The sequence below is a fragment of the Polyangium sp. 6x1 genome, from assembly GCF_029946515.1.
Taxonomy (GTDB): Bacteria; Myxococcota_A; Polyangia; order Polyangiales; family Polyangiaceae; genus Polyangium.
On sequence record NZ_JARZHH010000040.1, the window covers coordinates 57,672 to 104,210 of the forward strand.

General features: G+C 70.4%; 29 protein-coding genes (1 of these 29 cut by a window edge). 10 read left to right on the forward strand and 19 right to left on the reverse strand.

The genetic code is table 11. The features are described 5' to 3' along the window. The 3 genes from QHF85_RS31105 to QHF85_RS31115 form a co-directional block, all read right to left on the reverse strand. Positions 1-807, reverse strand: the 5' portion of a protein-coding gene (locus QHF85_RS31105) for a hypothetical protein (RefSeq protein WP_281330999.1). The gene continues 192 nt to the left of window position 1, outside the view; only the first 807 of its 999 coding nucleotides appear in the window; the start codon lies at positions 805-807; the stop codon falls past the left edge of the window. Positions 808-843: 36 nt separating this feature from the next. Beyond that, a complete protein-coding gene (locus tag QHF85_RS31110) occupies positions 844-3,621 on the reverse strand; it encodes a hypothetical protein (protein ID WP_281331000.1) in 2,778 nt (925 codons plus the stop codon). 74 nt (positions 3,622-3,695) lie between these two features. Beyond that, positions 3,696-5,546, reverse strand: a complete 1,851-nt coding sequence (locus QHF85_RS31115) for a DNA mismatch repair protein (protein ID WP_281331001.1) — start codon at positions 5,544-5,546, stop codon at positions 3,696-3,698. 319 nt (positions 5,547-5,865) lie between these two features. Between QHF85_RS31115 and QHF85_RS31120 the strand changes: the two genes are divergently transcribed. Then, on the forward strand, positions 5,866-6,339 hold the full coding sequence (locus QHF85_RS31120; RefSeq protein WP_281331002.1) for a hypothetical protein: 474 nt from the start codon (positions 5,866-5,868) through the stop codon (positions 6,337-6,339). A gap of 4 nt (positions 6,340-6,343) precedes the next feature. Here QHF85_RS31120 and QHF85_RS31125 read toward each other — a convergent pair whose 3' ends face one another. From QHF85_RS31125 to QHF85_RS31145, 5 genes are all read right to left on the reverse strand, one after another. Then, positions 6,344-6,937 carry a hypothetical protein gene (locus QHF85_RS31125; protein ID WP_281331003.1) on the reverse strand — a complete coding sequence of 198 codons (594 nt, stop codon included), beginning with the start codon at positions 6,935-6,937 and terminating at the stop codon, positions 6,344-6,346. 10 nt (positions 6,938-6,947) lie between these two features. Further along, positions 6,948-8,045 carry a DSD1 family PLP-dependent enzyme gene (locus QHF85_RS31130; RefSeq protein WP_281331004.1) on the reverse strand — a complete coding sequence of 366 codons (1,098 nt, stop codon included), beginning with the start codon at positions 8,043-8,045 and terminating at the stop codon, positions 6,948-6,950. A 40-nt stretch (positions 8,046-8,085) separates the two neighbouring features. Beyond that, entirely contained in the window at positions 8,086-11,919 is a 3,834-nt protein-coding gene (locus QHF85_RS31135) for a serine/threonine-protein kinase (protein WP_281331005.1), read from the reverse strand. A gap of 162 nt (positions 11,920-12,081) precedes the next feature. Then, positions 12,082-13,593, reverse strand: a complete 1,512-nt coding sequence (locus tag QHF85_RS31140) for a hypothetical protein (protein WP_281331006.1) — start codon at positions 13,591-13,593, stop codon at positions 12,082-12,084. A gap of 175 nt (positions 13,594-13,768) precedes the next feature. Then, on the reverse strand, positions 13,769-14,656 hold the full coding sequence (locus QHF85_RS31145) for a methyltransferase (RefSeq protein WP_281331007.1): 888 nt from the start codon (positions 14,654-14,656) through the stop codon (positions 13,769-13,771). An 8-nt stretch (positions 14,657-14,664) separates the two neighbouring features. Between QHF85_RS31145 and QHF85_RS31150 the strand changes: the two genes are divergently transcribed. From QHF85_RS31150 to QHF85_RS31160, 3 genes are read left to right on the forward strand one after another with little or no spacing between them, the layout of a single operon-like run. After that, a complete protein-coding gene (locus QHF85_RS31150) occupies positions 14,665-14,796 on the forward strand; it encodes a hypothetical protein (RefSeq protein WP_281331008.1) in 132 nt (43 codons plus the stop codon). Further along, on the forward strand, positions 14,793-15,584 hold the full coding sequence (locus QHF85_RS31155; protein ID WP_281331009.1) for a DUF4336 domain-containing protein: 792 nt from the start codon (positions 14,793-14,795) through the stop codon (positions 15,582-15,584). Before QHF85_RS31150 ends, QHF85_RS31155 begins: the two co-directional genes overlap by 4 nt. Before the next feature lie 56 nt (positions 15,585-15,640). Then, positions 15,641-16,651 (forward strand): hypothetical protein, encoded by a 1,011-nt coding sequence (locus QHF85_RS31160; RefSeq protein WP_281331010.1) that lies wholly within the window; start codon positions 15,641-15,643, stop codon positions 16,649-16,651. Between the two features lie 101 nt (positions 16,652-16,752). Here the strand turns inward: QHF85_RS31160 and QHF85_RS31165 are convergent, their stop codons facing one another. The 3 genes from QHF85_RS31165 to QHF85_RS31175 all read right to left on the reverse strand — a co-directional run bounded on the left by QHF85_RS31165 (position 16,753) and on the right by QHF85_RS31175 (position 20,721). Beyond that, entirely contained in the window at positions 16,753-17,346 is a 594-nt protein-coding gene (locus tag QHF85_RS31165) for a hypothetical protein (RefSeq protein WP_281331011.1), read from the reverse strand. Between the two features lie 154 nt (positions 17,347-17,500). Continuing rightward, entirely contained in the window at positions 17,501-19,909 is a 2,409-nt protein-coding gene (locus QHF85_RS31170; protein WP_281331012.1) for an exo-beta-N-acetylmuramidase NamZ domain-containing protein, read from the reverse strand. Between the two features lie 8 nt (positions 19,910-19,917). Continuing rightward, positions 19,918-20,721 carry a Uma2 family endonuclease gene (locus tag QHF85_RS31175; RefSeq protein ID WP_281331013.1) on the reverse strand — a complete coding sequence of 268 codons (804 nt, stop codon included), beginning with the start codon at positions 20,719-20,721 and terminating at the stop codon, positions 19,918-19,920. 147 nt (positions 20,722-20,868) lie between these two features. Here QHF85_RS31175 and QHF85_RS31180 point away from each other — a divergent pair, with 147 nt between their 5' ends. Next, entirely contained in the window at positions 20,869-22,407 is a 1,539-nt protein-coding gene (locus QHF85_RS31180; RefSeq protein ID WP_281331014.1) for an alkaline phosphatase D family protein, read from the forward strand. Here the strand turns inward: QHF85_RS31180 and QHF85_RS31185 are convergent, their stop codons facing one another. Next, entirely contained in the window at positions 22,408-23,400 is a 993-nt protein-coding gene (locus tag QHF85_RS31185; protein ID WP_281331015.1) for an OmpA family protein, read from the reverse strand. A 65-nt stretch (positions 23,401-23,465) separates the two neighbouring features. Further along, a complete protein-coding gene (locus tag QHF85_RS31190; RefSeq protein WP_281331016.1) occupies positions 23,466-24,317 on the reverse strand; it encodes a hypothetical protein in 852 nt (283 codons plus the stop codon). A gap of 227 nt (positions 24,318-24,544) precedes the next feature. Between QHF85_RS31190 and QHF85_RS31195 the strand changes: the two genes are divergently transcribed. From QHF85_RS31195 to QHF85_RS31205, 3 genes are all read left to right on the forward strand, one after another. Then, positions 24,545-24,967, forward strand: a complete 423-nt coding sequence (locus tag QHF85_RS31195) for a hypothetical protein (protein WP_281331017.1) — start codon at positions 24,545-24,547, stop codon at positions 24,965-24,967. Between the two features lie 74 nt (positions 24,968-25,041). Further along, a complete protein-coding gene (locus tag QHF85_RS31200) occupies positions 25,042-25,839 on the forward strand; it encodes a DnaJ C-terminal domain-containing protein (RefSeq protein ID WP_281331018.1) in 798 nt (265 codons plus the stop codon). Positions 25,840-26,052: 213 nt separating this feature from the next. Further along, complete coding sequence (locus tag QHF85_RS31205; protein WP_281331019.1) at positions 26,053-30,510, forward strand: M36 family metallopeptidase; 4,458 nt, start codon at positions 26,053-26,055, stop codon at positions 30,508-30,510. Between the two features lie 112 nt (positions 30,511-30,622). On the opposite strand, the gene QHF85_RS31210 is transcribed toward QHF85_RS31205, so the two are convergent. Further along, positions 30,623-32,272: a hypothetical protein gene (locus QHF85_RS31210; RefSeq protein ID WP_281331020.1), complete on the reverse strand. Its 1,650-nt coding sequence runs from the start codon at positions 32,270-32,272 to the stop codon at positions 30,623-30,625. Positions 32,273-32,438: 166 nt separating this feature from the next. Between QHF85_RS31210 and QHF85_RS31215 the strand changes: the two genes are divergently transcribed. Then, positions 32,439-33,911: an HAD family hydrolase gene (locus QHF85_RS31215; RefSeq protein ID WP_281331021.1), complete on the forward strand. Its 1,473-nt coding sequence runs from the start codon at positions 32,439-32,441 to the stop codon at positions 33,909-33,911. Between the two features lie 49 nt (positions 33,912-33,960). On the opposite strand, the gene QHF85_RS31220 is transcribed toward QHF85_RS31215, so the two are convergent. The 5 genes from QHF85_RS31220 to QHF85_RS31240 all read right to left on the reverse strand — a co-directional run bounded on the left by QHF85_RS31220 (position 33,961) and on the right by QHF85_RS31240 (position 46,046). Beyond that, complete coding sequence (locus QHF85_RS31220) at positions 33,961-35,010, reverse strand: formylglycine-generating enzyme family protein (RefSeq protein WP_281331022.1); 1,050 nt, start codon at positions 35,008-35,010, stop codon at positions 33,961-33,963. Then, a complete protein-coding gene (locus tag QHF85_RS31225) occupies positions 34,976-39,973 on the reverse strand; it encodes a hypothetical protein (RefSeq protein WP_281331023.1) in 4,998 nt (1,665 codons plus the stop codon). The genes QHF85_RS31220 and QHF85_RS31225 overlap by 35 nt, the downstream gene beginning before the upstream one ends. Positions 39,974-40,005: 32 nt before the next feature. Then, positions 40,006-44,748 (reverse strand): hypothetical protein, encoded by a 4,743-nt coding sequence (locus QHF85_RS31230; RefSeq protein ID WP_281331024.1) that lies wholly within the window; start codon positions 44,746-44,748, stop codon positions 40,006-40,008. Between the two features lie 379 nt (positions 44,749-45,127). Further along, a complete protein-coding gene (locus tag QHF85_RS31235) occupies positions 45,128-45,424 on the reverse strand; it encodes a polyhydroxyalkanoic acid system family protein (RefSeq protein ID WP_281331025.1) in 297 nt (98 codons plus the stop codon). A gap of 28 nt (positions 45,425-45,452) precedes the next feature. After that, on the reverse strand, positions 45,453-46,046 hold the full coding sequence (locus QHF85_RS31240) for a peptidylprolyl isomerase (RefSeq protein ID WP_281331026.1): 594 nt from the start codon (positions 46,044-46,046) through the stop codon (positions 45,453-45,455). Positions 46,047-46,231: 185 nt separating this feature from the next. Between QHF85_RS31240 and QHF85_RS31245 the strand changes: the two genes are divergently transcribed. Next, on the forward strand, positions 46,232-46,539 hold a 308-nt coding region (locus QHF85_RS31245; RefSeq protein ID WP_281331027.1), incomplete at its 3' end, for a zinc-ribbon domain-containing protein.

Here is a 46,539-nt window from a genome sequence, read left to right on the forward strand (position 1 = left end):
GATCGCCTCGGCCCGCGCCTCGTCCCCGACGATGAGCTCGGTCGGGAAAAACGTGTGATACACGCCGTGCCGCGCCCCTGCCATCAAGCCGAACGAGGTCACGAAGAGCAGGTCCGTCTCGTTCGAGACCATCCAGCCGTCGTCCTTGGCGAGCATGCCGAGCGGCAGATCGAAATAAAATCGGTCGCCGGGCGTGATCGTGAAATCGGTGTGGATGAACTGCGTGTCCGACACGAGCAGGATCGGCCCGGCCTTGGCCTGCAAGATCACGTCGGCCGTGAAAATGCCCCCGGTCGTCGGATAGGCGAGCCCTTGCTTGCCGCGCTCGACCTGCCGCACGTCGCCGAAATCCTCGGAGACGCGCTTGAACGATTGCAGCGTGTCGTACGTCCCGAAGAGGGCCATTCCCTCGTAGGCGAACAGGAACTGCAGAAAGGCGAGCGGCTGCACGTCGAAGCGCAGCCCTCCGCGGACGTACGCCGGCGTGATCGTCGTGACCGCGTGGATGCCGATGTACGTGCGCTGGAGGAGGATGTTCTCCTGCGGGCCGAGCAGCGGGCGCTGGTAGCCGATGCGGAAGAACGTCGAGAGCCCGAGTGGATTGTAACGAACCGCGGTCGTGCTCCGGTAGACGAACCCTTTGTGCACGTACGGTTGTTCGTCCTTGGGAGCACCCTCGCTCGGCGCCGGATCGTTCGGCGCCGGATCTTTCGGCGGATCACCTGCAAAGGCGGGGGGCGCGAAGAGGAGCGCCCCCGAGAGGATCCACGCCCGCGCCGAGCTGCGCGGGCCGGTCTTCGGCAACATGAGGGCCGACGTTACACGAAAGGCGCGCGCCAGGCACTATGCGCGCGGGGCATCGCCCGCTTCGAGCTCGCCTTTCGTGGGGCTCTCGCTGGCGGAGAGGATCGAGCGGAGCGTGGGCATCACCTTCGTCCCGCCGAGCACCTCGGAGAGGATCGTCCCGACGTCCTTGCCCTTGAAAAGGCTCACGAGGTTCATGTTCCCCGCGACCTCGGTGAGGAGCAGCTTGTCGCCGAGCGCGACCATGGCCTCGACGAGTTGCTTCTGCACGGCCTGGCGCTCGGCCACGGTCGCGGTCGATTGCACCTCGATGAGCTTGATTTCGAGCTCGCGCAGCCGCGCCATGTGGTCGAGCTCGACCTCGTGGCTCTTCCGCTGCGCCTCGGCGCGTGCCTCCGCTTCCTTGCGGAATCCGTCGAGCATCGCGGCCTTCTCGTCGTTCTCCCGCGAGAGCCGGGCTTTTTGCGCCTCGGCCTCGCGCGCGTCCGCGAGCGATTGCCGCTCTTTGCTCACGGCCTCGTCCTCGCGCGCCTTCGCGAGCGCCGCCTCGTGCGCGAGCTTGCGCGTGAGCTCCTCGAGCTTCGCCGCGCGCACCCGCGCCTCGGCCTGGAGCTCCTGCGTTTGCCTTTCGACCTCGGCGCGGAGCTTCGCCGACGCGAGGGCCTCCTGCGCTTTTCGATCGCCGATCGCGAGCGTCACGCTCTCGGTTTGCACCTTCTGCATGAGCGCGGCGACCTCGCGGTCCTCGATCTCCGCGCCGAGCACCTCGACCTCGGCGAGGAGCGTGCCATTCTCCGTGAAGAGCCGCCCGGGCCGCGCGCCGTCCTTGCGCTCGCCGAGCAGCGTATCGCGAAACGCCGCCGGCAGCTCGGGCCAGAGCGTGGAGAGCGACATCGTGCGGCACTTGCCGCGCACGATCGAGCGGAGGCGATCGACGATGAACTGGATGTAGTTCTCGTGGTTGAACCACCTGTCCTTGTGGTCCGGCAGGAACTCGACCGAATACGAGACGCGCACCGAAATCTTCACGAAATCGGCCGTCTCGACGGTGATCTTGTCGGAGATGCGGTTGCCGACGGTGCGCAGGAAACACGTGCGCAGCGGCTCCTCGTCGCTCTTCGGCGTGCCCGTCGAGAGCGAGAGCGAGGTGAGCGACTCCTCGTAACCGAGCAGCGTCACGCACGGCCCCTCCACGACGCGGCGCGAATTCGCGCTCGTCACGAGCACGGCCGTGTTGTTCGGCACCAGGATCGACAGCGCCCACGGCGTGGTGATCGCCCGCTGTGTCTCCTTGTGCGGCTCGTTCGAGGCGATCCACAAGTTCCAATCGTCCGCCGGCACCGTGCGCGTGACCTGCACCTCCTTGCGCGGATCGACGAGGTACGATTGTTTGCCGCGCACGAGGCGCACCTCGCCGGTCGCGAGGTCCCGCACGTAAATGCCGCTCTTCTGATCGATGCCGATCGCCTCGATGAAGACGCGGCTATGGTCGTTGCCCACGACGGCCTGGCCGGTCTCGGGCGAGAGGCACTCGATTTCGTTGAACGGGACGAAGAACGTCGAGACGCCCGTGAGCAGGAGCTCGTCACCGGGGAAATACTCGTCCTTCGCGAGCTCGAAGCCCCGGGGTACTTTCGCCGCGAGGTCCGCCCGCTTGATCGGCGCGATGACGCGGAGCCAGAGCGCGCGCTGCGGCAAGAGCTCGTACGCGTCGTAGACGCGATTGCGCGAGCCGAGCGTCATGAACGTATCGTACGGGCCGGGGAAGACACGCGCGGGGCCGACCTTGATCTCGCGTTTGCCGTCGGCGTCGACGATCACGCAATACTCTTTTTCGCCGAGCACGACCGCGCGGCGAATGAGCCGCGCCTGCCGCGCCTCGGCTTCGAGCGCGCGACGGACCGCGGAAGAGGCGAGCAGATCCTGCACCTCCGCGGCGCCGATCTTGGGCTCGGGCGCGATCGCCGCGGGCGCGGGCGCGACGGGCGCGGCGGCCTTGCGTCCTCGGCCGCGCGCCGATTGATCGATGTACTGATTCGGCACCTTGCTGCGCGCCTGGCCTCGCAGCGCGGGCGCCTCGTCGTCGGCCGCAAATTCCTCCATCGCGGCCGTCTCCTCGCCGCTCTGCGCGAGGACCTGCCGCGCAATCGCCGCGCTGATCGCCGCGCCGCTGTCGTCGATCGACGTATCCGGCACGATGTCGACGCCCGTCGGCGGGATGTAAAACTGCGTATCGAGCCCGCGAATCACGATGAGCTGCCCGCGCTTCAGCGGCACGGGCGTGAGCGAATCGACCGTGGTCGTCGGCTGCTCGTCGAGGTTCTCCGCCGTGGCCCGCGTGATCGCCGCCGAGCGCGCCGTCACCTCGTAGTAAGGCGCGTTCTTGTCGACCTCGCCGTAAACCTTGACGACGAGGTACTGATTCGAGGCGAGCTCGTGCGCGTCGCGCACGTCGGCGCGCTGGCCGGGGCGCAGGTAGAAGCTGCACGGGCCCGGGATCATCGAGCGCGTGCCATTGCGGAGCGGGCGCGACTCGTTGCGGCCATTCTTGAACCGGCCGTTCGGGCCGCTGTCGCTCTCGAGGAGCGGGTTGAAGAGGACCGCGTACTGGTTGTCCCCGAGCTCCACCATGCTCTGGGGCTTGCCCGTGGTGTCCTCGCGGAAGCCGCCCATTCCGTCGTCGATGACGACCCGATCGGCCGCGGTCGGCGAGACCATCGTGGGGCCGACGTGCAAGGTGACCTCGCCCTTGTCGTCGTCCTGGACCCACAAGAATTGCCGCTCGGTGACCGGTATCTTTCGGCTCGTCCGTTCCATGTCCCCTCGTCCTCCCAAGGCTCAAGCCCGCGCCTCAGGGGAACACGGATCGTGCCAGCCGAAAAGGCCCGCGATTATCGACGCGTCACGCGGAGCCTGCGCCGTTCCGGAGCGAAGGCGCTCTTTTCTGGAGCGAGCGGGCGGGCGACGCGACGGGTCGAAGGCAGAGGCTTCTCCCCCAGGCTCTCGGCGCGCTTTTTCTTGGCGATGAGCTCCGCGAGCTCGCCACGCGTGACGCCGAGCCGCGCGGCGGTCTTGTGCGCGAGCGAAGTCTTCGCGACCCCCGACCGGAAGCCATACGTGGGGCGCTCATTTTCGTCGAGATCGACTTGCAAAAATTCGAGATGCGGGACGGGCGGCTCCTCTTCGAGGTGCGTGGCCAGCGTGAGGAGGTGCGTGGTCAAGAAGACCGGCGATTTCAGCTCCGGCAGGAGCGAGATCACGAGCCGCGCGATCTCTTCGCCCTCGGAAGGGTTCGTCCCGGAACAGAGCTCGTCGAGCAGCACGAGCGAGCCGAACCCGAGCTCCTCGAAGAGGCGGCGGATCCGCAAGAGCTCCATGCCGAGCTGCCCCTCGGGCTGATCGCTGCGCGCCTCCTCGATGAGCGAGACGAACATGCCGGCGAGCTGCGGCAAGACCGCGCGCTCGGCCGTGACGAAGAGCCCCGCCTGGCCGAGGAGCTGCGCGAGCCCGATCGACTGGAGCAGCCGCGTCTTTCCGCCCGAGTTCGGCCCCGTGACGATGACGACGGCGTCTCCGTGCGTGGTCGTGAGGTTCGACGGGACGGGCTTTCCTTTGCCGGCGAGCAGCAGCGGGTTGTAGAGGCGATCGATCGCGAGCCCGGCCTCGCCCGGGGGCACGAGTTCGGCGAGACAAACGGGCAAACCCTTGTCCCGCGCGAGGTCGGCGAGCCCGAGGCCGGCGAGGTAAAACTCCATGTCGCCGAGGAGCTGGATGAAGAGCGCGATGGGGCGCTCCATGCCGCTGAAGACGTCGTCGAGCAGGCGCTCGGTGACCTCGCCCGACGTGACCCGATACCCGCGCAAGAAGAGGCGGAGCCGCGAGAAGAAGCGGGCGATCGCGGAGGTGTGGAGGGGGTTGTCCTGGTTCTCGCGGATGCGGACGATCTGGAAGGTGCGCAAGGTGCCGTCGATGCCGACGCGGACGCGAAGGTCGACGGTGCCGAGGTGGCGCTCGTGATCGAGGAGCGCTTCGAGCCGCTGGTACGCCTCGCTCTCCTTCACGGCGAGCCCGAACGCACGGATCCGCGCGACGCCGGAGGTGGCGCCGGCGAAGGCGCCCGCGAGGTCGTCGACGACCTCTTGCACGGACCGAAGGATTTCGAGGCGTCGATGGGTATCGCCGCCGCGCCGCGACCCGCCCTCGGCGCAGAACGCCGCCCGGAGCGCGACGAGGCGCTGGTAGACGCGCTCGAAATCGCGGCGCAGCTCGGGCCCGGAGGCGAGCTCGGCGAGGATGCGCTGGCGGTAGGCGACGACGCGGAGGTCGCTCGGCGGCTCGGAGATGGCGCGGAGCAGGTACGGCAAGCAAGGCGCGACGGTCCGCCCGCCGATGCGGATGCGCAGGGCGCGGGTGACGAGGTCTTCGAGGAAGATGTCCCGTTCGAAGTCCTTGCGATCCCACGTCGAGGACGGGAGCGCGGCGGCCGCGAGGACGCGCTCGAAGGCGTCGAGGGAGGTGCCGAGCGCGAAGGCGAAGGCGAGGGTCTGGTGCAGGTCGTCGAGATCGACGCGGACTTCCGCCTCCTCACAAAGGAGGTCGGGGATAGGGGTGTCCGCAGCAAGAGGGGCCTTCGAGGTCATCACCAGGGAGACGGATGGTACCTCGGAGACGTGGTCGCGATCGACGTTGTCACGAAACGCATCCGTCGCCCGATGATCCACCCGAAGCGCCATGACCGACATGAAGACCTCCTCCGCTTGGCTGCTTGGAACCTTCGCGCTCGTTTTGTTCCCGGCTTGTGTGGGATCGGGTGGGGGAGGGTCCGGAGGAGGGCCGGATCGGAGCGAGAGGGAGTTCTCTGCAGTTGGTCCCGGTGGGGGGCTCCGGTCGGCCCGACCTGAAAGCGATGGTCGCTTCGCGAACATCGCCGGGCTTTCTTCGGCACCCCCCACCCCCCGCGCGCTCGCCTCCACGGGGGACGTCGTCTCCGAAACTTTTTTGGGTCCCGTTCCCGATGAACCGGCGGCGCCTCTTTGGCCGGTGGTGGGTCGGTCGAGCCAGTTGCCGAGTGGGCTGTTCAACCCGATGCCGGAGGGGGTGATCGCCGGATACCGGGCCGATACCGGGCTCGATGTGATGGGGATCAAGAAGCCGGTGTACGCGCTTGCCTCGGGATACGTCGATTACGCCGAGGCGGGGCACACGCTCTGGACGGGGCCGCGCGATACACCTTATTGCGTGCGCATCGAGCTCGATACGCCGATTTCGTACGGGAACCGCAAGATCACGCACATCTATTACGCGCACCTCTCCGAGCTCGCGCACGTGCAGCCCGAGGGCAAGAAGCCGCGGACGCGGATCGAGGGGGGCGACCGGATCGGGACGTCCGGCGTGGCGAACGGGAGCTGGCACCTGCACCTCGGCTTCCTGCTCGACGGCGAGGTGGAGCAATATTGGGGAACGTTTCTCTTCGAAGACGAGATCCGGAAGGTGATGGGCGATTATCGAAAAGGAGCGCGGCTGCCGAAGGAATGAAGGGTCAGTAGTAGAACGCGACGATCCCTTCGCCCTTTGCGGACGCCTCCTTGACCCACCTGCGCGCGGACAAGATGGCGTCGCGCACGTAGTCCGTCTCCGCGCGGATCTCGGTCTCCGCGAAAAGCTTGTTTCCCGCCACCACCTGCTCCGGGCTCCAGTAGCCGTGGTTCGGGAAATCGTCGGGGGGCGGGAACTTGCAGAGGGCCTTGCTGCAATAAAGATCGCTGAAAGGCAAGACCTCGTCGAGGCCCGAGCTCTTCCAGGCCGTCTCGACCTCCTCCATGAACGCCCACCGGATCGACGAAAAAGCATTGCTGTCGAGGTACCGGCCGAAGTGCTCGACGATCCGCTCGTACCCATACGCATACATGAACCCGTGTCCCTTCTCGGGGACCGTGCCCATGATCAATGCTTTCACCGCGTCGAACGGCGTCGGCGCACCGCCCGCGATCTCGGTCTTGAACCAGTCCGCCTGTCCGGCGAGACGCTCCTTGAACCGGCCGCAGATCTGCCGCCGTAGCTTGTCGTCGCCGCTGCCGAAGACGGGCTTCAGTTTATCGAACTTGACCGCATAGATCGTCAACCCGTAGCTCATTGCTGTTCTCCTACCGGATGCGGCCGCGCGCCGCGATGGGCCAGACCTCGACGAGTCGGTCGTCCTCGACCACGTGGAAATGGTCGTGCAGGTTGATCGTCGTGTCGCAGTGGCTCGGCACCAGCAGGACCTTGTCGCCGACCCGCAAATCGCTTCCCTCGCCGTCGAATTCGATGCGGCCATGCTCGTCCCCCGCGAATGCATACCGCGCGCCCTCGATGCCCCGCACCCGCGGCGGGCCGCTGTCACTCGAGAGCGCCTTCATCCCCGCGTCCACGATCACGTCCGTCGTCCGCGTCCGGCTCACGACCGTGCTCAGGACGAACAGCGCCTGCTCGAATCCCACGCCCTGCACCCTGCCGTAATGGTCGTCCATCACCACGTACGAGCCCGGCTGGATCTCCGTGATGCCCGGGACTTCGAGCGCGAACGTCGAGGTGCCCGTGCCGCCCGTCGAGACGATGTCGATCGGCAGGCCCGCGCCGCGGAGGAGGTCCGCCGTGTCCGTGAGCTTCTTCATCGAGGCGCGCCATTGCAGTTCGCGCTCGTCGCGGCCCTCGACGTGCTGCAAATGCCCCTCGTACCCCTGGAGCCCGACGAGCACGAGGCCCGGCATCGTCGCCACCTGCCGCCCGAGCGCGAGCGCAGGCTCCCCCGGCAAAACCCCCGTGCGTCGCTGCCCCACGTCCACGTCGACGAGCACCGGGATCTTCTGCCCGACCCGCGCCGCCGCGTCGGAGATCGCCCGCGCCGCGCACGCGTCGTCCACGACCGTGAGGACCACGCCGTGCCGCGAGAGCGCGAGCAGCCGCTCGATCTTCAAGCGCCCGACGATCGGCGTCGACACGAGCACCTCGGGGATCCCCGCGCGGATCATCACCTCGGCCTCGCCGAGCTTCGCCGCCGTCACGCCGATCGCGCCCGCCGCCATCTGCTTGTGCGCGAGCAGCGGGCACTTGTGGGTCTTCACGTGGGGGCGAAGGCGCACCGTGCCAGGGATGAGCCGATCGGCCATCGCGCGGATGTTCCGCTCGGCCGCCGCGATGTCCAGGATGAGCGCAGGCGTGTCGATGTCGCCGATGGCCTCGCCCCTCGTCCACTCGAGCATGCTTGGTTCGTTCTCCTTCGTGCCGCGTTTCGATCGCGAGCTACGCCCCCATGTGCGCGGCGAGATCGAGGGTCCGCCGATGCTCGGGGACGAGCTCGACGAAGCTGCGTCGATGCGCGGGCCGCGTGAGCGAAGTCGCGCGCTCCTCGATGCGCCGCTTCGCGATGGAGAGCGCACGCCGCGCACCCTCCGTGTCCCCCGTCGCCGCGAGCGCCTCGGCGAACGCGAGCCGCACGAGGCCCTCGCCCTCCTCGGCCGCGCCGCCGCGCGCCGCGAGCGCGCTGATCGCCTTCTCCGCCATGTGCAGGGCTTCCCGCGCGCGCCCGCGCAAGAGCTCGACCATCGCGAGCACGCCGACCGCATACGCGTGGAGGGGCATGCCCGCGAGCGCGTCGGCGGCCGCGCGCGCCTCGGCGTCCGCGATGTCGAGCTTGCGCGCGTAGAGCGCGGCGATCGCGAGGTAGATCCGCGCGCCGGCCTCGAGCCTGCGGTTGCGCTGGAGGATGGCCTCGCGGATGCTGCGGGAAAGGAGCGTCTGGGCCTCGTCGATGCGGCCCGTGTGCGCCAGGGAAAACCCGAGGTTTTGCTGGGCCGCGCTCACGATCTGCGAGAGCCCCTGCGCCTCGCTCGCTTCGAGCGCGGCCCGCGAGGCGAACTCGGCCTCGACGTACGCGCCGATCGCGTTCAGCAGCGCGGCCTGGTTGCTCCGGTGGAGCGCGACGCTGCGCAGGTCGCCGATCTCCGTGAAGGCCTGGATGACCTGCTCCACCGCGGCGACCGCGCCGGCTGCGTCCCCCATCGTGTGCGCCCGCAGCGTGTCGGCCTCGTGGAGGCGCGCGCGCGTCGACGGCTCCCGCCGCGCTTCCTCGTGCCCCGCCGCGAGCTCGTGTAGCGACTCGGCGAGCTCGTGCCGGCCGAGCACATAAAGCGCCGCGGCGACGCGCGCACACGCGGCGAGCTGCGTCGGACGCGGCGTGGTCCGCGGCGCCGAGACGACCTCGGAGAGCGCCGCCGCCACGGGCTCGAGCGTGCCTGGATCGCCGAGCCTCGTCGCGCACGAGGTGACCTCGCTCGCGGCCGCGCACCAGGCGTCGGTGCCGCGCGAAAGGACGGTGAGCGCGCGCTCGGCCTTGCGCATGGCCTCGACGTTCTCGCCGCGCCACCGATGCGCCTCGGCCTGGATCACGAGCAGGCGGCCGAGATCGTCGCCGAGCGCGCCGCAGTTGATCCCGCGCTCGGCGCACGAGAGGGCCTTGCCGAGATCCCCGCCGAGGAGCGCTTGCTCGGCTGCGCGGGAAAAATGCGTGGTCGCCTTGTCGAGCTGGCCCGCGCGGAAGAGGTGCTCGGCGAGGCGCGTCGGATCGGGCTCTCCGGCCGCCGTGAGGCGACGCGCCGCGAGCTTGTGCCCGAGCACGCGGTCCTCGTCGGTGAGCATCGCGTACGCCGCCTCGCGCACGTAGGCGTGCCGGAACGAGTACATCTCCACGACGTTCTCGTGCCGCGTCAGGCTCACCTCGCGCAGCTCGAGCAGCTCGCGCGCGCAGAGCTCGCCGAGCAGCGCTGCCACGTCGCGCGTCTCCTCGCCGAGCAGCGCCGCCACGTCGCCTTCCGTGAACACGTCGCCGTAGACGCTCGCCGCGCGGAGCGCCCGCCGCGCGCGCGGATCGAGCTCTTCGAGCGTGCCTTGCACCATGGCGATCACGCTCTCCGGCAGCGCCTGATCCCGACCGCGCGCCGCCGCGCGCACGAGCTCTTCCAGGAAAAACGCGTTGCCGCCCGCGCGCTCCACGATCTGCGTGATCACCGTGCTCTTCGCCCGCGGCCCGAGCGCCGCGCGCGCGAGCCTCTGGCCGTCGCCGTCTGCGAGCGGCGCGAGCGAGATCGTGAGCGGCGCGCGCGCGGTCCAGAGGTCCGGGAACGTCCGCGCGAGCTCGGTCCTGCCGAGCGCGAGCACCACGAGCGGCAAGCGCTGCGCGAGCGCCGCGTCGACGAGGTTCAGGCTCGGAAGATCGCCGAAATGAAGGTCTTCGAGCACGAGCAAGAGCGCGCCGGCGCGTCCCTCGGCGACCACGAGCTCCTCGAACGATCGACGGATCCGGTCGCCCATCAACGTCGCGTTGCGCCGCGCGGCGACGAGCCCCGGGCGGCCCTCGTCCTCGAAGGGCAAACCCGCGGCTTCCCCGAGAAACTCCGCCACGGACGCGGCGCGGATCGGATCGAGGTGCCGGCCGACGCGCGCTCGCAGCTTGCGCCGCGCGACCTCCAGAGGCTCGCCCGCCGTCACGTTCGCCGCGCGCCGCAAGGCCCGCGCGAGCAGGCCGAAGGACGATCCCGCCGCCATCGGATCGCCCTGGCCGATCCAGATCTCCACCGGCCGACCTCGCTCGGCGAGCCAGCGCAAGAGCTCGTGCCGCAGGCGTGATTTGCCGATCCCGGCCTCGCCCGTGACGATCACCGCCTGGGGCGTCCGCTCGCGCTCGGCCTCCTCGAAGATGCGCTGGATCGCGCCGAGCTCGACGTCACGACCGACGCACGGCGTGGGCCTGCCGAGCAGCGTCCGCGCGGGCTCGCCGACGTCGCGCTCGCCGAGCAGGAAGAGGCCTTGCTCGTCGCCGCTCACGTCGAAGCGCGCGCCGAGCAGGCCCGCGGTCACGTCGTCGACCGCGATCGCGTCGCGCGGCGCGCGCGAGAGCATCGGCAGGAAACACTCGATCGTCGAAGCCGCCGGCGCCTCGCCTGCGCTCTCGGCCGCGACGATCGCGGACCGCTCGCCGTCGACCCGCTCGGCGAACGCGAGCGCGCACTTCGCGGCCCGCGAGGCATCGTCCGTCGCCGTCCCCGAGCCGTGGAACGTCACGAGCTGGTGTCCGTCGAGCAGCTCGTCGACCGTCCCGCCAAACCCCGCGGCCACCTCCGCGAGCGAGGTTTTTCCTTCGGAACCCGCGCCCGGCCCTTCCGGGAGCCGCACGATGAGCACGCAGCGCACGCGCCGCTCGTGCGCCCCGAGCGCGCCTCCTGGCAACGAGACGGCCTCGACCGTGGTCTCGTCGAGGTCCGCTTCGAGCCCCCGCTCGATCTCCAGCGCGAGCGCGCCTGCGTTCGCCGGCCGCTCGCCCGGCGCGCGCGCGAGCATCCGCGCGAGCAGCGCTTCGAGCCACGGCGGCGCGTCGGGCCGCAGCGTGCGCAGCCGCGGCGCGTCCTCGACGACCACGCGCACGAGGTACGCGAGCGAGTCGCCACCCTCGAAGAGCCGTTTGCCCGTGAGCGCGTGCAGCATCAGGCAGCCGAGGGCGAACACGTCCGCGCGCGCGTCGAGGTTCTGCGCGCCGCGCGCCTGCTCCGGCGCCATGTACCCCATCGACCCGAGCAAGACGCCCTTTTGCGTCAGCTCCTTCGTGGCACCGCCGAGGCGCGCGATGCCGAAATCGATGAGCTTCGGCCGCTCCAGATCTCCGTCGAGCAGGATCACGTTCCCGGGCTTCAGGTCCCGGTGCACGATCCCTCGCTCGTGCGCGATCGCGAGCGCCTCCGCGAGGTGACGGAGCAGCCGCACGGCGCCGTCGATCGGCAAGGTTTGTCGCTGGATGCGCCGGTCGAGGCTCTGGCCCGAGGCCCACTCCATGGCGATGTAGGGGAAGCTTCCGTCGCGACCGTGCGCCACATACCGCACGATGCCTGGATGCACGAGCGCGGCCATGATCTCCGCCTCGCGCTCGAATCGCTCGACGTTCGCCGCTTCGTCTTCGAGCAGGACCTTGATCGCGACGACCTCGCCCGTCGTGCGGTCCATCGCGCGGAACACGCGTGCCATGCCGCCTTGGCCGACGACTCCTTCGACGACGAAACGTCCGTCGACCACCTGGCCCGGAAGCATGGGGCGCCAAGTATCCGCGCAAAGTTCGGCGCGGTCCATCCCCATAAAAGGGGCGGTTCTCGTGATGCGCGTCGAATTTTTGCTGTGTTCGGGGCGGACGCCCCCCGGCGCGCGCGTCACGCGGGCCGGAGGGCGGGGCGGGGGGAGGTGCGTCCTGTAAAACTACGGGTTGGCCGGCGGCGCGACGTGCACGCCGCAACGATAGAACGTGCTCGCGACGTCGGCGTCCTGCGACGCCGCCTCGACCTTGATCTTCAGGCTGGTGACGCCGGACGGGACGTTCGCGTCCTGGATGAAGAGGTCCTTCGCCTCGGTCTCCGTGGACGTGCCGCCGGTGATCGGCATGTTGTTCGCGCCGAGCACCGAGACCTTGAGGCCCCGCAGGCCCGAGCCGGAGCGCTGACCGCCGCAGGCGACGCTGATCGTGGCCGAGCCGGCGGGCACGTCGACCGAGTAGTAATCGACGTCCGTCGGGGCCGCGTCGAGGTCACCGTCGACGAAGTAGCTCGTCGTCGTGCCGTTCGCGTTGGGCTTCAGGGCCTCGGGCATGTCGACGGCGTCGTTCGGGCCCGCCTCGAGCGGGTTCGAGCCCGTGCCGCCGTGGTTCACGAAGTAGAAATCGTTCTCCCCGGCCGTGGAGCCGGCCTTGCGCGTCATGAAGAACAGGTAATCGGTCCCGAGCTCGCAAGGCACGGCGATCTGCGCGGGCGTCTGGCCCGCCGTCACGTCGATCTGCGCGATCTTTTTCGTGGGATCCGCGGCCGTCGTCACGTAGGCAATCACGCCCGACGTGGCCGTCGAGCCGCTGCCCACGGTGCCGCCCGGATAGAAGTCGAAGTTGCAGACGGAGCGATCGCCCATCACCTTCACGGCGTCCGCGGGGACGTTGAACTTCCAGACGTCGACGTCCGTCGCGCTGCTGTATCCGCCCCACTGGAGCGAGAGGTAATAATTGCCGCTCTGCGCGTTCTTCGCATACTCGACGGCCGTGGCCTGGGCGTCCGATTCGTTCGGCTCCACCTCGGCCGCGATGCTGTCGAGCGACGCGTCGAGGATGCCCGCGCCGATCGCGTAATCGTACGTGGTGATGTCGGCCGAAGGCGCGCAGCCCGGCGCTCCGCCCACCCACACGTTGCATTCGGTGACGCGCATGCAGTACTCGTCGTCGTCCGACGCGGGGAGGATCGTGTACATTGCGCTGTCGTTGCTCGAACGCGGGAACGGATCGTCGTTCTCCGCGATCTGCACCCATTGCCCGCCCTGCTTCTTGTAAAGCGTGAGGACGAGATCCGGGTACGTGTTGTCGAATTCGTCCGCCGGGGGCTTCGCGTCCGTCGAGAGCAGAATGGCCTGGCCCTTCGCGCCCTTGAACTTGTAGAAGTCCTCGTCGGTATCGATCGGATCGAGCGTATCCTGCAAACCGGGATCGTCGAGGAACAGCTCCGTCGCGGTATCGCAACTCACGTTCGAATCGGCCGGCGTGCCGCCGCCGGAGCCCGATTGCGCGACGCTCGACGAGCTCGAGCTCGAGCTCGACTGCGAGGCGCCGCCGCCGCTGCCGCCCTCGCCACCGCCGCCGGTGGTGTTCGTCCCGCCATCACTGCAACCGGCGCCGGCCGCGAGGACGGAAAGCCCGGAAGAAATGATGAGCCCAAGCAAAACGTTCCTGCGCATGAGACCTCCACAGAGAGGTCCTGGGTGCGAGGGCTTGTCGCCGCGCCGCGCCAAGGACCGAAGAAGAATACATTCTTACAGCCCTCGGCCGGCCCCATCAAGGACGAAAAACCGTTTTCATGCCGTGCGGTTCCGCTCGGGGTTCGATTTTCTCGTCGCGAGGCCCGATAATTTTTTAACGCACGACGGGTATTCCCATCGCCTGGCGCACGTCGTCGAACGCGGCCGTGAAGCGCCCGTCCTTGCCGCGTAACACGAGCGGCGGCTCGATTTCCGGGGCGCGAGCCGCGGCAGGGCGGCGCATCACATAGATGGAGAAAAGTGGGTCCTTGCCCTCGCGCGGGATGACGTCGCGGTAGCGCTCGAGCACGAGCCCGGCGCCCACGGCCGCGGCCTCGACGCGCGGGCGCTGGCGCGAGGCGGCGCAGCCGACGAACGGCGCGTCCTCGGCGAGCAAGCGCGCCGCGGCGAGGGCGTAGTCTTCGACGCCGCCGCGCCATTCGAAGCGGCACGGGCCGCATTGCACCTTGCTCGACTCGATCCCCGTCCCCTTCGGCAGATACGGCGGCGTGCCCGTCACGAGCGACGCGCCTTCGAGGCCCGCGGTCGTCTCCGGGTCCCGGAGATCCCCGAAGCGCACCGCGCACCGGTCGTCCACGCCGTTCCACGCGAGCGAGCGCCGCGCGAGGCCGAAGCTCACGTCCTGCGCCTCGACGCCCGTCACGCGCGCCTCCGGGAAGGCCCACGCGACGAAAAGGAGGACGGTGCCGATGCCGCAGCCGAGGTCGACGGCGCGGCCCGGCGGGGCATGGCGGAGCGTTTCGATTGCGTACCAGGCCGTGACGAGGTCGTCGGCCGACCAGCGGTGGCCGTCGACGCGCTGGAGAATGCGGAAATCACCGGCCAGGTAGCAGAGGTCCTCGCCGGGGCCGGGCCAGACGTCCTCGCGATCGGGCGTCCGCGGCTGCGGGCCGGGGGCGATCCAGCCGGCGGGGCGGCGCGCGGGGCGCACGATGCCCGCGCCCTTGGTGGCGAGCTGGTCCGTGTCGGATGCAGGCTGCATGGGAGCCGGTGTCTACCACGAGGGCCCGGGGCCGCGCCATTCCAACGTCGCCCGTCCCCGCGCCGGACGACCTCGAGGCGAGGATCGTCTGGATCGACGAGCAATACATGTCCATCACGAAGGAGCTCGCGCCGGCATGATCTTCCTGCTCGAAGAGTTCTGTCGGCACGGCTTCGACAACGACAATCCCGCCGCGCCCTGCTATCGTTGGCCGTCGTGCACGAGTGATCAAAAAGGAAGACCCATGGCCGAGCTCGTTTCCCTCGCCGAAGACCTGTGGGCCGCGGAGCACCCTGTGAGGATGCCCGGCGGCGTCCGGATGGACACGCGGATGACGGTGGTCCGCCTCCCGGGCGAAAAGCTCTGGATCCATTCGCCCATTCCGATCGACGACACGCTCGCCGCCGCGCTCGCGAAGCTCGGCACGGTCTCGTATCTCGTCGCGCCGAATCTTTATCACAACCTCTTCCTCGGCCGCGCGTCCGAGCGTTTCCCCGAGGCGCGTGTCTTTGCGCCGCCGGGGCTCAGGGAGAAGATCCCCTCGCTGCGCATCGACGAGGTGCTCTCCGGGGAGGCGCCCGCCGCGTGGGCCGGCGTCTTCGAGCAGCGCCACGTCGCGGGCGCGCCGCAGATGGAGGAGGTGGTTTTCCTTCACCGCCCGACGAAGACGCTCGTCGTCTCGGATCTCGTGTTCAACATCGAGCGGCCGGAAGGCCTCGCGACGAAGCTCGTGCTCACGATGATGGGCACGCGCGGAAAGCTCGCGCGGAGCCGGATGTGGACGTTCATCACGAAGGACAAGGCCGCGTGGAACGCCTCGGTGCGCGAGGTGCTCGCGCTCGATTTCGATCGGCTGATCATGGCGCACGGGGAGGTCGTCGCGGAGGGCGCGAAGGATCGGGTGCGCGCGGTCGGCCTGTATCTTTGAGCGTCCGCGCGTCTCGCCTTTTCGGGCGTCTCGATTCCGCGTATCTTGCCGCTGGAATGAAGACGCTCGACGCTCGAAACGACGAGACCCCGTGGCGCCCGGCGCGCGCGCTCACGCACCCCGCGTGGTGGGTCGCGCTCGCCGTGCTCGCCGTGAACGATCACGCCCTCAAGGGCAGCGGCCTCGTTCCCCGGCTCGTGACGGGCAAGCTGAGCGATGCGGCGGGCTTGTTCCTCGCGCCCGCGCTGCTCGCGACGCTCGTCCGCGCGCGAGGGCGGCGCACCGTGATCGGCTGCCACGTGGCCGTGGCCGTGGTGTTTTCTGCGCTCGAGCTCTCGGACGCCCTCGCCGCGGCGTGGGACGCGGCGCTCGTGGCGCTTGGTTTGCCTTTCCAAACCTGGGCGGATCCGACGGATCTGCTCGCGCTTCCGTTCCTCGCGCTCGGCTATCGGGTGCTCTCGCCTTCGATGCGAGAGGTTCGAGACGACAAACCGCGGCGCCCGCTGCGGCCGGTCGAGCTCGCGGCGGCCGCGCTGGGCCTCCTGTTCTGCATGGCGACGTCGGTGGCTCGGCTGCATCAGGTGCGGCAGACGGGGCCTCGGAACATGATCCTCGCGGACGTGTTCGTGCACGTGCCTCCGGACGAGTCCGATATGCACGTCGTGATTCGCCGCCCGAAGGCCCCGCTCGATTGCGAGGCGCTGCTCGCGGATCCGAGCCGGCTCCGGCCCGAGACGTTCGACGAAAAGAACAGCGGTGCGGGGCTCGTGTGGGCGGGGGAGAACCAGGCGATCGCCCCGTCGGAGCGCTGGGGCGTCGAGCCCGAGCACCGCTGCGAGGCGGCGATGATCCGCGCGGAGAAGAGCGCGACGTTCTCGTCGGCCGAGATGCCGTGGACCTACGTGCTGTGGGAGACGGGGAAGATCTCGATGCGCCCCATCCCCGAGCGCCCCGAAAAGGGCGAGGCGCTGCCGGACGGGGCGCTCGTGCTGCGGGAGAAGAAGGGCGCGATCGAGCTCCGTCCGCAGGGGCCGGTGTGGATCCGGCGCGCGGACGGAGCTCGTTAGAGCATCGAACCATTCGATGCTCTGCGAGATCGCCTCGGGGGGGTGAATCGGCCGGGCTGCGCCTGGCCGAGAGGGGGACGCGAGGCGTCCCCCTCGGGAGGTCAGACCGATCCATACATCGCGGCGAATGCCGCGGCTTCACCCCGCAGCAGAATGTCGATGCGCGAGCTCGTGTTCGCCGAGGTGTGCAGCTTGCCATTGCGCACGTCGAGCACGGCCGGCACGTATTCGGGGTGGCTCTCGCAGAGGCCACGCGAGAGGAGCGCGAGGATCACGGCCGTGCGGCGCGGCGTGAGCGGCTCGCTGCGGAAATACAGCTTGATCAGGTGCGGTTTGCCCGAGAGGACGAGCCCGAGCTCGGGGTTCACGTCGATCTCGAGCGCGCCGAGCGAGAGGCCGGCGCGCGGGGGCTCGAAGAAATTCATCGGGCCCTCGGCGAGGAACGCACGATATCCCGCGATGACGAGCGGATAATGCTTCTGCCGCTTCTCGTCGTCCTGCGCGCGCGCGATCTCGGTCAGCGTGGAGGCCGGGAGGCCCTTCTTGTGCATCTCGACGATGGCCTCCCGGATCGGACGATAAAAGTCCGTGCTGAGCTCGTCCTTGCGCTCCTTGTACTCGCGCACGCCGGTGAGCTTGGGCGTCCCGGACTTCAGCACGAAATCGACGAAGTACGTCAGCGAGACCTTGTCCATCGGTTCCTCCTGGGCCGCGGAGGCGCGCCGGCCATTCACCGTCGCGCGCCGTCCGTGTCGTTTCCAGAAGATAACACAGAACCTCCGTCCGTCACGGTTTTTCATCTTATGCCGTGATGAACAATGTCCGACCGGTCGGAGGACGAAAAATGTCCTACCGATTGTCTCGTACGAACGCGGGATAGAGCAGGTGTGGCTTGCGGCGCTCCGAAAAAGCCTTGAGATCCTGCTCGTAGAGCGCGACGAGGCGCGGCAGGTCGTCGCCGCGGACGAGCGCCTCGTGGACGCGGGCGCTGCCGAGCAGGGTCAGGACGCCGGAGGGCTTCCATTCCTCGGGATGGAGCCTGCGCAAAACGACCGCAATCGCGAGGCCCACGCGGACAGGCTGGATCTTCACGGGATCGGTGACGTCGAGGGCGACGCCCTCGCAAGGCACGCCGGCGTGGGTGCTCGACGCGGGCGTGAAGCGGACCGGGGAGAAGCGCACGCCGGGGAGGTCGAGTCGCGCGAGCTCGGCGGCGAGGCGCGCGCCGGAGAGGAAAGGCGCGCCCACGCGCTCGAAGGGCCTGTCGGTGCCGCGGCCGACGCTGACGTTCGTCAATTCGAGCAGGCCCACGCCGGGATAGAGGAGCGCCTCGGTGACGCTGCGCAAATTGGGCGAGGGGTTCACCCAGGGGAGGCCGGTCTGTTCGAATCGGAAGGAGCGATCCCAGCCTTCGAGGGGCACGACGTGGAGATCGGCGCCGAGTTTTTTCTCGGCGTCGAAGAGCCGCGCGAGCTCGCCGACGGTCATGCCGTGGCGCACGGGGATCGAATGGTACGCGACGAAAGAATCGCGCCCGGGATCGACGAGCGGGCCCTCCAGCGCCACGCCGCCGAGCGGATCCGGCCGATCGAGCACGACGAAGCGGAGGTTCCGTTTCGCGGCCTCCTCGAGGGCATAGCCCATCGTGCTGATGTACGTGTAAAACCGGGTGCCCGCGTCCTGCACGTCGAAGACGAGCGTGTCGAGGCCGGCGAGCATGGCGTCCGTGGGGCGGCGATCGGCGCCGTAGAGGCTATGGATGGGCAGGGCCGTGCGCGCGTCTTTTCCGCCGGGGACGAGGGCGTCCTTGTCGGCGCCGAGGCCGTGCTCGGGGCTGAAGATGGCTTTGAGCTCGAACGATTTCGAGGCGGCGAGGACGTCGATCGTGCGCTCGCCGCGCGCGTTCTTGCCCGTGTGGTTCGTGAGGAGGCCGATCTTGCGACCCGCGAGGACGTCGAACCCGCGCGCTTCGAGGACGTCGATGCCCACGCGGACGCGGGCCGCGGGCGGGCTCCGGGGGATCACGACCGCGGCATTGGCGACGTCGCGGCGCAGGCGCGTGGCGTCGCCTTTGCCGTCGGGATGGAGGCGGCTCGCGAGCAGGACGACGGCATCGCCGCGGCGGACGTCGAGCCAGAACGCCGTGCCCGTGAAGCCGGTATGGCCGACCCCGCCGAAGAGCGAGCCGAGGGTGAGGCTGCGGGACGATGGTTTGTCGGGGCTGCCTTCGGGGAGGGGCAAGGGGCGGAGCTCGGTCATCGCGCGGACGGAGGCTTCCGAGAGGATACGGCGACCGTCGAATTCGCCGCCGCCGAGGATCATGCGGACGAACCGGCCAAGGTCATCCGCGGTGGAGAAGAGCCCCGCGTGCCCGGCCACGCCGCCGAGGGCGCGGGCCCGCGGATCGTGGACCTCGCCGACGAGCAGTTTGTCATGGATTCGCTCGGTGGGCGCGGCGCGCGCGGCGAGCGGAGGCCCGGGGCGGAAGGTGGTGTCCTGCATGCCGAGCGGCTCGAAGAGGTTTTTCCGGGCGAACACGTCGAGGGGCTCGCCCGAGGCGCGGCGGACGATTTCGCCGAGGAGGATGTACCCGAGGTCGCTGTAGACGTGGGCCTCGCCGGGCGGGTGGAGGAGCTTGGTCTTCTGGATGCGGGCGAGGGCGCGGGCCTCGCCGTCGGCATAAGCGGAGATGGCATCGCCGGCGGGGAGGCCGGAGGTGTGGAGCAGGAGGTGGGTGATCGTGATGCGCTCGCGGTCGTCGCCCGTGAAATCGGGGAGCCATTTCTGCGCGGGGTCGTCGAGGCGCAGCGATTTGCGTTCGGCGAGCAGGAGGATCGAGCTCGCGGTGGCGATGGGTTTGGTGAGGCTCGCGACGTCGAAGACGGCGTCGAGGGCCATCGACGAAGGAGAAGGCTCCTTGGCGCGGAGGCCATAGGCTTTGCGGAGGACGACGTGGCGCGATTGTACGACGAGGAGGACGGCGCCCGGGACCTCGCCGCGATCGATGGCGCCGCGGATGGCCGCGTCGAGGCGGGCTTCGGCGTCGGGCGGGAGGGAGGGGAGGGCGGAGGCGGAGGCGGAGGCGGGAATGGGGGCGGGAGCGGAGGCGGTTGCGGGAGTGGAGGCGGAGGCGGTTGCGGGAGCGGGAGCGGACGCGGGAGCGACCGTTCGGTTCTCCTCGGGATGCGGTGGCTCGGCGCAGGCGGCGCACAGGGTGAGCGCGAGGGGGAGGGCGTGGTGGGACCGCGGGACGAACATCCCCTTCCTTACGCGCCGCCGCGGCGCAGCCGTTCGAGCTCGGCGCGGAGGCGCGCATTTTCGGCCTCTGCGGCCTCAGCCCTGGCATGGGCTTCTTCGGCCCGTGCACGCTCCTGCTCGGCCAGCTCCGCCTCGGTCGGCAACAGTTCGTCCCCGCTGGGCCCGAGCCCGACACGCAAGCGTTGCGCCGCACCAGCCCCGACCACGCGCACGAAGCACCCGAGCACCGTCGAGTGGACGCGATCGGTATCCGTGACCTCGACCTGGACGAGCTTGCCGCGGGCGTTTCGGCGGTAAACGCTGAACCGGACGCGGTCGGGCAATTCGGCCGCGTATGGGTCGAACACGAGGAGCTCCTTCACCCCGAGCTCGTCGTAGCGGCGCGGCGATTGCTCCTGGTCCTTCTGATTCTCTTCCGCCATCACCTCGAGCGCGAAGCTCGGTACGATGCCGGTCTCCCATACCTTCCAGCATTTGGGAGCGCTATCGGGATCCACGCCCGGGAGGACGTAAAGGTCGGGCGCGACCGTCACCGTCGGGGCGTACTGGACCCAGTAGATGAATTGATCGGCCCCCACGAATGCGCGGACGCCCTGCGACGCCAGGAAGCGGGCGAGCAAGGGGCGGAACAGCTCGATGATGAGCGTCTGGAGCGCGCTTTCACCCATGTCGTCGTGCGTCGGGTAGAAGGTCGGATCGTCGGTGCCGAGGTTACGCGCCGCGGTGCCCATGCCCGCAGCATACCATGGCAGGCCCTCCGCAGGGAAGGGATCCACGGGATCGGGCGACGCGGCGACAAGCGGGTCGCTCATCGAGCCCTCCTACCACGGGAGCCCTTCGTTCCGTCAAGAAAAACGTTTGTCCTAGCGCATCAACGACTTCCGAGACAAACCCCGTGACGTTCCTCGCAGAGCCCCTTGCCATCGCCTCCGCCCCAGGCGATCCTCTCGCGGCTCTCCATGTCCACGCTCCTCCTCCCCCGCCGCCATTTCCTCCTCGGCTCCCTCTCCGCCCTCGCGCTTCCTTCCTGCGCGGGCCAGTGCGGTTCGCCCGGCGTCGTGACGTCCGAGGCCGCGCGGCCGACGCTTCCGTTTGGTGTGCAGACCGGCGATCCCACGGCCGCCGGCGTCGTGCTCTGGAGCAAGACGGATCGGCCGGCGCGGCTCCTCGTGGAATGGGGGACCGATGAGCGGCTGAGCGATGCGCAGAAGCTCGAAGGGCCCGTCGCCACGGCCGAGAACGATTTCACGGCGCGCCTGGAGCTCACGGGGTTGCCGCCCGGGAAGCGGATCCATTATCGCGTGGTCTTCGAGGCGGACGACGTGGGGCACGCGCGGAGCGAGCCGGCCTTGGGGTCGCTGCGCGCGCCGCCGGGGCCGGGGGAGGATGTGAAGATCGTGTGGTCGGGCGATACGGCAGGGCAAGGGTTCGGGATCGATGTCGCCCGCGGCGGGATGAAGACGTATGCGTCGATCGCGCGGCTCGCGCCGGATCTGTTCATCCATTCGGGAGATCGGATCTACGCGGACAATCCCTTGCCGGAGCAGATCGAGCTGCCCGATGGGTCCGTCTGGAAGAACCTCGTGACGCCCGCGAAATCGAAGGTGGCCGAGACGCTGGAGGAGTTTCGGGGCAATTTCGCGTACAACTTCCTCGACGAGCACGTGCGGCGGCTGCACGCGGCCGTGCCGACGATCGTGCAATGGGACGATCACGAGGTGCGCAACAACTGGTTTCCCGGGCAGGTGCTGGAGGATCCGCGGTACAAGGAGCGGCGGGCGTCGGTGCTGGCCGGGTTCGCGAAGCAGGCGATGTTCGAGTATGCGCCGATGCGGCAAGGGCCCATTCATCGGGTGCTGTCGTACGGGCCGCGCGTGGATGTGTTCGTGCTCGACGCGCGGAGCTTTCGGGGGACGAATGGGCCGAATCGCGAGGAAAAGGAGTCGCCCACGATCCTCGGCGAAGCGCAGATCGCATGGCTGAAGGAGGCGCTCGCGCGGTCGACCGCGACCTGGAAGATCATCGCGTGCGACCAGCCGATCGGGCTCGTGGTCCCGGATGGACCGACGGCGCAGGACGGGTTCGCGAACGGGGAGGGAGCGCCGCTCGGGCGGGAGCTGGAGATCGCGGCGATTCTGTCGTTCTTGCAGGAGAAACGTATCCGAAACGTCCTGTGGATCACGGCCGACGTGCATTACGCAGCGGCGCACCATTACGATCCTTCGCGGGCGAAGCTCGCGAAGTTCGACCCGTTCTGGGAGCTCGTCGCCGGGCCGCTCCACGCGGGCACGTTCGGGCCGGCGCCACTCGACGAGACGTTCGGGCCAGAGGTGAAGTTTCAGAATCGGAAGCAGGGGGATCCGCCGGTCGGTCCTGCCGGAGGAAAACAGTCGTTCGGGGTGCTCGCGATCGACGGCAAGAGCGGGCGGCTCCGCGCGGCGCTGCACGATGGCGATGGGAACGAGATGTGGGGCGTGGAGATCGAGGCGGTGAGCTGATCAGAGCGCCTTCCACCCGAACGCGACCGCGCCTTGCGGCAAGCGCGGCGGTTCGAGGGAGAGGATGTAATCGACGCGGCGGTTCTTCGCCTCGGCGACCTCGTCCGCCGTTTTGACGATCGGGTTATGCTCGCCGAACCCTTCCCACGCGACCGGGATCTTCAGGCCGCGGCCGCGGAACCAGGCGGCGATCGCGCGCGCTCGCTTGCGCGAGAGCGTCAGGTTGTGCTCGGGGCTGCCCACCGTGTCGGTGTGGCCCGCGATGTAGAGCGAGATGCCCTTCAAATCCTGGTGCTTCGAGAGGGCGTCCTTCACCTTGTCGAGGCTCGCTTCGAGCTTCGGGACCTCGGAGTCGCGGATCTTGTCCGAGTCGGTCTCGAAATTGACCTCCTCGTGGTCGATCTTCACGTTCCACGGCGTGATCGCCACGCCGACATAGTTGCCCTCGGTGTCGTGGCCCCAGACCTCGATGCGCGAGACGGTCTCGGCCCGGATCGGGCTCCAGTCGATCGCGAGCACCGTGCCCGGCGCCGCGCCTTCGAAGGCCTTCGCCGCGTTCGCCAGGACCTTGCCGGATTCACCGATGACCTGGAGCTCGACCTTGCACGCGGCCCGCGTGAGCTTGACCTCGAGCTTGTGTCCGTCGAGGTCGACCCGGGATCGATCCACGCTGATCTCGAGCTTCTTTTTCGGCCCCGCGGCCGCTCCTGCCTTGGGCTCGCACGTGATCGAAGGCGCCTTCGGGGCCTCCGCGAGCTCCGTCGGGGCGGGTTTGTCCGGGGCAGGCTCCGGCTTCGCCTCCTCGGCCGGAGGCGGCTTCGGGGCCTCGTCCGTTTTCGGGGGCGTGGACGTGGGGGGCGTGGACGAGGTCGCCTCGGCGGTGGGGCCTTCGGTCGGGGTCTCGGGGTTCGTCTGGGCGCCCGCGCCGCCGCAGCCGCAGGCGAGCGCCAGCAGCAAAAGGGGCGCGATCGACGAGGTTCGGAAGATCGCCATGGAGAACGTCTACCAAAACCCGGAGGGCGACTCCAGGCTTTCGTGGCCGTCCCCGGCGGCGCGGATCACCTCGGCCAGCGGACGTCGAGGACGACGCGGCGGCCATTGCGGAAGAGCTCGAAGATGGCCCCGCCCTTTTCACGGGAGGACGCGTAGCCGCTCAGCGCGCGGTCGGGGCTATCGACGCCGAAGCCATTGATGGAGACGAGGACGTCGCCCGCCTGGACGCCCGCGAGCGCGTCGATCGAGTCGGGGCCGAGGCGCGAGAAGCGCACGCCGACCGTCTTTCCGCCCTGGATCACGGGGCTGATGCGCGTGCGGAGGTCGGTGCCGCCGTCGAAGATGCTCTTGCCGAGGTTCGTGCGGACGAGGAAGATGTCGAGGCCGGCGTCGCGGAGCTTCTGCACCCGCGTGAGCAAGGCGTCCGGATCGTGGACCTCGGGCGTTAGCGCGGCGAGGACGCTCGTGAGGGCCGGGACGCTCGCGTCTTCGAGGGGAGCCTCGTTGCGCGGCGCGGGCGGGGCGGGCGGCGCGGCCTGTTGTTTTCGGTGGCCGCGGGGCTTTTTGTGGGGTGTTTCATTTGGCTTCGGGCCGTACTCCGCAGCATGCAGGAGCGCCGTCGAGTGGATGTCCGAGAGGCGTCGTGCCGCGTCGACGAAGCCGTACGCCGTGATCCCGCAAAAGCACACGACGAGCGCGGACATCACCCAGCGCAGGTGTTCTCTGTAGCGCGGGACGGATTTTCGGGCGGCGCGTTGCACGACCTGGCAAGCTTTGCGGAGGCACGGGTCGCAAGCTTCGGCGTCCGCGCCGCCGGGGACGAATGGCTCCTTGCAGAGCTGGCAAATGTGCGTTTGCTCGACGTGAGGGGCCGAGCAGGTGGGGCAAGACGGGGTGCGGTAGGGCTCGGGCGACATGGAGCGGAAGAATATCAAGTTTGGTGCCAGGCCCGCGCGGGCCCGTTTTGCCGAGAGAACACGCGCCCCGTTCGCCAGGATCGCGACATTCCGGCGCGAGGCGCGCCGCGCGCTGCCAAAGTGACAAGCGTTTCCAGGAGCGCCATTTTCCGTTGCGGCAGGATTCGCGCGGGCAGTCACGTCGCGACGGAATTGACGCGTTCTGCCCCGCGCGGTAGTCGTTCGGGATGGACCTTCTCCCGGTCGACAAGGCCGAGATCACGAAGACGGCGCGGGCGACGGTGTGGCTGTGGCGGCCCGCCCGGCGCGTCTTCGTGACGCGGGTGGCGGGCTGCCTCGACGCGCAGGGCGCGACGGCGATCGAGGCGATGGCGCGCAGGGTCGTGGCCGAGGACGGGGGGATCGCCGGCTTTCACGACTGGGAGGAGATGACCGATTACGAGTCGCCCGCCCGGACGCGGCTGACCGAGATGGCGCGCGACCTCGGGAAATCGAACGACGTCGCCCATTTCATCGTGCGGTCGAAGCTCGTGGCGCTCGGCATCCAGGCGGCGAGCGTGGTGATGGCGGGCGTGCGCGTGCACCATACCCGCGCGGGCTTCGAGGCGGCGCTGCGTGAATGCATTCAGCAACGAAGCCGCACGGCGTGATTGCCAGAGGGGGCGCGTGAGCCGAGATGGCGGGGCAGGACGGACGAGGCGGTGATCCCGACGGGCTCGGGCCCATGGCGGATCAATTCCAGGCGATCTTCGAGGAATTCTTTCGCAGCCCGACCGCGGGGTCGGGGCGGGAGCGGCGCGTGCCGATGCTCGTGTCGCTGGAGGAGGCCGCTTCCGGCGCGAGCAAGGTCCTCCATGCGGCGTACGAGGCGCGCTGCCCGACCTGCAACGGAAATGGCGCTCCGGTGGCCGGTCTGCCCGGCCGGCATTGCCCCGTCTGTTTGGGCAAACAGCGCGTCTCGCACGAACGAACGCTGACGGTGAAGGTGCCGGCGGGCATCGACGACGGGCAGATCCTGCGGCTCGCAGGGCAGGGGGACGAGGCGCCGCTCGGCGGGGGGCGGCCCGGAGACCTGATGATCGAGGTGATCGTGGCGCCGCACCCGCGCCTGCGACGCGAGGGCGTGAATCTGTTCGTCGAGGTACGCATCGATCCGGAGATCGCGCGGCGCGGGGGGCGCGTGAAGGTGCCCGTCCTCGATGGAGAGCGCATGATCCCGGTGCCCGCCGGGACGGTCACCGGGGCCTCGATGCGGCTCTCCGGGTTTGGCGCGGTGCGACTCGGCGCCGAGCCCCTGCCCATTCCTGCGGAGGTAACGGCCGATCCATATCGTTCACGGAGCGTCGAAGGTCACCGTGGTGACCAGATTGTCACCTTCACCGTGGAGGCGTCGATCGCGGACGGGATGGAAGACCGGCTCGACACGCGTCGATCCGGGCGGATGCAGGGGCTCTGGAGGAGCGCGGCGCTCGGTGTGGCGCTGATCGCGGCGGTGATCGGGGCGCTCGTCCTCGGGCGCTAGCGTCGCCCGGGGATCGAGGCCGCGCGCGCGCGGCGACGGTGGGGCACGGGAGGCGCCGCGGCGGGCCTGGAACGGCTTCCCTTCCGTTCGCGGAAGGGGTACAGGGGATGTGCGCCGCGCGACGGGCGGCCAATCCTTGTCCGAGATCACCCGAAACCTCGCTCGCGGCGCGTGCCTGCGGGATCACCACGAAGATTCTTGCGTGGAGGAATCATGAAGCGCTCTGCTCGATATGCCACGGCTCTCCTCACGCTGCTCGCCGGATCCGCGGCGCGCGCGAATGACATGGAGCTGCCGAACTACCATGCCTACGACGACGCCCCGGCCGTTTCCGTGAGCCCGCTGCAGAGCCTGCACGGAGCGGGAGTCGGCGGCGTGACGGGCGTGGACGAGAAGCGCGGCGTGCCGACGTTCTTCTGGGCGCCGAAGGGCGGCTGGAAGGCGCCGGGGGCGATGACGGCGACGCCCGCGGCGTCGGCGCGGCTCTACCTCGAGCACTACGCGTATCTCTACGGCGTCGGCAAGAACGCGATCGACGCGGCTGTGCCCGCGGTGGTCAACGACGTGACGGGCGGGGGCATCATCGTGGTGTTCCGCCAGAACGTCGACGGGATCGAGGTCTTCCAGAACGACGTCAAGGTGCTGATGACGCAGAGCCGCGAGCTCGTGGCGATCGCCGGCAACCTGCACCCGTCGGCCACGTCGGGCATGAAGCGCGGCAAGAACTTCTCGCTGAACGCCGAGACGGCCGTCGCCCGCGCATTCAACGATTTCTTCGCGACGAAGGTGCCCGCGAGCGCGTTCAAGAACAAAAAGCAGCCCGAGCACGGTTATGACTTCTTCGACCTCGTCGGTACGCCCGAGACGGTGGCCATCGAGCTCACGCGGCCGGCGCGCATCAAGAAGGTCTATTTCCCGATGCCGGATCGGCTGGTGTCGGCGTATTACGTCGAAATCTGGGGCGGCCAGAAGGGCCTGCACAACGACGAGCTCTACGCCTACGTGATCGCCGCGGACGACGGGCGGCTCCTCATGCGCGCGGATCGGACGCACGAAGCGGAGTACACGTACCGCGTCTGGTCGGACGGCGCGCCGAAGTACACGCCGACCGAGGGCCCGATGGCGGACTACGCGCCGCATCCGACGGGCAACCCCGACGGATCTGCGCCGGGGTACATCGCGCCGGTCCTCATCACGATCGACGGCTTCAATACGAACCCGGGAGGGGGGTTCGATCCGTGGCTGCCCGTGGGCGCGACGGAGACGTCGGGCAACAACGTCGACGCGTACGTCGATCACCAGGATCCGGACGGCCTGAGCGCGGGCGAATATCGCGCGGACGTGACGGCGCCGGGCGTCTTCGACCGCGTCTACGACACGGCGGCGAACCCCGACGTGACGCAGGATCAGGTGAAGGCGGCGATCACGCAGCTCTTCTTCCTGAACAACTACCTGCACGATTACTGGTACGACTCGGGCTTCAACGAGGCCGCGGGCAACGCGCAGGTGAACAACTACGGCCGCGGCGGCCTCGGCAATGACGCGATCAAGGCCGAGGCGCAGGACGGCTACCACAACGCGACGCCGTCGCTCGACAACGCGAACATGAGCACGCCGTCCGACGGCACCCAGCCGCGGATGCAGATGTTCGTCTGGAGCGGCCCGCCGAACGCGAGCCTCACCGTGAACCCGGGCGGCGCGACCTATCCGACCGGCGTCGCGAGTTTCGGTCTGCAGACGTTCAACATCACGGCCGATGTCATGGCCGCGCTCGACAACTCCACGGAGACGACGAACGCGACGCCGGGCACGTTCACCGACGCCTGCCAGGCGCTCGTCGGGAACTATACCGGGAAGATCGTGCTCGCCGACCGCGGCTCGTGCGATTTCAACGTGAAGGCGGACAACGCCGAGAACGCGGGGGCCGTCGGCATCATCGTCGCGAACCACCTGACGCCCGGCCTGCCGCCGAGCCCGATGGGTGAATCGGATCCGCCCATTCCCGTCGCCATCGGCGCGCTCGGCGTGACGAAGGACGTGGGCGACGCGCTGAGGTTGGCGCTTCAGGTCGGGCCGGTCAGCGCGACCATGTTCCGCGGGGACAACATCAAGCGCGACGGCACGATCGACAACGGCGTCGCCGCGCACGAGTGGGGTCACTACATCCACAACCGCCTCGTCGCGGTGGGCTCGGTGCAGGCCCGCGGCATGGGCGAGGGCTGGGGCGATACCGTCGCGCTGCACATGCTCATTCGCGAGGGCGACAATCCGAACGGCGTGTACGCGACCGCGGTGTACGGCGGCGCGACGTTCGGCGACAGCGCGTATTTCGGGATCCGGCGTTATCCCTACACGACGGACTTCACGAAGAACGCGCTCACGTTCAAGCACATCCAGAATGGTGAGGCGCTCCCGGTCGGCATTCCGTCGCAGCCGATCGCCGCCGATAACGCCGAGGTGCACAACACCGGCGAGATCTGGGCGACGATGGTGCTCGAGGGCTACGCGAAGATCCTCGAGGACGCCTATTCCGCGACGCCGCGGCACACGTTCGACCAGGCCAAACGCAAGATGGCCAATTACCTGACCGGCGGCATGCAGCTCGCCCCGGCGAACCCGACGTTCACCGAGCAGCGCGACGGCATCCTCGCCACGGCCATCGCCGCGAACGTGGACGACTTCCAGGACCTCGCGACCGGCTTCGCCCTTCGCGGCGCCGGCTCCTGCGCGGTCTCGCCCCCGCGCAACTCCACGACGAACGTGGGCGTGACCGAGAGCTTCGAGGCGGCGCCGCAGGCGGTGATCGTTTCGGCGAACATCGACGACAGCGTGCTGTCCTGCGACAACGACGGCGTTCTCGACAACAGCGAGATCGGTCTGGTCACCGTCGAGGTGCGCAACCAGGGCTGGGCCCCGCTCGTCGGCGGCACGGTCACGGTGAGCTCGACGAACCCGAACGTGTCGTTCCCGAACGGCGCGACCGCGGTGCTCCCGTCGACGAACATCCTCGCCTCGAATGTCACGACGTTGCAGATCGCCCTCGCGGACTCGGTCGCGGCGATCACGGATCTGCAGCTCAAGGTCGACGTCTCCGCGCCCGGATCCTGCGCGCCGACGGTCAGCTCGTCGAGCGTGCGCAAGGCCCATTTCGACAGCGTGCCGAACAGCGCGACGCAGGAGCTCTGGGAGAGCAACATCGAGACGTGGACGGCGAAGAACGCGTCGGGCCCGAGCAACAAGTGGGCGCGGGTCCGGCCGCTCACGACGTCGTCGAACGTCGTCGGCCACGGCGAGGCGAACGCGGGCATCTCCGACGAGCGGTACGAGTCGCCCGACTTCGTGGCGGGCAATGGCAACGTGACGATGTCGCTCGTGCACCGCTATCAGTTCGAGCGGAGCGGCACGCCGGCCGTGAACTGGGACGGCGGCATCATCGAGCTGAGCCAGGACGGCGGTCAGACCTGGGTCAACATCAATACGTTCGCGAACCTCGGCGCGAATTACAACGGCACGATCGGCACCGCGACCGCCGGCAATCCGCTCCTCGGCCAGAAGGGCTTCACCGGGCAGAGCGCGAACTTCACGAGCGGCACGAACATCACGACGAGCATCAACCTCGGCACCCAGTTCGCCGGCAAGACCTTCAAGATCCGCTTCCGCATCGGCACGGACGAGGCGGTCGGCACCGAGGGGTGGTTCGTCGAAAGCCTGTCCGTCACGGGCCTCGCGAACATGCCGTTCTCGAGCATCGTGTCGGATCAGGGGACCTGCGACGAGCAGAACCTGCCGCCGGTCGCGAACGCCGGTCCGGATCAGGTCGTGACGAGCGGCGATACCGTGAATCTCACGGGGCTCGGGAGCTCGGATCCCGATAACGATCCGCTGACGTACGCGTGGACGCAGCAGGTCGGTCCGGGCGTGTCGCTGAACGGGGCGAGCAGCGGGAATCCGGACTTCGTCGCGCCGAACGTCGCGATGGATACGCTCCTCACGTTCCAGCTGGCCGTGAATGACGGTCAGGCCTCGGCGACGGACACGGTCGACGTGCTCGTGCAGCCGCCGGCCGGGACGAGCAGCTCGAGCTCGAGCGGCACCGGCGGAATGGGCGGCGCCGGTGGCGCCGGCGGTATGGGCGGCACCGGCGGTATGGGCGGCACCGGCGGTATGGGCGGCACCGGCGGTATGGGCGGCGCTGGCGGTATGGGCGGCGCCGGTGGTGCCGGCGGTATGGGCGGCACCGGTGGTATGGGTGGCGCCGGTGGTGCCGGCGGTATGGGCGGCACCGGTGGAATGGGTGGCGCCGGTGGTATGGGCGGCACCGGTGGTATGGGCGGCGCCGGTGGTGCCGGCGGTATGGGCGGCACCGGTGGTATGGGTGGCGCCGGTGGTATGGGCGGCGCCGGTGGTACCGGTGGCATGGGCGGCGAGGGTGGTGCCGGTGGCGCGGGTGGCGTCGGCGGCGGCATCAGCGCCGGTGGAATGGGCGGCGAGGGTGGTGCCGGCGGCGCGGGCGGCAGCGGCGGCGACGACGAGCCGGTCGTCGTCGGCGGTTGCGGTTGCTCCGTGCCGGGCGACGAGGCGCCGGCGCGCGGCGTGGGCGCCGTGGGCGGCTTCCTCGCAATGGTGGGCGCGTTCCTCGCCAAGCGCCGCCGCAGCAGCAAGCGGTCCTGAAAGGGCCGAACCGGCGAGGCGCGAGCCATCGCGCCCCGCCGAGCCCGCCCGCGTCGTCCTCGCGACGGCGCGGGCGGCGCCTTTTTGTGGCGGCCGCGGGCTCAGCGTCGCGTCAATGCGCGGCCGGGTGGCGCGCCACGACCTCGAGCGCGCCCTCGAACGGCGCGGGCTGGGCCGCGAGGGCGCGGACGAGGTCGTTCATCGAGGGCAGGTCGTCGGCGACGAAGACGAATCGATACACGCCGGGGCTCTTCTGCGTCGAATACACGAACGCGCGCGCGCGCCGGGCCTCGGCGGTGATCGCGGCGACGGCGGCGGCGCCGATGGGCTCTTCGAAGCGGGCGAGGTCGGCGACCTCGGCGTGTGTCACGAAAAACGCGCCGCCCCAGTGCGGGCGCGAGGCGAAGAGATTCGGGGTCTCGGGGGCGCGCATGGCGTCGGAGGCGGTGGCGCCGCCGAGCGAGGAGGCCATGGCGGCGCCGTCGAGGGCGTGGAAGGCCGGCCAGAGCCCGGGCGCGACGACGGCGACGAGGGGGCGGGCGTGGGCCAGGGGCGGCAGGCCCTCCGGGAAGGCTTTGCGGACGGCGGCGAGGAAGCCGGGGGCGAAGCCGGGGTCGTGCAGGCCCTTTCCCTCGGCGAGGCGCGCCTCGAGGAAGGGCAGCGCGGCCTTGGCGACGCGGTCGATGGTGGGCTCGGCATAAAGGCCCATCGGCGCTTCGAGCTTTCGGGACAAACCCGGCGGATCGAGCCGCTGCATGGCCTTGGCGGTGCCGAGCGCGGTGGCGAGGGCCTCGTCGAGCACGGCATACGAGGCCGGGGCGAGGGGGTCGTTCGTCTCGACGAACGCGCGGGAGAGGGCGGCGAGGCGCTCGTCGGTCGCGGCGGCGTGCAGGTGGTGCAGCATTTCGTGGACGACGACGGGGGCGCGGGCCTCGGGCGTCTCGCCGGCGGGCATTTCGATGACGGCGTGGCCGCCGATCTGGCGGGCGGCGTCGACGGAGCGGTGGGCCGGGCGGGCCATGAGGTGGAAATGGAGCGGGGCGCCGTCGGGGAGGTCGGCCTGGTAAAACCCGACGAGCGCCTCGACGTGGCTCGTGAGGCCCTCGCGCTGGAAGAGGTCGGCGAGCTTCTCGGCGGACGCCTCGCAATGGGCGCGGCCCTCGCGCTCCCAGTATCGATCGAATCGAGGGCGGAAATGGTCGACGAGGGCCTGGGCGCGCTGCGCGTCGGCGGGCGTGGTGACGAGGCCGAGGAAACGGACGTGCTCGTCGGGGGTGCGGGCGACGAGGCCGGCGATCGCGAGGCGTGCGGCGACGGTGCGATCGGCGTGGGGCAAAGGGAGGGGGGCGACGGGGGCGGGGCGGCGGAGCTCGATGCGGCCGTTCCAGGATTCGCGGATCTCGCGGAAGGCTTCGAGGGCGCGGCGATCCTCGTCGTCCCAGCCGAGATCGTTCTGCCAGAGGGCCTCGTAGGCGGCGCGGGAGCAAGGGTGGCGGCCGGCCATGCAATCGAGCTGGTAGACGAGATTCGGGAGTGGATCGGCGTGGAAGACGAGGCGGAGCTTCTCGCCGCGGGCCTCGCGCTCGAACGAGGGGCCTTGTGTTGGCGCGGGCTTCACGGCGTCCGCGGCGCGGTCGGGCGGGGCGGGCGCGGCGGCTGCGTGCCGATCGGCCTTCGGCGCGGGAGAACATGCGGCGAGGCCGAGGAGCGCGAGGCGGACGAGGGAGCTCTGCGCGAATCGAGGGGCCGGGGGGGAGGCCATGTGCCGTGAGCGTGGATCGAATCGAGCAGCCGCGCTCGCGCCGTGGAGCGGCTTTTGCGTGTGGAAATAGGGAATGGATCACCTTGTTACCATGATGTCGCGAAAATGGTGTTCGCGGGATTCGATCTTTCCGTGGTAGGGTGATCTCTGAAAGGGGATCCTTGCCATGATCAAGATTCGATCTTTTCTTCCCGTCGCGCTCGTTGTGGGGGTGGCGACGCTCTCGGCGGCATGCACGGACGAGGGAGAGAACGGGGCCGGCGGAAACGCGGGAGCGGGCGCGACCGGCGGGATGGGCAGCACCGGGGGAATGGGTGGCACGGGCGGAATGGGCGGCGCCGGTGGAATGGGCGGCGCCGGTGGAATGGGCGGCGCGGGCGGCATGGGCGGGGCCGGCGGCATGGGCGGGGCCGGGGGCGCGGGCGGCTCGATGGCGGCGCCCGATCTGGATACGAGTCTGGTGTGGTACGGGCAGAACCGCGAAACGCTCGACAAGATGATCGACGAGGTCGGGGTGAACGGCGCGTCCTACGATCCCACGCAGAAGCCCGTCGCGATCTTCGATTGGGACAACACGGTCATCAAGAACGACGTGGGGGATCTCGTGTTCTTCTGGCTCGTGAAGAACGACAAGATCATGCAGCCGCCGAACAAGGATTGGCGCACGACGAGCCGTTTCTTGACGAATGAAGCGCAAAACGCGCTGAACAAGGCGTGCGGATCGCTGGTCGCGGCGGGAATGCCGCTGCCGACGAGCACGAACGCGGAATGCGCCGACGAGATTCTCGCGGTGTACACGACGGGCAAGACCGTGGACACGAAGGCGGCGTTCGAGGCCTGGAACTATCGCACGATGGAGCCCGCGTACGCCTGGGCCGCGCAGGTGCAGGCGGGATACACGCCGGCCGAGATGAAGGGATTCGCGAATACGGCGATCGAGGAGGGCCTCGCCGCGGCGGAGGGGTCGAAGCAGACGATCGGGACGACGTCGGTGAATGCCTACGTGCGAATCTACGATCAGATCAAGGACCTCATCGACGTGATGCAGAAGAACGGGCTCGACGTGTGGGTGCTGTCGGCGTCGCCGCAGCCGAACGTGGAGGCGTTCGCGGAGCGGGTGGCCGTGGCCGCGGATCACGTGATTGCGATCCGGAACCTGCTCGACGGGGGAGGGAAGCTCACGTACGACTTCGAGGGGTGCGGGTCGGTCGCGGATGGCTCGGGGAACGGCGGCAGCCCGATGGGCAATACGATGATCACGTACATCGAGGGCAAACGCTGCTGGATGAACAAGGTGATCTACGGGGTGACCGGCCCCGAGGCCGAGAAGCCGAACGTGGACATGAAGAAGCGCCCGGTGTTCGGCGCGGGCGATTCGGATACGGACATCTCGTTCCTGCAGGACGCGACGGTGCTGAAGCTCGCGATCAACCGCAACAAGAACGAGCTCATGTGCAACGCGTACGCGAACTACATGGACAAGTGGATCGTGAATCCGATGTTCATCCTGCCAAACCCGCAAAAGGCGGCGCCGTACCCGTGTTCGACGACGGGCTGCAAGGACGCGGCGGGCGTCGGGATGGCGTGCTCGAACGAGGCGGGGGAGGCGATCCCGGATCAGATGGATACGGTGTTCTGATCACGCGTCGGCCGAGGGGAGGGCTCCGCGCGGGGCCCTCCCCGGGCGTTCAAGGGTTCCGCACGCAACGAAAGCCGAGCCCGGGGACCTCGTAGGTGTGAATGGCGGCGCCACGAAACGCCGTCTGGATGCCGAGGTTCGATCGATTCCAGCCGCCCCCGCGCACGACGTGCACGAGCACGCCGGGCTTTTGCACGTGGGGATCCGTGACAGGGCCTTCGCCATATTTGGCGTAGGTGTCGTCGCACCACTCCCAGACATTGCCCGCGAGGTCGTGGAGCGTGCCGGTGGGCCAGGGGCGGTCGCCCTTCGGATGTGAACGAACGGGCGAGGTGCCGCCGCCATGGCAGCCAGAGTCGCCGCCGGGTGAGACGAGGACGCCAATCGTGAAATCGGCGTGCTCGCAGGTGGGCTCGTCATTGCCCCAGGGCCATTTGCGTCCGTCGCCGCCGGTCGCCGCCCACTCCCATTGCGCCTCGGTGGGCAGGTCTTTCCCTTGGGCCTTGCAATACTTCTTCGCCTTGTCCCAGGAGACCTCGTTGGCCGGGTGATCCGGGCGGCGAGGATAGTTCGCAAAGACTTCGAGGCTCTTCGGCGGGTCGCAGGTCTTCGCGTCGACACACGTTTTCATGGCGGCGACGGTGACCTCGGTCTCGTCCATGCAAAACGGGCGGGTGAGGACGACGCGGTGGGGACGATCGGAGTCGGGCTGGTGCCCCTTGCGGAGGCGGCGCGCGCCGCCATTCAAGGTAAAACCCTTGCCCATGACGAAGCCGTCCGGGCCGGTCTTCGGGATGTAAACCTCGCCAGCAGGGCAATGCGGGACGCACGCGCCCGTGGCCTCGTCGCAGCGCTCGATCGAGGCGCAGGCGACAGCGGCGCAGCGGGAGGGCTCGGGCGGCGGCGCAAGCGAGGGGACGGGCGCGGGCGCAGGCGGCAGAGAGGCCGCAGGCGCGGGCGGGGAAGGCGCGGGCGAGGCGTCCGGGGAGGAGCAAGCGGCGGCCCCGAGGAAGAGGGCCGCCGCAGGGAGGAGCAGGCGCGAGGCCAAGCGCAGGAGGGAAGGATCAGTCGAGGCCGAGGCGCGCGCGGACGTCGGCATACGCGTCGCTCACCGAGAAGACGATGAGCTCGCGAGCCTCGGCGTTGCGGCCGATCCAGGTGAGGCGCTCCTTGCCGGAGGCGGGAGGCTGGTTCGTGTGGCCGCCCGCCCAGGCGATGCCCGTGAGCGCGATGTTGGGATCGCCGACCGCGAGCAAGCCCGCGCGCGCACCCCAGCCGTTCACCGCGGTGTTGAGCGTCGAGGCGCGGTTGCCGATGTTGGCGATGACGTCCGTCGCGAGCGTGCGCACCTGCGCATCGAGGTTCGCCGGGAGCGCCTTGGCGACGCGCGCCGAGGCGTCGTTGAGCTTGGCCGGGTCGACGCCTTGCGGGGCAAACCCAGGGCTCAACGCCTTGAGGTACGCGGCGAGCAGCGGCCAGAGGTCGATCGGCGCGGTGCGCGAGAAGGCCGTGGCGTTCGCCTGGACGACCTTGAGCGCGCGGTGGACGAGGAACGAGCGAACGGCCTCGTTCGTCGAGGCCACGAGCGGCGCGCCGAGCACGATCGTCGGCGGATGCGCGCTCGCGGCGATGCACACCGAGCCGAGCGTGGACGACTGCAGCACCTTGAGATCCTCGATCCCGTAGGCGCGGGCGAGGTCCTTGATCTCCTCGGCGAGGTGCGCCTGCGGGGGCGGGAAGGGCGTCGCGCGGACCGACGTGACGTCGAACGGCACGGCGGCGTCGAGCATCGGCCCGGTGCGCTGCAGGAGGTCGCGGAAGGCCGGGGTCATCACGTCGGGAGCGAGGAGCTCGTCGAGCGCGATGTCGCCGGCCGCCGCGCCCGCGCCCGCGAGATCGACCGCGCCGCCGTCGAGGGCTAGCACGCTGCCGCGCGCGATGCGCGCGACCTCGGGCCGGCCGCGCAGATCGGCGACGGTGGCGACGGTGCTGAAGAGGTACGGCTCGAAGCGGCCGGTGCCGAGCGCGCGGCGCGCGTCGGCGACGGCACGATCGAGCAGGACGTTCGCGGCCTGCGCCTGATCGGTGCGCTGGTAGAAGCTCGCCAGCGCGCCGAGCGCGACGTCGTCCTTGGGCCAGGTCTTGCGCGCCTGGAGCAAGGTCTGCTCGGCCTTCTTGAGGTCGCCCATCGCCTCGTAGATCTCGGCGAGCTGCGTCGTGCGACGGCACTTCGCTTCGGGCTCCTCGACGTTGTTGATGAGGATCGTCTGCTGCTCGAGGGCCTTCGCCGTGTCGCCGAGGTTCTTGTAGAGGTCGACGAGGCGCTCGCGCGCGAGCTCGTTGTTCGCGAAGCGCTTCAAGACCTCCTGGTAGGAGAGCTCGGCGCGCTCGGCGTTCGGCAGCGGGCCGTTGTAGAGGTCGCCGAGGCGCATGTAGAGCTCGGCCTGACGCTCGGGCTCCGCGACGAGGCGCGCGAGCCGGATCCAGGCCTGCTCCGCGCCGCCCCAGTCCTCTTCCCTCGCGCAGACGTCGGCGAACGCCGTCAGAGCCTCGACGTGGTCGGGGTTCTGATCGAGCGCCGCCGCGAGGGCCTGCTTCGCCGCCGCCGCGTCGCCGACGTCGGCGAGCGCGCGGCCACGCAGGACCTCCATCTCGACACGCTCGGCCGGATCCGTGACGGCGTCGAGGCGTCGTTCGAGCAGCGCCGCGAGCTCGGCCCGCGCGCCGCCGGCGACATAGATTGCCTGCAAGCGCTGGAAGACGTCGAGGTACGAGGGATCGACCGCGAAGACGCTCTCGAAGGCGCCGCGCGCTCGCTCGGTCTCGCTCGTCTTGTCGGCCCAGAGCACGGCCGCGAGGTAGAGGTTGCGCACGCGCTCCTCGGCCGTCGCGCTGGTCTGCGCGGCAGCTTCGAGCGCGGTCGCGGCGCCCACGGCGTCGCCGATCTGCTCGAGGGCGCGGGCTCGCTCGAGGTGCACCACGAGGTGACCAGGGACGAGCTCGATCGCCTTGTCGAGCAGCTCGCGGGCCTTCTCGGTTTGACCCGCGCGCGCCGCGGACTCGGCGGCGCGCAGCGAGAGCGTGGCGATCTCGGAGGCGCGCTCGGTGCGGTTCGCGAGCTCGAGATCGGCCTCGAGTGCCGTCGCCTCGTCCCCACGCGCGCGGGCATGCGCCGCCATCTGGCGGAGTGCCCAGAGCCCGCGAGGCTCGTTGCGATAGGCGATCTCGACCGGCTCGCGCGTCTCGTCCCAGCCGAGGACGCGCAGGCGCAGGCGCGCCGAGAGGTGCGCGTGCGCGATGGCCTCGGGGCCTTCGAGCGTCCTCGCGAGCGTGAAGACGACCGGCTCGAGCTCCTCGTCGCGGCCGCCCGCGATGAGGGCGCTCGCGACGCGGCGGAGCGTCGGCAGGTGCGACGGCGTCTCTTCGAGGATCGTGCGACGCCAGAGCAGGCCGCTCGCCGCGTCACCGCGGCCGAGCTCGTCGAGCTCGGCGAGGCGCTCGTACGCCTGGAGACGCTCGACGGAATCCTCCGTCGCGCGGGCGTACTGCAAGAGGCCGTCGACGAGATCACTCGTGCCATGGCCCGCGAGCGCGGCGCGGTACGCGCAGAGCGGCGCGAGGAGCGTCTCGCCCGCAGCAATGGCCTGCCGCGCGAGGGCCGCGGCCTTCTCGAGGTCGCCGTCGCGCTCGAACTCGAGCGCGGCTTCGAGCGAGAAGCGCGCGGCATCGGGGCCCGTGGAGGCGACGGCGCGCTCGGCGCGCCAGGACGCACGATCCGCGGGACGCTCGGGCGAGAGGCGCTCGTAGAGCTCCCGCAGGCCGATGTCGTCGGGCCGCGCCGTGAGCGCCTGCGCGAGCAAGCGCGCCCCGTGCGCGGCGCCCTCCGGCGTGATGAGCGCCTCGCGCACGAAGTCGCGGGCCTGCTCGATCGGATCCTCGCTCGCCTGACGGCGGAGGTGGAGCCACTCGATGAGGCCGTCGCGATCGCCCACGCCGCGCGCCGTGCGCTCGCCGAGGTGCACGGAGAGCGGGAGGCGCGCGTCGATCTCGGCCGCGCCGCGGAGGAGTTTGTCGCGCTCGTCGTCGATCGAGGTGTCGGGCACCTCGACCTCGAGCAAGCGGATCGCCGCCTCCGTGAGCAGGAGCGCGGCGCGCGTGCCCGGCTCGATCGATTGCGCGAGGCCGGCGAGGACGCTCGACGCGGTCGCGGCGTCGGCGCCGGTCGCGCGAGCGCGCGCGGCGCCTTCGTGGGCCGGATCCGACTGGCGAGCGCGATCGTACCCCTCGGCCGCGAGCTCCGCGTCGCCCGCGAGCTCGGCGAGGAGTGCGCTCGCGAGCGCGCTGTCGCGGTCCCCGTCCTCTGCGCCGCGCCACGCGGCGACGGCGCGGGCGACCTGCGCGCCGGCCTTCGACTCGAGGTCGAGCTCGAGCTTGAGCGCGCGGCCCGTGCCGCTGTCGGCGGCGTACTCGTTGTAGCCGAGGATCGCCGCGGCGAGGGCGTCGCTCTCGCCGAGGAGCTTGCCGTCGGGGCGCGCATCTCCGAGGGCGCGGCCGAGCGCGGCGGCAGCGCGCGCGTTCGGGCTGCCCGCGCCGATGACGCTGCTCGAAGTCGCGTCGGCCTCGCGGGAGGCCGCGCTCGCCGCGGCGAGCAGCGGCGCGAGCTCGTCGTCGCCCGCGGCGGCCTCCACGGCCTGCTCGAAGAGCTCGCGCGAGCCTCCGGTGAGCGCCGTCAACGAGAGGCGATCGGCAGCCGAGAACGCGATCGTGTCGCTGCCCTCGACGGCCGCGCGCGCCGCGGCGGCGTCGCCGAGCTCGATCGCGCGGGCCGCGAGGGCGCGCCGCGCGTCGGCGTCGTGCGTGCCGTCGAGCGCGCCGCGCAGGGCGTCGATCGAGCCGGGACGCGTGTCCTTGCGCGCGGCCGCGAGCATGCCCGCGAGCCAGCCCGCGCCGCCCTTGAGGGAGGCGGTGCTGTGCAGGCGCCCGAGGCTCGACACCGCGAGGGACACGTCGCCCGATTCGAGCGCCGCGCGCGCACGGAGGAGCGCGTCGTACGCGGAGACGACGCCCCGGAGGCCACGCGGCACCACGCCGCGGTGGATCGCGACCTGCGTGAACGCGTCACGCAGCGCCGAGAGCTCGCTCGGCTCCGGCGCGCGCACCTTCGTGAACGTGTCGTCCGCGGCGCCGAGCGCCTCGCAGAAGCGCTGCACGTGCGGGCGTGGATCCGACGTGAGCGAGCGCTGGGCCAGATCCATGCGCTTCTGCGCGCCTTCCTCGTCCTCCTGGCGGATCCGCAGGACCTCGGCGCCGAGCACGGCCGCGTGGGCGCGCGCGGTCGGCGTGGGTGCGATGCGCGCCTCGGTGTCGAGCACATCGATCGTGCCTTGCCAGTCCTGGTCGCGCGCGAGCAAGCCGCGGAGCTGGCGATGCGCGAGCGGAGAGCTCGGCGCGAGCTCGCGCGCCTCGGCGGCAATCGCGCGCGCGGTCTGCTCCTCGCCTGCCATCGCGTAGATCTCGGACACCGCCACGAGCGCTCGCGCGCGCGCGGCCTTGTCCTCCATCGCCTCCGCTTCGGCGCGCAGCCACGCGGCCCGCTCGGCCCACGCGTCGCGCTGCTGCGTGCGCACGAGGTGCGCGCTCGCGTCCTGCTCGTCGTCGAACGTGGGCGCTCCCGCGACGGGCGCGCGCTCGCGACGCGACGGCGCCGCAGGGACGTCGTCGTGGGCTTCCACCTCGGTCACGACCGCGGCCACCGGCGTCTCCACGACCGACGGCCCCGCGGGCGTGACCGCGTCGTGGGCGCTCTCCGCCGCGGCAGGCGGCGCCTTCGTCTCGTCGACGAGGGCCTCCACCAGCCCGTCCTCCTCGGGGACCGTGGGCATCTCGTGCCGCGCGTCCTCTTTCATGCGCGAGCTCATCTCGCCGATCTCGGGCTCGTTGCGGGAGTTCCGCAGCGACTGCATCAGCTCGTCGGGCACGTGCGCCATGATGGTCGCCGCGTCGTCGTCGTCGTCGTCGATCGCGTCCTCTGCGAGGTCGATCTCGTCTTCGGGCTCGCTCACGGGGCTTTGATCCTTTGCTCCAGAGTCGTCGCTCACCGGACACCCATGCCGAGCTTCTTGCGCAGCTCGAGGTAGCTGGGGGAAAGCACGAACGAGAGAAGGCGGCGCGAGCGCTCGTTCTCGGTGACCACCGAGCCGAGCTGATCCCGCGGCACGTTCACGATGTCGCTCAGCACGATCGAGACGTCGCCGGCGGCGATCACCGCCATGCGATCCAGGCTGCGCCGCGCCGCGTTCGTCCACGCGCGCGCGTCCTGCTTGCTCGACACGACCTTCTGGCAGACCTCGCCGATGCTCTTGCGGATCTTGCGCGAGATCTCCTTGTGCACCGCGCGCTGGATCTCGCCGTAGACCGCGTACCCGGGGTTCGCGACCTTGATGTCGACCTCGTTGCACGCCGCGATGACCACGGACGCGACCGTGGCCTCGTCGCGCGTGCGGAGCGAGGTGATCCCGCGCCGCAGGGCGAAGACCGTCCGCGCGATGGCCGAGCGCGCTGCCGCGTCGAGCGGCGCCGTGATCCCGGACCCGATGACGATCGCGGGCACCTCGCCGGCGACGCCGTGCACGCCCTTCGGCTCGGGGCCGCCGACGTAGAGCTCGAAGTCGCCCTCGAAGCCCACCGCGCCCATCCACTCGGCGACCGCCACGCGCAGCGGGTGGCCGCCGCGCGAGTCGACGCGCTCCTTCTTGCCGACGTTCAGCGAGCCGAGCGTCGGGCCGAGCGCGAGCGTCACCGTCTCGGCCATGAGCACGAAGAGCTCCGCGATCGGGCCGTTGTCCTCCGGATCGGCGATCTCGGCCATGGCCTTCGCGTCGAGCACGATCTGGGGCCGCGTCGCGACGCGACCGTCGATCCGCTTGAGCTCCGTGGAGATCGCGTCGTCGTCGCGGCCGAGCGAGACCAGGCAGCCGAGCGTCGCCTGCCGGAGCGCCGCGTCCTGCCCTGCCTGCGCGATCTTCGCGAGCCGCTCGACGCGGTCGGCGTCGCACGGATCCTCGGACAGCTTCTGCACGAGCACGCTCTTCGCGCGGCCGAGCAGACGCTGGCGGAGCGACGCCTCGTAGCTCGTGGTGAGCACGAGATCGAGCGCCTCGCCGTCGTCCGGCGACTCGTCGAGCAGCTTCACGACCGAGGACTCGGCCTTGAGCGGCTCGTTGACCTTGTCGCGCCAGATGGCCATCGCGAGCCGCGCGGCCTCCATGCGACCCTCGCGCTTGTCGCGCTCCTGCATGAGCTGCTCGAGGATCGCCGTCGCGCGCGTCCAGGCGCCCGTCTTCGCCGCGACGCGCGCGAGGCGCTCGCGCACGGGCGGCGTGGACAGGCCCGCCTCGTGGAGACCCACGAGCACCTTGAGCGCCTTCTCCGGGGCGTTCAGCTTGTTCTCGTAGATGTCCACCGCCGCGACGCCGGACATCAGCCGCTGCTGCGCCGGCGCCTCACCGATGACCGAGAGCCGGCCGAGCAGATCGGCCGCCTCGGCGAACTTGCCCATCGTGATCGAGATCTCGCCGGCGAGCGCGAGCGCGCCGACGTGGTCGGGCTCGAGCATCGTGACGTTCTCGAGCGCCGAGAGCGCGCCCTCCCGATCGCCCTTCTTGCGGAGCACGCGCGCGCGCTCCCAGAAGAGCTTGCCGATCTCCGCCTCGTCGTCGGCGACGTCGAGGCGGCGCCCGATGATGTCGAGCAGCTTGTCGTCCTCGTTGCGCGAACGTACGCGACGGAAGAGTTTGTCGAAGGCGACGCTCCGGCTCGGATCCCGATCGAACGCGCGGGCGAACGCGATCTCCGCGTCGTCGTGCGCGTCGGTGTGCTCGAGCAGGATGACACCCGCCGACTCCCAGAACGCCGCGCCGCGCCCGTCGTCCTTGCTGAGGGCGCCGAGCTGCGCGAGCGAGAGCGCCGTGGAGACGTGATCGCCGAGCGCCTCGCTCGCGGCACGCACGCCCTCCCACGACACGATGTCGTCCTGGCGACGCTCGACGGCCGCGCGGAAGGTGGCGAGCGCCGCCTCCACGTTGCCCGCCGCGAGCTCCGACCAGCCCGAGAGCGCCGACGCGTCGCTGCCCGCCTCCTCGCCGAGCGCGCCGCCCACGTGCTGCAGGGCGAACGCGCGGCGGCGCGGATCGCAGCCGGGCATCGCGAGCTCCAGGTTCGCGAGGCGCGTCGCGTCCGACGTCCCCGCGAGCAAGGGCTGCGGCGTGCTCGGCTGATCGAGCATCGCGACGAGCGCGGCCGACGCTTCCATCGCCGACCATGGCTCGTCGTCGAGGAACGCGCCCACCGCGCGGCGCGCGGCCACCTCGGCGTCGCGATCCTTCGCGGTGAGCGACGCGCCGAGCCACTCGAGCGCGGCGTAGAGCTTCGGCTCCGCGTCTGCCCAGGCCGCCGCGCGCGACACCGCCGCGCCCGGATCCTGATCGACCACGCGCGCCAGCCGGAACGCCTCGGCGCGGGCGATCGCCGTCGCCTCGTCGCCCTGATCCTCGAGCCGATCGAGCGCGCGATCGATCGCGGCCCGGTCACTCTGCGCATCAGGCCACGTCAGGCGCGCGAGCCCCGCGGCGACCGTGATGTCGCCCGAGCCCTCGGCCTCCGCCGTCTCCAGCGCCGTGAGCGCCTCGGCACGATCGCCCGCCTCGCCCTGGCCGACCTCCAGGCCGAAGCGCTCGATCGCGATGCTCGCCGGATCCGCGCCCGCCTCCGCTGCCGTGAGCAGCGCGCGGCGACGACCGTCGAGGCTGTCCGGATCGGCCCCGCGCAGCGCCCACGCGAGCAGCGCCGCGGCCGCCTTCGACGCGCTGCCGCGCGCCTGCTCGATGAGCTCGATCGTCTTCTGCCGATCGCCGATCCGCCACGTGAGAAGCGCAGCTTCCAGGTAGAGCGCGGCGCCGAGCTCGATGTCCTCGGTCATCGTCGCGCACGTCGACAGGATGTTCGACGCGGCCGCGAGGTCCCCCGCGCGGCGCTCGAGCTCCACGAGGAAGAGCGCGACCACCTCGTCCGACGGGGACGCCTCGTGCAGCTCGCGCAGGCGCGCGCGCGCCTGGTCGACGTTGCCCGAGCGCGTGCTGCGCAGTGCAGCGACCACCCAGAGGCCCCGCGCGAGGTTCGGGTCCGTCTCGACCTTCGCGAGCTCCTCGATCGTCGACGCGATTGGCCGGACCGCGATCACCTCGCCCGGCGCGGCCTTCTTCGCGCCGAGCGCGTACGCCGCGAGCACGCGGCCGAGCCACATCGAGGCGTCGCCGTCGAGCATCGCGAGCTTCGCAAACGCCTCGGCCGCGCCGTCGGCGTCGCCCCGGATCGCGCGGCTCCGACCGAGCTCGAACCAGAGGCTCGCCTCTTCGCCCGGCTCCGCGCCGCTCGCGACGAGCTCCGCCGTCACCTGCTCGTACCACGCCGCGTCGCCGCGGACGGAGGCGAGGGTGCGGGCGATCCGCGCGAGCAGCGGGCCCGGCGTACCGAGCGCCGCGGCCCGACCGATCGCCGCCTTCGCGGCGTCCGAGTCGCCGGCCTGGCAAGCCCACACGTAGGCCGCGATGATCTCCGCGCGCGCCTTCGCGTCGTTCGTCGGGCACGACGCGCCCGACGCTTCGAGCGATCGCGCGAGCGCCGCCGGATCCTGCGCGTCGCTCAGCAGATCGAGCTCGAGCGCGCGCGCCATGATCGACGCCGGGTCGGCTTCGAGCGCGCTGCGCAGCGCTGCGAGGGCGCCGTCCCGGTCGTTGTCGAGCATCGCCGCCTCGGCGATGCGCAGCCAGAGCGCCGCCGCGGCCGGGCCCGGGGCGCCTCGCGCGAGCTCGGCCCGCGCGAGATCCGCCGCGCCCTTCGCGTCGCCGTTCGCCTCGAGCGACGCGAGCCGCGAGCGCGCGATGACCGACGACTGCGGCAGCTGCTCGGCGGCACGCGAGAGCAGCTTCACCCAGCCCTCTTGATCACCCGCGCGCCGCTTCAGCTCTGCCGCGCGCAGCCATGCGTCGGCCGCGTACTCCGCGCGCCGCGCGAAGCGGGGCACGCCGCTCGCGTCGCCGCGCCCTTCGTCCTCGAGGGCCTCCTCGATGAGCTGCGCTTGCCCTTCGAGGGCCCGCGCGAGCGCCGTCGGGTTGTCCTCGCGCGCCGCGATCGCTTCGAGCGTCACCTGCGACCGGAAACGGCCCTGACCATCCAGCGCGGCGGCCGCGTCGATCAGATCGTACGCGCGCTGCGCGTCGCCGGCCTTGGCCGACAGCTCCGCGAGCTCGATGAACAGGAACGCCTTCCACGTCGGATCGTTCGCGAGCTCGGCGCGCGCTTCGATGGCGCGCATGCGGCCGGGCAGATCCCCGTCCTTCGCCGCGATGAGCTCGAGCTCGAGCCACGGCGTCGGGTCCTCGGGGCTCGCGCTCACGGCCTCTTCGAGCGCTTCTTTCGCGCCCGGAAGATTTTGCTCGTAGTCCTGCAAGAACGCGGCGCGCTCCCAGAACGCGCGTGCGCGCTCCTCCGCGGTCACGGAGGCGCGTGTCAGCGCTTCGAGCAGCTTCCCGAGGTTCTTGATCGACTTGCGCCGGGTCAGGATCCGGACGAGGGCCTCGAGCGGCTCGCGGTTCTGCGGATCCGCGTTGAACGCCGCGAGGTAGTCCCGCGCGGCGGACGGCTCCTCCCCGTGCTTCTCCTCGAGGACGCCGGACTCGTGCAGGAGCAGGGCTTGGAGCGCCTTGTCCTCCTGCGCGGCGTGCTCGGACCGTAAACGATTGAGGAAGGCCGCCGCATCCTCGGCCTGGCCCGTGGGCATGGGTGTCTCTACCGTCATTGGGCTCGACGCGCCTCCCGCGGAGACGGGGTTCTGGACCATTGCATGCTGCGTGGGGAGACTAGCCAAACGGTGCGTCGGGAGTAAAGCGTGCTCGCGACGGATCGCGACGATCGCGCGCGCCGCCGCCATGCGCGGGCATTCCCGCGCGAGCACGTTCGCCGCGGCTGCCCCGATCCGTGGGCGAAAGCCCCGCGCCGGGCGCCCGTGGGGGCCCTGCCCGGTCCGCCCGCTCGCTCAGAGGGTGTTCCACAGGCTGCTGCGCGGCTCGATGCGTCGGTCGGCCTCGCTCGACGTACGGTGTACGCCTCGCTCGGCCTCCCTAGCCTCGAGCCGCTCGCGACGCCTGTGGAACACCCTCTCAGGCCTTGCCGAGCATCGCGTCGAGCTTCTCGTGCAGCTTCGACTCCACCACCGGGCGCATCGGGCGAAGCAAGAGCGGCAGCTCCACCCGGATCCGCACGGCCTCCGCGGTCACGCGCACCGACCCTCGCGTTCCCTTCGCGGGCCCGCTCGGCGCGTCGAGGCAGAGCTCGTCGCCTTCCCAGCGCCAGCGCACCCCACGCCGCTTCTCCAGCCGCCTCGCCAGATCCTCCGCGCGCCGCCGCGCCGCGTCCTGGCTCATGCCGTGGGGCCTCTGGATGTCGATCTGCGCCATCGCGTCCGTCCCCTCTGCCGTCGTGGCCTTACTCGACCCGCTGCACGATCCAGTAGCCGCGCGGCGTGTCCACCACTTCGCTCACCGCGCCCTTGGCCAGGCTGAAGAGAACATACTCCGGCGCGGGCTCCAAAATTCCGCGCGGCAGCCGCCCCGCGTTCTCCATCGAGCCCTTGTCGCCCTTCGCCACCGCCGCCTTGAAGTCCGTCTTCGCCTCCTCGGCGAGCTGCTTGGCGAGCGTCAGCGCCTCCTCGCGGGGCCGCGCGTTCGTCGGCGCGCCCTGAGCGCCCTTGTACTGCACGAGGATCACCCCGAAGATCACGGACTTCGGCGCCTCACCCGCGAGCGGCGGCGGCGCCTCTCCCGTGAGGAGCAACGTCCCGCCCGCGTCGACCGGTCCCGTCGGCTCCGCCTCGCCGCCGGGCTCCCCGCTCGCGCCCGCGTCCGAGGGCTCCGCGCCTGCGTCGGCGCTCGCCGTCGCGCCCGCGTCGCTCGTCGTGCCCGCGTCGGCCGTGGCGGCGTCGGTGGAAGTGCTTCCGCGGCGACCGGCTGCCGGAATGACGACGAGCGCGATGGCCCCGAGGACCAGCACGGCGAAGAGGAAGGCGGTCGCTTTCTGCATGGGGCGAGCGCGTTAGCACATTTCCCCGGCCCAGCGGAAGCGCGCGACGAATCCGCGCCGCTCGTCCGCTCGTTGCCCCCCGCGCTCGCGCGCCCTCGTCGTGTCGCAAAAGAGCCGCGAAGCCTCAAACCCTGGTAGAAGTGACCAACGCGGAACGATCGCGCGCCCCAGGGCCCCTCGAAGGCATGAGCATGGTCAAGGTCGAGTGCGACTCCTGTAAGTCGCCGTACGCGGTGGAGGAACGACGGATCCCGGCGACGGGGCTCAAGATGCGCTGCTCGAAATGCGGCACCAGCATCTTGGTGAAGAAGCCCGCGGCGCCGGCGGCGGGCCTCGGAGATGGCGAGGAGATCGATCTCCCCTCGCCGGTCGCGCCGCGCGCGAAGGGCGGCACGGAGCCGCTCCTCCCGCGCCCCGCGCCGGGCAAGGCGCCGGCCGCGCCGCTCGCGCCGAAGCCGCCCGTGCTCCCCGCCGCCAAGCCGAAGCCCGCCGC

Bases quoted from the DNA above. Each gene is read 5' to 3' on its own strand.
- QHF85_RS31235 (WP_281331025.1), bottom strand. From the start codon at position 45,424: ATGGCGCAGATCGACATCCAGAGGCCCCACGGCATGAGCCAGGACGCG.
- QHF85_RS31160 (WP_281331010.1), top strand. From the start codon at position 15,641: ATGAAGACGCTCGACGCTCGAAACGACGAGACCCCGTGGCGCCCGGCG.
- QHF85_RS31200 (WP_281331018.1), top strand. From the start codon at position 25,042: ATGGCGGATCAATTCCAGGCGATCTTCGAGGAATTCTTTCGCAGCCCG.
- QHF85_RS31175 (WP_281331013.1), bottom strand. From the start codon at position 20,721: ATGAGCGACCCGCTTGTCGCCGCGTCGCCCGATCCCGTGGATCCCTTC.
- QHF85_RS31185 (WP_281331015.1), bottom strand. From the start codon at position 23,400: ATGGCGATCTTCCGAACCTCGTCGATCGCGCCCCTTTTGCTGCTGGCG.
- QHF85_RS31110 (WP_281331000.1), bottom strand. From the start codon at position 3,621: ATGGAACGGACGAGCCGAAAGATACCGGTCACCGAGCGGCAATTCTTG.
- QHF85_RS31190 (WP_281331016.1), bottom strand. From the start codon at position 24,317: ATGTCGCCCGAGCCCTACCGCACCCCGTCTTGCCCCACCTGCTCGGCC.
- QHF85_RS31170 (WP_281331012.1), bottom strand. From the start codon at position 19,909: ATGTTCGTCCCGCGGTCCCACCACGCCCTCCCCCTCGCGCTCACCCTG.
- QHF85_RS31125 (WP_281331003.1), bottom strand. From the start codon at position 6,937: ATGAGCTACGGGTTGACGATCTATGCGGTCAAGTTCGATAAACTGAAG.
- QHF85_RS31240 (WP_281331026.1), bottom strand. From the start codon at position 46,046: ATGCAGAAAGCGACCGCCTTCCTCTTCGCCGTGCTGGTCCTCGGGGCC.
- QHF85_RS31180 (WP_281331014.1), top strand. From the start codon at position 20,869: ATGTCCACGCTCCTCCTCCCCCGCCGCCATTTCCTCCTCGGCTCCCTC.
- QHF85_RS31210 (WP_281331020.1), bottom strand. From the start codon at position 32,272: ATGGCCTCCCCCCCGGCCCCTCGATTCGCGCAGAGCTCCCTCGTCCGC.
- QHF85_RS31115 (WP_281331001.1), bottom strand. From the start codon at position 5,546: ATGTCGGTCATGGCGCTTCGGGTGGATCATCGGGCGACGGATGCGTTT.
- QHF85_RS31205 (WP_281331019.1), top strand. From the start codon at position 26,053: ATGAAGCGCTCTGCTCGATATGCCACGGCTCTCCTCACGCTGCTCGCC.
- QHF85_RS31215 (WP_281331021.1), top strand. From the start codon at position 32,439: ATGATCAAGATTCGATCTTTTCTTCCCGTCGCGCTCGTTGTGGGGGTG.
- QHF85_RS31155 (WP_281331009.1), top strand. From the start codon at position 14,793: ATGATCTTCCTGCTCGAAGAGTTCTGTCGGCACGGCTTCGACAACGAC.
- QHF85_RS31220 (WP_281331022.1), bottom strand. From the start codon at position 35,010: ATGCCGACGTCCGCGCGCGCCTCGGCCTCGACTGATCCTTCCCTCCTG.
- QHF85_RS31195 (WP_281331017.1), top strand. From the start codon at position 24,545: ATGGACCTTCTCCCGGTCGACAAGGCCGAGATCACGAAGACGGCGCGG.
- QHF85_RS31135 (WP_281331005.1), bottom strand. From the start codon at position 11,919: ATGCTTCCGGGCCAGGTGGTCGACGGACGTTTCGTCGTCGAAGGAGTC.
- QHF85_RS31165 (WP_281331011.1), bottom strand. From the start codon at position 17,346: ATGGACAAGGTCTCGCTGACGTACTTCGTCGATTTCGTGCTGAAGTCC.
- QHF85_RS31145 (WP_281331007.1), bottom strand. From the start codon at position 14,656: ATGCAGCCTGCATCCGACACGGACCAGCTCGCCACCAAGGGCGCGGGC.
- QHF85_RS31140 (WP_281331006.1), bottom strand. From the start codon at position 13,593: ATGCGCAGGAACGTTTTGCTTGGGCTCATCATTTCTTCCGGGCTTTCC.
- QHF85_RS31130 (WP_281331004.1), bottom strand. From the start codon at position 8,045: ATGCTCGAGTGGACGAGGGGCGAGGCCATCGGCGACATCGACACGCCT.
- QHF85_RS31230 (WP_281331024.1), bottom strand. From the start codon at position 44,748: ATGCCCACGGGCCAGGCCGAGGATGCGGCGGCCTTCCTCAATCGTTTA.